The sequence below is a fragment of the Apibacter adventoris genome (assembly GCF_002964965.1).
GTDB lineage: Bacteria > Bacteroidota > Bacteroidia > Flavobacteriales > Weeksellaceae > Apibacter > Apibacter adventoris.
On record NZ_PSZN01000017.1, the window covers coordinates 57,672 to 115,342 of the forward strand.

The window sequence follows — 57,671 nt, forward strand, 5'->3', positions numbered from 1 at the left end:
CATACTATAATAAATTTGTACCGCTTACTTATGAGGGAAAATCTTGCTATACAGGATGCGTAGCGACTGCCATGGCTCAAATAATGAAATTCTGGAATTATCCTGTTAAAGGAAATGGAACACATACTTATACAATTAGTAATTCTAATTATAACTGGAAAGGAAAAACATTAACTGCTAATTTCCAAAATACTACCTATCTTTGGAATACTATGCCTAATTCTCTTTCTTCATCATCAACTGAAGCTGAGAAAGATGCTGTAGCCACTTTAATGCTTCATGTCGGAATCTCTGTTGATATGATGTATGGGCCAAACGGTTCCGGGGCATATAGTGAAGATGTTGCCCAGGCTCTACAAGATTACTTTAAATACAGCATAGATAGTAAAATAAAGTATAGATCAAACTATACAAGTGATACTGAATGGCTAAATCTGGTTAAGGATCAGTTAGCCAAAGGTTATCCAGTTTATTTTTCGGGAAGGTCCTCTACCGGAGGACATGCATTTGTCGCAGATGGATATGATAGTAACAATCTGATTCATTTTAATTTAGGTTGGGGGGGATATGCTAATGGATACTATCAAATAACAAATCCACAAGGATATACCGAAAGGCAAGCCGTAGTTACCAATATTTATCCTCCTTCCTTCTCATGTTCAACTCCTGCGGGACTTTCTACCTCAAATATCTCTTCCAGCAGTGCTGTTCTTAAATGGAATGCATCTAATGGAGCGCAAAATTACACAGTGGAATACAAAACAACCTCTGCTTCTACCTGGACTGTAGCCAACGCTGCTATCAATTCCACTACCCTTACCCTTTCAGGATTAGTAGCTAATACGGCTTATAACTGGAGGGTTAGGACTAATTGTCAAGGTTCTAATACTTCGGATTATTCTCAAGCTAATTTTAATACACTCCCGGCACAAATCCCTTGTATTTCGAATTATGAACCTAATGATTCTTTTGCCCAAGCAACAACCATTAGTACCAATACTAATTATTCTGCAGGAATTGGTTCCACCACGGATAAAGATTATTATAAGTTTACTCTAAACAGCAAATCCGATGTGACGGTTACTTTACAAAATCTTCCTAAAGATTATGACTTAATACTATATAATAGTTCACAAGCTCAAATAGGAAATAGTACTAAAGGAGGAACTTCTAATGAGTCCGTAATTCTTAATAATCTAGAACCCGGTACTTATTATATTTATGTTTACGGATATGGTGGTTGGTTTGATATTACCCAATGTTATAACCTCAAAGTAGAGGCAAAAATGGTAGCAGCTCCTTGTATTACTTACTACGAACCTAATGATTCCTTTGCTCAGGCTACAACCATTAATACTAATACTAATTACTCTGCAGGAATTGGTTCCTCTACGGATAAAGATTATTATAAGTTTACTCTAAACAGTAAATCCAACGTGACAGTTACTTTACAAAATCTTCCTAAAGACTATGACTTAATCCTATATAATAGTTCGCAAGCTCAAATAGGATATAGTACTAACGGAGGTACTTCTAATGAGTCTATTACTCTTAATAATCTAGAACCCGGTACTTATTATATTTATGTTTACGGATATCGTGGCAATTTTGATATTAATCAATGTTATAATTTGAAAATACAGACTACTAATGCTATTAATAAGGATGTTAATATAGCAACTTATGAACCTCTTAATACAGAAAATAATACCTCTGTTATACTATATCCTAATCCTGTTGAGGACATCATCAATATAAAAGGAATATATTCTGATAAAAAAGAACATACAACCCTAACAATTTTCGACAGAAATGGAAGTATTGTTAAATCCTTCCTTACCAAAGTAGAAAATGTTATTTCTATAAATGTTTCTGATTTATCTCCTAATGTGTATTACTTAAGTATTAAGGGTAAAAATTACAAGTTTATTAAAAAATAAATTTCTTGTTAAACAAACAAAAAACCGAAAGAAATATCTTTCGGTTTTTTTTGTATAATTTTTAGCTTTTATAATTAATATCCAATACTTTACATTCAAACACTTTTTCCATTTATTCGAAAAAATAAATATAAATTAATTTTTTATATATTTGCACAAACTAATTTTATAAACATTATATTTATGACATAAATCTATTTTTTATTATATATTAAAAAAACAACTACTTTAACTTGATATTAAAATAGTTCTGATTTTTTCTTATTCTACTTCACTTTAAAGTTTAGAATATATAATATTTATATTTTGAATATTTATCGAATATTTTTTTTATTTTTTAAACAATACTACCTTATGATTAAATTTAAATCTATTTTCATTATTTTAGGATTTTTTATTTCCTATTATTTTCAGGGACAAAACATTTCCGAAGAAACCGCCCGAATAGTAGCAAAAAACTTTATTAGCCAAAAATCTGAAATAAAAAGGTCACAGGAAGTTCAATTAACTAATATTACAGCTCAAATTGATAAAAATTTCAATGGTTTTTACGTTTTCGATGCCAATAATGGACAAGGATTTTGTATTATTTCTTCCGAAAAAGAGAATCATCCAGTTTTAGCTTATTCTTTTGATTCCTCTTTTTCTACAGAAGAGCCAATATCGCCCGAGTTTTTATACATTCTTAACGAGTTTCAGGCTGCCAACGAATATTTAAGGAAAAACAAATCCAAAAAAATCATTAATGAAGAAGATCACGTATCAATTATAAAAGAGTGGGAAGCTTTACTTGATGGGAAGATACTTCCTTCAACTAAAAAAGCCAAATTATCATATCCTGAAAATGTTGAACCCCTTCTTGAAACCACTTGGAAACAAAGACCTTACTATAATAAATTTGTACCTCTTACCTATGAAGATAAATCTTGTCCTACGGGATGTGTTGCTACGGCCATGGCTCAAATAATGAAATACTGGAATTATCCGGTTAAAGGAAACGGAACTTATACTTATACTATTGATAATTCTAAGTATGACTGGAAAGGGAAAACATTAACTGCTGATTTTGAAAATGCTACTTATCTCTGGGATACAATGCCTAATTCACTTTCATCATCATCTACTGACGCAGAAATTGATGCTGTAGCTACTCTAATGCTTCATGCTGGAATCTCTGTTGAAATGACATATGGTCCGAACGGTTCCGGAGCATATAGTAAAAAGGTTCCCTTTGCTCTAATAAATTACTTTAAATATAGCTCGGATATTGATATTGAATATAGATCTGACTATGCAAGTGATATTAAATGGATAAATTTGGTTAAAGATCAGTTAGCCAAAGGTTATCCTGTCTATTTTTCCGGAAGGTCCTCTTCGGGTGGACATGCATTTATTGCTGATGGATATGATGCCAACAATCTGATTCATTTTAATTTTGGTTGGGGAGGAAGTTCTAACGGTTATTATCAGATAACTAATCCTAAAGGTTATACCGGAAGGCAAGCCGTAATTATCAATATTTATCCTTCATCTTACACCTGTTCTAAACCCACCGCACTTTCTACCTCAAATATTACTGATATCAATGCCGTTCTCAGCTGGAAAGAGGTAGACGGAGCGCAAAATTACACAGTGGAATATAAAACTGCTTCTGCTTCTACCTGGACTATAGCCAACGCTGCTACTAATTCCACTACCCTAACCCTTTCAGGATTAATAGCTAATACTGCTTATAACTGGAGAGTCAGGTCTAATTGTCTAGATTCCAATACTTCGCTTTATTCTCAAGCTAATTTTAATACTATACCGACACAAGCCCCTTGTATTGCTAGTTATGAACCTAATGATTCTTTTGCACAAGCGACAACTATTCATTCTAATATTGATTATTCCGCAGGAATCGGTTCTGCTTCAGATAAAGATTATTATAAGTTCATCCTGAATAGTAAATCTAGCATAACGGTTACTCTACAAAATCTATTTAAGGATTATAATTTTATAGTATATAACAGTTCATACAAAAGAATTGGAAAAAGTACTAGAAAGAAAAAATTAAATAAATCCGTTTTCTATAAAACTTTAAAACCTGATACTTATTATGTGCAAGTTTATGATAAAAAAGGTAATTTTGATGTTAACCAGTGCTATACACTAAAGGTGGAAGGAAATTATGTTACATATAAAAATATTAATATATCAGATACTCTGCTAGACAATGAAATTCCTAATACAGAAAATAATAACTCTGTTATACTATATCCTAATCCTGTTGAGGATATCATCTATATAAAAGGAATATATTCTGATAAAAAGGAACATGCTAACCTAACTATTTATGATAGAAATGGTAGAATTGTTAAAAGTTCTCCTATCAGGGTAGAAAATATTATTTCTATTAATGTTTCCGATTTATCTCCTAATCTGTATTTTTTAAGAATTAAGGGTAAAAATTACAAGTTTATTAAAAAATAAATCTCTCTGTTAAATAGATAAAAAAACCGAAAGTTTGATCTTTCGGTTTTTTATTTGTCATTAATATAATAAATATAAATTAAGTTTATCTAACTTTTTAAAATTTTTCAGATTTCCTATTAAATCATTTTTTGCTGCTATATTTGATATGTATTTATATAATAAATATAAAATAATTTATATATATAAAAAATAAAATATTAATATTTGTTAATTAAATAAAATAAATATTTTAACTGAGTAATTAAATTATGAATGATAATTTATAATTTTGCTTAGTAATAATCCCTTAAAATTAAATCTATGAAATAATTATATTAAATTTTAAACCATATAAAAACTACTTTTAATTTAAAATTAAAATAGTTATGATCTTTCATATTCTACTTCTTTTTAAAGTATTGAATACATATTATATTTTGAATATTTTTATTATTTAATAATTTTTATTTTAATAAATATTACTAGTCTATGATTAAATTTAAACCTATTTTTATCATTATAGGATTTATTTTGTCCTATTCTTTCCATGGACAAGAAATTTCTGAAGAAACCGCTCAATTGGTAGCAAAAAATTTTCTTACTCTTAAATCTGAAAATAACAAATCAAGAGAAGTACAATTAACCAATGTTACAAATCAAATTAATAAAAAGTACGATGGTTTCTATATTTTTAAAATCAATAACGGAAAGGGATTTTGTATTATTTCTTCCGAAATGGGAAATCATCCTATTCTAGCTTATTCATTTGATTCTCCCTTATCTACAAATGGATCTGCATCTCCGGGATTTTTACGCATTCTTGACGGTTATCAAGCAGCCTGTGAAAATTTAAGAAAAAACAAATTCAAAAAAGTGATTAATGAGGGCAATTCATTAATTAAAAAAGAGTGGGAAGCTTTACTTTCCGGAAAGCCCCTCCCTTCACCTATAAATGCTAAATCATCACAGCCTGAAAGTGTTAAACCTCTTATTCAAACTACTTGGGGTGAAACTAAGTATTATAATAAGTTTACTCCTATTATTAATGGAAAAACAACTGCTACAGGAGATGTTGCCACGGCTTTGGCTCAAATAATGAAATACTGGAACTATCCTGTTACGGGAAAAGGAACGCATACTTATACTATTCCTGACACGAATGGAAAAACATTAACCGCTGATTTCCAAAACACTACCTATCAATGGGGAAATATGCCTAATTCACTTTCTTCAGCATCTACTGAAGCAGAGGTTGATGCTGTTGCCACTTTAATGCTTCATGTCGGAATTGCAGTTGATATGAAATATCAGTATTATGGTAGTATGGGCAACCATGACGCTATTGTCTCTGCCTTAAAAAATTATTTTAAATATAGCCCTGATGTTCAAATGAAATCAAGGCCCGCTTACTATGAAGATAATACTGAATGGAAAAACTCAATTAAGGATCAGTTAGCCAAAGGATATCCTGTTTTTGTTTACGGAGTTCAAGTACGTGGAGGTGGACATTCTTTTGTTATAGATGGTTATGATTCCAACAATTTATATCATCATAATTATGGTTATGGAGGCACTGATAATGGTTACTATTCTTTAGATGATTTAGAACAATATAATGATCAACAAATCGCAATTTTCAACATTTATCCACCTGCCTCCACCTGTTCTACACTCACCGGGCTTTCTGCTTCTAATATCTCTGAAAATAGTGTTCTCCTTAAATGGAATGCAGCAAGCGGAGCTCAAAATTATACAGTAGAATATAAAACCGCTTCAGCTACCACCTGGACTACAGCTAACGCGGGTATTAATTCTACTTCCTTTACCCTTTCGGGGTTAGCTGCTAATACAGCTTACAGTTGGAGAGTCAAGGCCAATTGTTCAGGTTCTAGTACTTCAAATTATACTTTGGCTTATTTTAATACAATATCGACACAAGGCCCCTGTATAGCTAACTTCGAACCAAATGATTCTTTTGAATCTGCAAAGTCTGTTAATACGGATGAAACTGTATATTTTGCAGGATTCAGTTCTTCTACGGATAAAGATTATTATAAGTTTACTATCGACAAATTATCCGATGTTTCTATTTATTTTGAAAACATGTCTAAAACTCATCGCATATATATTTATGATAGTTCACTAAAAGAAATAACTTCAGATATTAGTCGCCGTGATGATCCAAATTTGACATTATACAAAATAAATCCAGGAACCTATTATTTATATGTTGACGGAGCTAATTTAGATTATAATTTTACCCAGTGTTATAATTTCAAAATTAATGCAACTACTTTAGAAGATAATTCTTGTACCGATAACTTTGAACCTAATGATTCTTTTGCAACTGCAACAACTATTAATAATAATGCTTCTTTCTTAGCCAAGATTGGGTCTCCTACGGATAAAGACTATTACAAGTTTACCTTAAACGCTTTATCTAATTTTGATGTTGGTTTAGAAGGATATCCTACCGGATATACTATAAAGGTATATGACAGTGCGCAAAATTATATTAATGAATCCTCTGCTCCTTATTATTGGGTGTCTCTTATGAATCAAAAGCCAGGAACTTATTATCTAGTTGTAGAAGCTAGTCAATATAGTGATATAACTAAGTGCTACAAACTGGTACTTCACTCAGAGGAATTATTGCCTCCTTGTGACCCTTATAAATACGAGCCCAATGATTCTTTCGAAACAGCCACAGAAATTAAAAGGGTAACAGACTACCATTCTGGAATAACATCTGCCACAGATAAAGATTATTATAAGTTTACATTAAATAAAAGAGCTAAGGTTACCGTTCATCTAGATGATCTACCTAAAGATTATAATTTAATAGTATATAACGCTTCAAAAAAACAAATTGGTTCCGGTACTAATTCCGGTACTAATAATGAATCGGTTGCTTTACCTGATTTAGAGGCGGGTACTTATTACATATATGTTTATGGTAATAATGGTAATTTTGATAATACTCAATGTTATACCATCAGTTTTGATGAATTAGCAGAGTTTTCTTGTATCCCTAAAGACGAACCTAATGATTCTTTTGCAACTGCTACATGGGTTTATACCAATTACGAACAAACTGCAGGTATTAATAATAAATATATACAAACTGCAGGCATTGGTTCAGCAACAGATAAAGATTATTATAAGTTTAAGCTAGACGAAAATTCTGATATTTTAATTACTTTAAGCTCTCCTGAAAATATTAATTTTATAGTATATAACAATTCTCAAGCTCAAATTGGTTCCGGTACTATTTCTAATGATAATAAAACGGCTAAATTTAACAATCTTGAGCATGGTACTTATTATGTGGTTGTTTACGGGGAAAATGGCTATTATGATATTACCAAATGTTATTCCTTAAAAATTGATAGACCGGCGTCATGTAACGCTAATTATGAACCTAATGATACTTTTGAATCTGCTACTCCTATAGAAATTAATACTACCTATAGTGCTGGGTATGGATATCTTAACGATAAAGATTATTATAAGTTTACCTTAAACAAGACTTCCAGTGTTAAGATTTCTTTAGATAATATAAACAATAGTAATATAAGTGTATATAACAGTTCAAAAGAATATATTTCAAGTTATGATTGTAGAAAATTAGAACCGGGTACTTACTATGTGCTTATTGCTAATTTTTCGGATTTTGATATTTCCAAATGTTATGACTTAACAATTAAAGTGAAAGAAGAAGCTTCTTGTATTGATAACTATGAACCGAATAATTCTTTTGATTCTGCAACCGCTATTAAAACTAATACAGATTACTACGGAGCAATAAGCTATGATGGTGATTTTGATTATTATAAATTTACCTTGAACAGTAAATCCAACGTTTCCGTTAGTTTACAAAGTTCAATTGATAATCATGATTTTAAAGTATATGACGCTTCAAAAAATCAAATTGGTTCTGGTAATTCTGTTATCCAATTAAACAATCTTAGCCCGGGAACTTATTATGTATATATAAGAAGAGCTGGTTTTGACATTACAGAATGTTATAAACTAAATGTTCAAGTAGAGACCCCTTGTATTGATAACAACGAACCCAATGATTCTTTTGCGTCTGCAACAGCTATAAATACCAATACCATTTATAGCGCAAGGATCGAATCTGCTACAGACAAAGATTATTATAAATTTACCCTAAACAGTAAATCTAATGCTACCGTTACTTTACAAAATATTACTACAAGCTGTAATATAAATGTATATGATAGTTCGCAAAAACTTATTGGTCAAAGTACTTCCAATGGTATTGACGATATAAGTATTCCGCTTAACACCCTAGATCCGGGTACCTATTATTTATTTGTAGAAAGTAAAGATACATATGCTATGAATCAGTGTTATAAATTACAAGTAAAGGCATATGACAAAGATATTCCTTGTATAGCCAATAGCTATGAACCTAATGATTCTTTTAAAACAGCTACAGCTATTGATAATAACACTAGATATGCCGGAAGTATTGATTCTGCCACAGATAAAGATTATTATAAGTTTACTCTGAATAAAAGGTCCAAGGTTTTCATTCATATAGATGGTGATTGTGGTTATAATTTATATAACAGTTTTCAAGAAAAAATTGAGGGTTATTCATTTTATAATGTTAAATTAGAACCAGGTACTTATTATTTATATTTATATACAATAGATTTTAAAAAACCTGTTTGTTACAACCTAAAAGTTGAGGCGAAAGAAGAAGCTTCTTGTTCGACTAATTATGAACCAAATGATTCATTTGAATCTGCAGTAGCTATTAACACTAATACCAATTATTCTGCAGCAATTGATTCTAATACAGATAAAGATTATTATAAGTTTACTCTGAGCAATAAATCCAATGTGACTGTTAGTTTACAAAATCCTATTACTTTAGATTACTCTCGTAATGATTTTAAAGTATTTAATAGTTCGAAAGAACAAAAAGGGGCTACTTCTTTTTTTAATTCTGAAAAAATGATTACCCTTAATAATTTAGAGCCGGGAACTTATTACGTGCAAATTTATGCTGCTCCAGATTATTTTGATTTTACAGAATGTTATAACCTCAAAGTTAATGAAACTATAGTTAAGTCTTCTTGTATTGATAACTTTGAACCTAATGATTCTTTTAGTACCGCAAAAGATATTGATACCAACACTAACTATTCCGCAGGTATTGGTTCTTATGGAGATAAAGATTATTATAAGTTTAGTATAACTCGTAATTCCAAGGTTACCGTTAATTTACAAAACCTTCCTAAGGATTATGATTTAAAAGTATATAGTGGTTCAACACTAATTGGTTTGAGTAATAATTCTGGTTTTTCTAATGAATCTGTTCACTTTGAGAGTCTAGAACCAGACACTTATTATGTAGTTGTTGAAGGAAATTATAATTTTGATGTAACACAATGTTACAACCTCTTAATCGAGACAACTGAAGCATCTCCTTGTGTGGCTAACTATGAGCCCAACGATTATTTTACATCTGCTACACCTATTCATACCAATACCAATTATTCTGCAGCAATTGGTTCTGCAACAGATAAGGATTATTACAAGTTTACCATAGATACTAAGTCTAATATTACTATTAGTTTACAAAACCTTCCTAAAGATTATAATTTAATGGTATATAATGCTTCTCAGGTACAAATTGTTTCCAGTACTAATTCTGGTACTTCTAATGAATCAGTTACTCTTAACAATCTAGTACCGGGCACTTATTATGTAGTGGTTTACGGAGAAAATGGTAATTTTGATATTATTCATTGCTATAATCTCTATGTTGAAGCAACAGTAATAGCTTCTTGTATTACTAATTATGAACCCAACGATTCTTTTGCACAAGCATCAACTATTCAAACCAATACTAATTATTCTGCAGGAATAGGGTCTGCTATCGATAAAGATTATTATAAGTTTACCCTCGATAGTAAATCCAACGTTACTGTTACTTTACAAGACCTTCCTAAGGATTATAATTTAATAGTTTATAATGCTTCTAAGGTGCAAATTGGTTCTGGTATTAATTCCGGCACTTCTAATGAATCGGTTTCTCTAAATAATCTTGAACCGGGTTCTTATTATGTAGTGGTTTACGGAAATAGTGGTTATTATGACATTAATCAGTGTTATAACCTCAAAGTTGAAGCTACAGAATCAAAATCTACTTGTGTTAATAATTATGAACCTAACGATTCTTTTGCGCAAGCTACAGCTATTAATACTAATACTAATTACTACGCAGGAATCGGCTCTGCTACAGATAAAGATTATTTTAAGTTTTCTCTTAATAGTATCTCTAATGTTACCGTTACTTTACAAGACCTTCCTAATGATTATAATTTTGAAATATATGATGTTTCAAATAAAAGAATTGGAAAAGGTAATAAAAAGAAAAACTCAAATAAATCTGTTTTCTCTAAAAATTTAGATCAGGGTACTTATTATGTAGTTGTTTACGGTAATAAGCATTGTTTTGATATTAAACAATGCTATAACCTAATAGTTGAAGCTAATACTACTATTATTAAAAATGCTAATGCATCTGATCCTAAATTAAATAATGGAATTCTTAATTCTGAAAATAATACCTCTGTTATACTATATCCTAACCCAGTTGAGGACATCATCAATATAAAAGGTATATATTCAGGTAAAAAGGAACATACTACCCTAACTATTTATGACAGAAATGGTAGAATTGTTAAATTCTTCCCTATCAGAGTAGAAGGTATTATATCTATAAATGTTTCCGATTTATCTCCTAATATGTATTATTTAAGTATTAAGGGTAAAAATTATAAGTTTATTAAAAAATAATTTCATTTATTAACAAAAAAAACCGAAAGATTGATCTTTCGGTTTTTTTTGTTTATTTTTATAATACTGAATTTTATCTGACTCTTTTCTGTACCATTATCAACCTATTAATATGGCCTAAATACTTTTTAAAATCCATTATTCCTTGTCTTTCAAAAAATATTAAAAAATAGGGCATATATATCGCTTTTACTTTATTTGATAATTTCTTACTCTCATTATTACTTACTATAAAATCATCAAATTCTTTCATAGACATTCATGTTTTCTATTTATGATTTCTTACCATTTTAGTTTTATCAAAAAAATATAATACTCCTCCTACTCCAACAATAGCTATGCCTATTAAACTTTCTCTCGGATGGTTAATAAAAGTAAAGTATAGAATGTAAAAGCTAAAAAGTAAAAAGATTATGGGCAATAATAAAAACCAGCTTTTTTTAATTAAAGTACGGTCCTTCTTTTTCAAAAATAAAGAAGTGCTCACAGCGGCTGTCGCTAACAATTGAAGTACAAAGGCTGTGTAGATAAAAATTTCTTCAAACTTACCACTTAATATAATAATTATACTAATAATGGTATGAGCGAAAATTGCATATATAGGAATTCCGTTTTTATTTTCTTTTCCTAAGGGCTTCCATAAATGATTTTCTTTGGCTGTAGCTTGTGTCACTCTGGAACCCACCCATAAATAACCACTAATTGTTGCTACCAGTTGTAGAGCTATAAAATAACTTACCCATTTTACTCCCTGTTTACCCAAAACATGATAAAAAGCTATATTGGCTACCTCTTCTTTATTCTCAAGTTCCTCTATACTTGCATGTTTTAATAAGACATAATTTAACAACACATAACTTACAGTTACAAATACAGTTCCTATAATCAGTGCTTTAGGAAGATTTATTTTAGGAATTTTTATTTCTTCTACAATATAAGAAGCTGAATTCCAACCAGTATACGCATAGGTAACGAAAACTAAAGAACTGGCAAAAGCGGGAAGAATTATTTCATTTTTCCAAGAAGAATCCCAAAGTAAAGCATTAGGCTGAGAGGGACTTATATAAATTCCTACCCAAATGAGTACTATAATAAATACGACTTTGAGAAATGCAAAAAAATTTTGAAAATGACTGCTTATTTTTAGGCTAAAACATTGAAAAAAAGCTATAAATATTATTATAACTATAGCAAAAGTTTTTACATGTTCTATTCCTAAATATTTTGACATTGCCAGTGCTGCCAGTGAAACCGGAGCTGAAAAACCAACAATAAGAGAAACCCAACTGGTAAGGTATCCCATTATAGGATGATAGGTACGGGAAAGGTATATATAATCACCACCAGATTGTTTAAAATATGCACCCAATTCTGCATATATAAAAGCACCTATTAATGCCAAAACTCCTCCTGCAAACCATAAAAGAAGTAATGATATACTATTATGTAACTCAGGCACCTGATATCCTAAACTGGTAAAAACTCCAGTGCCGATCATATTTGATACTACTATAGCCGTAGCTGTTTTCCAACCTATTTTTTTTGCTGCCACTTTTTAATTTACTTTGAAATCTAAAAATTCATATTAAGTTTTGCAAACCAATTAGCCCCTGTGGTACCCATCTGCACCGGAGCATATTTGAATACGTGATAATAAGAATTTTCATATATCTGTTTATCCGGGAAAATATCAAATATATTATTCCCTCCCACGGTTAGAGTAAAATTTTTAAATATATCATAACTAATACTTAAATCTGTTACTAATTTAGGGTCATGATGTTGCACTTTACCAAAAGGATAACCATCTCTGGTAACTTTTCCAAAATAGGTATTTCTTACTAAAAAATTCCATTTTGAAAGATTATACACAAAACCTAAAGTAGCCTTGGTTTTAGGGCTTAAAGATTCAATTATATTTGTCTGATCGGGACCGAAATATTCATTTCTATTTCCCCCAAATACTTCAGGAAAATGAAAATCTACAATCTCAGTTTGTGTATAATTGCCTGATAAATTAATGGTTAAGTTACCTAATCCAATATTTAACTTATAAGTTGCTACAATATCAATTCCTTTAGTCTCAGTATCTATAGCATTTGTAAAAAATCTTGCTCCTTCTACTCCATAGGATTGAATGATGGGATTTACAAATTCACTGGTAAGAACAATTCGATCATCTACCTTAATGTAATAAGCATCTGCTGTAATATATAAGTTTTTTGAGGGTCTGAAAGTTAATCCGGTACTTGCATTAATAGATTTTTCTTCTTTCAATTTCTCTATGCTTAGAGCTTTAGCCAAAATACTTTCATTTGTAAAAATTCCTTTGGAAACTATGCCTGAACCTGAAGTGGAGATATCTGAAAATGAATTATTAAAATATTGTTGTTGTAAAGATGGAGCTCTGAATCCTGTACTAAATGCACCTCTTATTGCAAAACCGTTTGCATATTCATAACGTAAAGCTAATTTTCCTGTTAAAGAATTTCCAAAATCAGAATAATGCTCATATCTTCCGGCTATATCTCCGGAAAATTTATTGGTTTTAAAGGCCAAATCTGCATAACCTGCCACATTATTTCTATCTTTTTTTAACGCATTTGCCGGTGAAAATCCTATAAATCCCTGTGAGCCACCTGCTGCTATAATATTTGATGGATCAGTAATCGCTGTTACTATATTACCAAATTTATCATATCGTGCCCAAGAGGCTTCTTCTCCTGTTTTTATCTGATATTGCTCATATCTGAATTCTCCTCCAAAAGCTAAGGTAAAGATATGATTAAAATTTTTAGCTATATCTAAGTTTATAGTATTTTGTAAAAATTCATGTCCTCCTGCTTTAAATTCTGTAGGAGAATTTACACCTAAGGATGCATTATTGGTTTGAGCTACTTTATAATTAAAGATATTTTGTCCTAAGGTATTACTTAAATCAATATTCCAATTATTATAATAATACCTAACTCCTGTGGCATTAGATATATCTTAAATAGTAGATTTTAACAAAGGCTGAAATCCGTTGGGATAATATTCTGATACAACATTAGAGGTTTCGCTGGGAAGTCTCCTGAACTCTGCTCCTTCTCCCTGCCTTAAACTAGCTCCTCCGAAAGAATATAAGTTAAATTTATCTGAGAGAGGATAGATAGCATTTACAAAAAATTGTTGATTTTTAATCTGTGCATCACCTATTCTAAATCTAAAATCTCTTTGTGTAACCCCCTTTGCTGCCATAATTTGTTCATCTTCTGCTCTTGCCTGTTCTGGATTTGGAGCAAATTCATAAGCAAAATTGTTTCCAAACTTATCTAAATTGTTTTCATATGAACGGTTGGTTTTATTTCTTTGGCTTACCACCAGTGAAAGATTTATAGAACCTCCGTTAGTTCCTAATTTAGTTCCATAATTTCCACTAAAGTTGTAGTTTTCACCATCTTTTCTATTAGTTATTCCATAAGATATAGAGGCTGATCCTCCTTCATTTTTTTTTAAAATAATATTAATTACTCCTGCTATGGCATCAGATCCATATTGTGCTGCTGCTCCATCTCTTAATACTTCAATTTTTTCTATTGCTGAAACAGGTATTGCACTTAAATCTGTCCCTACTGAACCATTGCCTACTGTATTTTGATAATTAACTAAAGAAGTAGTATGACGTCTTTTTCCATTTACTAAAACCAAAACCTGATCTGGTCCCATACCTCTCAAAGTTGCCGGATCTATGTGTTCGGTACCGTCTGAGGATGATTGACGTACCGAATTAAATGAAGGAACCAAATAATTTAATAAATCATTAGCTGTAATTTGTGGTGAATTTTTTTCAATTTTCCTTACATCTATAACATCTATGGCTACAGGAGAATTTACAACGGTTCTCTCGGAATTCCTTCCTCCTATTATAACTACTTCATCTAAATCATTAAACTGTTCTAAAGAGTCTATGGCTACTTTTTCCTGAGCTGTTATATATTCAAAAAAACTTACAAATAATAAGGATAAAATTAATAAAATCTTTTTTTTCATTCTCTTTTTTTAATTATTAGATCATTTTATAAATAATCTTAATCAAGAAAGTCTTAAAGAAAAGATTTTATTCGCTTGGTAGATTTTTATTTAAGCAAATCACTCATCTTTCCCCTTAAGGGCTGGAATTAGCACCATGCTGAAGTTAGCCGGTTGCCAAGGTTTCACAGGGCCAGTCCCTCCACCTTTCTTGATAAGTCTTGCAAATATATTATTATTTTATAGAATTTAATTATCTTAAATAAAATAATTTTCTTGTTGTTTAAAATCAGTTTTATATCCAATTCATTTACAAACTAAAAAAGCCACTTGATCAAGTGGCTTTTTTAGAATATATATTTTATTTTCTTACTCTTTCGATTCTGATGTTTTTTCTTTTTTACCTAAAATTTTTATCTCAGTATTACTTTTATCTTTATTTAAACGAATTTGTATATGATCTTCTTTTAATATTGAAGAATTAATTATTTCTTCAGCAATTAAATCTTCTATATACTTTTGTATAGCTCTTTTAAGAGGACGTGCTCCAAAGTTTTTATCCCATCCTTTTTCTATAATAAATTCTTTAGCTTCTGGAGATAATTCTACTTTGTATCCTAATTTATCAATTCTTGCATATACTTTTTGTAATTCAAGATCAATAATTTTAGAAATGTTATCTTTATCTAAGTTGTTAAATACAATTACGTCATCTATCCTGTTTAGGAATTCTGGAGCAAAAGTTCTTTTTAAAGCATTTTCTAAAGTTGATTTTGCTCTTGCATCTGAAGATGATTTTTTAGCAGAAGTACCAAAACCAACTCCATCGCCAAATTCTTTTAATTCTCGAGTTCCTATATTGGAGGTCAATATTATGATAGTATTTCTAAAATCTATTTTTCTTCCTAAACTATCAGTTACATGTCCATCATCCAATATTTGTAACAATATATTAAAAACATCCGGGTGAGCTTTTTCTATTTCATCAAGTAATATTACCGCATAAGGTTTTCTTCTCACGGCTTCTGTTAGCTGTCCTCCTTCTTCATACCCTACATATCCCGGAGGCGCACCTACTAATCTTGATACCGCAAATTTTTCCATATATTCGCTCATATCAATTCTAATAAGAGCATCTTCCGAATCAAACAATTCTTTCGCCATTACTTTAGCTAATTGAGTTTTTCCTACACCGGTAGATCCTAAGAAAATGAAGGTTCCGATAGGTCGATTAGGGTCTTTTAATCCTGCTCGGTTTCTTTGAATTGCTTTTACCACTTTGTTTACAGCTTCATCCTGACCTATAATTTTTCCTTTCATCAGGTCTTTCATCTGAGCTAGTTTCTGAAGTTCTCCTTCCGCTACTCGTTGTACCGGTACTCCACTCATCATAGAAACTACTTCAGCTACATTATCTTCGGTTACAACTTCTCTATTTTCTCGTGAAACTTTTTCCCATTCTCTTTGAGCATTAGCCAACTTAGATTCGATTTCTTTCTCCGTATCTCTTAATTGAGCGGCTTCCTCATATTTCTGACTTTTAATAACTTTGGTTTTTTTGGCTCTTATTTTTTCTAAATCTTTTTCGTAAGTCAGTATTTCCTGAGGAACTTTGATATTTTTTATGTGTACACGAGATCCTGCTTCATCTAAGGCATCTATCGCCTTATCCGGCAAAAATCTATCAGTAATATATCTTGTGGTTAGAGAGACACATGCTTTAATAGCTTCATCTGTATAAGTTACATTATGATGCTCTTCATATTTATTTTTAATTTGATTAAGAATTATGATGGTTTCTTCCGGCGAAGTTTGTTCTACCATTACCTTTTGAAACCTTCTTTCTAAAGCTCCATCTTTTTCTATGTATTGACGATATTCATCTAATGTAGTAGCACCAATACATTGTATTTCTCCTCTAGCCAATGCCGGTTTAAACATATTAGAAGCATCTAATGATCCGGTAGCTCCTCCGGCGCCAACAATGGTATGTACTTCATCTATAAATAATATAATGTCTGAATTTTTCTCTAATTCATTCATTATAGCTTTCATTCTTTCTTCAAATTGCCCTCTATATTTTGTTCCTGCAACTAAACTGGCCACATCTAAGGTAACTACTCTTTTATTATATAAAACCCTAGATACTTTTTTTTGAATGATTCTTAATGCTAAACCTTCTGCTATAGCGGATTTACCTACTCCTGGTTCACCAATTAATAATGGATTGTTCTTTTTCCTTCTACTTAATATTTGTGAAACCCTTTCTATTTCTTTTTCTCTCCCCACAACCGGGTCTAATTTACCTTCAGCTGCAGCCATAGTTAGATCTCTTCCAAAATTATCTAAAACCGGAGTTCTACTTTTAGATGTTCCTCCACCTCCAGAAGATTTATTAGAAGATTCGCCATAGTTAGAATACTCTCCTCCTGCTTCATCTTCTGAAAATTCTGCTGAGGGTTGCTCTGTAAAATCTTCTTGAAATTGAAATCGATATTCTTCCCTTACTGCATTTGCATCAACTCCATATTTTTTAAATATCTGAGTTACCGGATCGCTTTCAATCCTTAAAATACATAATAATAAGTGTATGGGTTCTATTTCCGGACTTTTAAATAATTTGGCTTCTAAAAAACTGGTTTTTAAGGCTCTTTCTGCCGCCTTAGTAAAAGGTATATTATTTCTTTCTATTTTTACTACGTTAACCGTAGAATTAAGGTTCTCTATTTGTCTTCTTAGCTCACTTAAATCAATATTCAAACTTTGGAGTACAGAAATTGCTTTATTATTACCTTCACGTAACATTCCTAAGATGAGATGTTCTGTACCCAAATGGTCATTTCCCAATCGTAATACTTCTTCATTGCTGAAGCTAATTACATCTTTTATTTGTTGTGAAAAATTTTCGTTCATGTATAAGTTTAAATCTTAAAAAATTACTTTGGATTATACAAATTTAATAATTCCTTTATCATAATAACATTTATTATGCCAATTTATTTTTCGGATATTCTGTCATATTTTATACTTTTAATTTTACTATAACAATTTTCAAAGATAGTTTATTTAAATTTATTCTAAATAATTAATGTTACTTTTAAATAATATTTCTCTTTTCTTGCGCTTTTATATTTTATTTCTTTTTTATATTCATAAAAACACTTTTTATCCTTCTAAAAAAAATATATCTCTTAAACTTTAACAAATAATTAAATTAATTTATATATTAATTAGATTGATTCTAAATAATAATTATATTTGTAAAAACTAAAATTATCATTATAATGTATATAAATAAATTTTATTCTTTTTTTATTTTATATTTTATTTTTTGCTTTACAAAATCTCAACATATAAAAGACAGTTTATCTTATAGAAACATAGACGATGTGATCATTACCGGACAATATTCTCCTCAATCTTTAGCTAAATCGATCTATCAAGTTGAAATTATATCAGAACAAGATATTAAAAATAGAGCCGCCAGTACTTTAGCTGATGTATTAAACTATAATCTCAATTTTTTAGTTGTCCCTAAACAAGATACCGGAGACTCTCAAGTATCTCTTTTCGGTTTAAACGGACAATATTTTAAAGTAATGATAGATAATATTCCTTTAGTGAGTGATAATGGTATGGGAAATACTATAGATTTAACTAAAATAAATCTAGATAATGTAGAACAAATTGAAATAGTACGTGGTAGTATGGGGGTTGATTATGGTTCTAATTCATTAACAGGGATTATTAACATTATTACTAAGAAAAAAATTCCTGAAAAATGGAAAATTTCAGGATATGCCCAAGAAGAATCCGTAGGTAATGAATATGACTGGAAAGAAAAAGGACGCCACATTCAATCTTTAGAAGTATCTCACAATTTATCTAATAAATGGTTTATTTCTGCAGGGATTAACAGTAATAATTTTCAAGGTTTTTTTGATAATAAGGAAGGGAAAAGATATTATGAAAACGATGGAAAAAGAGGATATGAATGGTTACCTAAACAACAGTGGAATGCAAATGCTTTAATTAGTTTTAAGTCTAAAAATTTTTCCGCATTTTATAAAGTTCAATTCTTAGATGAAATAATTAAATATTATAATCCTATAGTAAAATATGCTCCTTTATATTTGGGCGGTTTATATACATATTCATCTACAGATAGAGATTATAATACGCAACGATGGTTACATCACGTATTTTTAAAAACCCGATTCTTTAATCAAATTGACTATAATGGAGATTTTTCATATCAGGAACAAAACAGAAAATATAGAGATTATATTTATGACATTGGTAAAAGGGAAGTTTTTAATTTTAAAAACCCGTATAAAAGTTATGCAAAAACAGAAGCTTGGTATAACCGCGGAACGTTTAGTAATTTTATAAAAAGCAAAATTCTGGATTTTCAACTGGGTTATGAAATTAATTTAATCGAAGGATTTAGAGCTGCAAACTCAGCAAGTATTGCAGGATTAAATGTATCCGGTTTTCAAGAAGATGTAAGGAAACATTTGGATAATTATGATATTTTCATTTCTAGTGAAATACGTACAAACGTAGGGCTATCTCTACGTCCGGGATTTAGATCCAGCTTTAATTCTAAATTTGAAAACCAATATTCATATTCATTTGCAATGAAATATGAATTATCTAAATTATCAGATATTAGAGCTGAATTTTCATCTTCAAACCGTACGCCTAATTTTGATGAATTATATACATATTTTGTAGATACCAATCACGATATACAAGGAAATTCTGATCTCAATCCTGAAAAAGGATATTCTACCGCTATTCATTGGAATCAAAAAATTATTTCTAATAATGACCTAAAAACTTCATTTAATTTAAGCACTATTTATATTGAACTTAAAGATAAAATAGAACTTTCTACTGTCAGTATTGTCCCTTTGCATTATAAATATATTAATATAGATAAATATTCAAGTTGGGGCATACAAGGGGGTAATTCTTTTCAATATAAAAATATTGATTTTAGCCTTGGAGCATCGGTTTTTGGAATTTCCAGGAAACTAAATGATAATATAAATGGAATACATGTAACCGTTCCTAATGATAAATATCTATACAATTTTCAACTCAATTCTAACGTAAATTATACTATTCAAAAATGGGAAACTACAATTTCTATATACTATAAATATACCGGTAAAGAGTCTGGATATATATATGATTCAAATTCAGATTCTTTTTATTTAGGTAAACAAGAAGATTTTAATCAACTGGATGCTTCAATAAGAAAATATTTATTCAAAAATAAAATTGAAATTACTGCAGGAGTTAGAAATATTTTTGATATAAAAAATGTTAATACAACTGCTGCTCAATCAGGTGCTCATCAAGGACCTATATCCAGCATAAATTTATTTTATGGACGTTCTTATTTCTTAAAACTTGGATTTAATTTAGATTTTTAATATTATGATACCTCATATTGTAAAAAAAATACGCTATATTTTTTTATCTGTATTATTAATTGGTTGTAATACAGATGATGATCCTATATTTGTGCCGCAACCTTCGGGAGCCGTTTTAGCTCCAAATGTAGGCGGACCTGCAGAACCAAACCAGGTTTGGATAGATCTTGATACACAAACCATGAAGGTAAACCAAAGAGATTCCTGGGACTTTGGTTTTTATAATGGAAATGAATTTTTGGTGATTCTTAACGGATCTATATTAATGGCTGCCGGGAAAACAGAGTTTACAAATATTGATGCTGTAACGGAAGCAAATGTAGCCTCTCTCAAACTTTCTGTTTTAGTTAACAATTTTGATGCAGAAAATGTTAAGTATGTAGATGATATTAAAGGCAATTATTTGAAAAGAACTGCTATTGATAAAATTAGTATTAATGATTCGGAAAATAAAGTTTATCTTATTAATATGGGATATGCTGTTTATAAAGGAAATGAAACCTCATTACATAGTAGCGGAGATTTTAGAGGATGGAAAAAAGTTCGAATTTTAAGATACAAAAACAACCAATACAAAATACAATATGCCAATTTATCAGATACTACTCATAAAGAATTTATTATTAATAAAAATAATAATTATCTTTTTAATTTCCTAAGCTTGGAAAATGGTATTGAAGATATACAACCTCCAAAAGATAACTGGGATCTTTGTTTTACAGTTTTTACAAATGAAAATGTAGGACATGGTACATATTCTTTTGCAGATTTTGTTATTTTGAATACTTTAAATAAAACCGCAGCTTACCAAGTAAATACTACAACATCTAGTCTTACATATGAAAATTTTACAAAAGACCAAGTAGACCCCTCTAAGTTTATATATGATGATCAACGGGTCATTGGATCTACATGGAGAAGTACGTATGCAGGAGCTACTGTTTATACAAACCGTTTTTATGTTATTAAAGATAATATAGGAACCCTCTATAAGATTCGTTTTTTGAAAATGACTAACAATGAAGGACATAGAGGATATCCTGAATTTGAGTATAAGCCTCTTTAAAAAATTTCAAATTTTAATATCAATTATATGAAAAAAATTATTTTTATTTTTATTTCTTGTTCTATTTCTCTAATTAATTTTGGTCAAAGTACTAAAGAACAAGATCAAAAATCTATTAAATCTATGGCGGGATGTTATGAAGTAACATTTAATTATGCCGAAACCTTTTCACCAGATAAAAATTATAAATTCCATGACAGAGAAAAAACTCATGCATTAGAACTTGCAAAAATAATTGAAGATACAGGAGATAAAATTTCAATCCAGCATCTTTTAATTGTAGGTTCTAAAGATAGTGCAATGATTGTTAAACATTGGAGACAAGATTGGATTTATCAAAATACTGATTTATACACTTTTGATAAGGGTACAAAATGGAAATATAAATCTCTTCCTAAAAGTGAGGTCTTAGGTCAATGGACGCAGAAGGTTTATCAGGTTGATGACAGTCCTCGTTATCAAGGGAGTTCTACATGGATTCATGTAGATAATAAAAATTATTGGGAAAATAATGCCGACGCACCGCTTCCTCGTAGGGAATATACTCAAAGAGATGATTATAATGTGTTGAATAGAACAAACCGTCAAGAAATTACTGATTATGGTTGGATTCATATTCAAGACAATAGAAAAATATTACGCAAAAAAAAGTCTAAAGACATTCTAATAGCTCAGGAAAGAGGAGAAAATGTATATAAAAAGGTTAATCCTGAAAGATGTCTGGCTGCAGAGCAGTGGTGGTCACAAAATTCTACAATATGGGATAAGGTAAGAAATTCTTGGGATAAGGTTTATAAACGTAATAAAGACCTTATTATGAAAAAACAAAAAAATGATATAGAATTGTTTGAAATATTATCGAAGTATAACACTGATGTATCACAAAAGGAAATCGATAAAGAAATCAACAAATTTGTAGAAAAATAACTTTTTATTTTAATTCCTAATAAATTCAGAAATAAATTTTATATATCTGAATTTATTAGGATATTTCAATTTCAATCGTTAATATTTTTTTTATAAGCAATTAAGGTGTTTTTTAACAGCATGGCTCTCGTCATAGGTCCTACTCCACCAGGAACTGGTGTTATCCAAGAGGCTTTTTCAGAAACATCATTATAGTCAACATCTCCTGCTAAATAAAAACCTCGTTCTTTTGTTGAGTCATCAATACGTGTAATTCCCACATCAATAATTACAGCTCCTTTTTTTATCATAGAACCTTTCAAAAAATTAGGAACCCCTAATGCTGTTATAACAATATCTGCGTTTTTAGTAAAATCTTGTAAGTTTTGTGTTTTTGAATGGGTAAGAGTTACAGTAGCGTCTCCCGGGTATCCTTTTCTACTCATTAATATGCTCATTGGCTTGCCTACAATTCTGCTTCTTCCTATTACTACAACATTTTTACCCTGAGTAGGTACATTATATCTTTTCAGCATCGTCATAATTCCATACGGAGTAGCCGGTAAAAAACTTTCCATTTCTAAAGCCATTTTTCCGAAATTCTGGGGATGAAAACCATCTACATCTTTTTCGGGATCTATTGCCATAATTATTTTTTCTTGATCTATATGATCCGGTAAAGGTAATTGTACTATAAATCCATCTAAATCTTTATCCTCATTAAGTTTTTTTATTTCTTGTAATAACTCATTTTCGTTTATATTACCCGGAAGTTTTACTAAAGAAGAGCGAAAACCTACGGCATGGCAATCTTTTATTTTATTATCGACATAAGTAACACTTGCTCCGTTGTTTCCTACTAATACAGCAGATAAATGAGGGGGACGAAAACTTTTATTTACATATTGTGCTACCTCTTTTTTAATTTCTTGTTTAATTTGTTTGGATAGTTTTAGACCATCTAAAATATTAGCCATAATATAGTTTATTAGTTTACACAAATATAAAAAAGTTCATAATAATCAATTTTTTAATCTTGCAATTACTTTTATTCCTCCATCTTTTATAACCTCTCCTACGTTTACCAATATTTCTGTACCAAGAGGTAAAAACACATCCATTCGAGATCCAAATTTTATAAAACCAAATTCTTTTCCTGCTTCAGCTTTATCTTGTAATTCTGAATACATAACTATTCTACGAGCCATAGCTCCGGCTATTTGTCGAAATAAAATTTGTTTTTTATTAGGATTTTCTACCACTACTGTAGTACGTTCATTTAATTCAGAAGATTTTTCATGCCAAGCTACTAAAAATTTTCCGGGATGATATTTTTTAAAAATTACTTTCCCTGTTACCGGATACCTGCATACGTGTACATTTAAAGGCGACATAAAAATGGAAATTTGTATACAATTTGTTTTTAAATATTCCTTTTCATATACTTCTTTTACTATAACTACTTTTCCATCTACAGGTGCAATGACTTCTTCAGGTTTAGCTTCATATTCTCTTATTGGATTTCTAAAAAACCAAACGATCATGGCTTCTAATATCACTAACGGTACAATCATTATCCATGACCAACAACGAAATAAATAAAACAGGATTATACTTAAAAGTAAAATTCCTATGATACTAACAAGAATGATTTTCTTACCTTCCTTATGGATTCTCATAATACTGAATTAATTAAATAATATAAAAATATAACAGGAATACAGAAAATAAAACTATCTAACCTGTCTAATATTCCACCATGTCCGGGCATCAGATTACCTGAATCTTTTACCTTAAAAAATCTTTTTAATTTAGATTCTACCAAGTCTCCTATAGGAGCAGATAACGCTATTAAAATACTTATAATAATCCAGTTACCCCGTAATTGCGAATAGTTGATTTCAATTATTATACCTGTTATAATGGTAAATATGATACCCCCCAGTAAACCTTCTATTGATTTGTTTGGGGAAATTTTAGGAGCAAGCTTCCTTTTTCCAAATTTTCTCCCTACTAAATAAGCAAAAGAGTCACTAATCCAGATAAGTAAGAATATAAAAAATATTTCTGAGGTCAACGGATTATTACTATTAGGAATAGCTAAAGTTAAACTAAAAGGAATACCCAAATAAACAGCTGTAAATATTAGTTTACCACTATCTGTAACAAGTTCTTCAGTAAACCGAAATAAAGTTATAATAGATAGAGCAAATAATATTAAAAGCATTATATATTTCCAATAATATAATGTGAAATTAAAACTATTAACAAAATAGTCTTTAGAAGAGTTATAATAGATGAATCCGGCGAGAATGAAAGTTAATATTTTAAATAAAATATTTTTATAATTAAGGATTTTAACAGCTTCTATCATACAGCCTATAAAAAATAGAGAAATTAATATGTAAAATGGATAGGAAGATTGTATTTTTATATTAAAATAAATATACACTACATCTGTAAGGAAATTTGTAGTACATAAAAATACCAACAATACGTAGACTATTCCTGATAGAGAACGAGTTATCATTGTTTTTTTATTAATTATCTGAAATTAAAGGCATTCTTCTACTAAAAGTAAATATAATTTTTTTGCTGTTGATATATCACTAAAACCTTGTACTTGATTACCATATATAGAGGTTATATTAGAAGGAATACTATTTTTTTTATTATATCTTATTTTAGCCAATCCGGCACTGGAAGAACTTATAATTTGATTAGGATTAGCCCAAACTATTATTTTATTTGGAAGATCCGATTTCTTTAAATGACGTGTTTGATCAGAAGATATCATTATAGATCCATCTAAAGCTACCAAATATTCACAACTAATTAGAGCTATATCTTGTTTTTGATTACTTTGGGTAGTATAATTACAATCTAAAACATTAACTAAAGATATAAGTTCATGTTCTACACATAAAACTTCACTTATATCTTCATTTATAAGAATTTCCTGTAAATGTTGTAAGGCTTCATTTTTATTATCACAATAAAAAAACATTCCTCCTCCTGCTTTAAATCTCTTTGTAAATAATACGTCTTCTTCCAATTTATCATCGTTCCAATCAAAAGCTTCTGATTCTTTCCCTTTCTTCTTACCAAATATTTTATCAAGAAATCCCATTCAAATTTTTGTTAAATTTCTGATTATTTTCTTATTCAAATATATAAAAAAAACACATATTATGAATAATCTATAATAATAAGAACTTTTTAAATATTCTTTTGTTTCATTTTGCTTATTCTGTCTTAGTTTCTTCTTCTGAATGATTTATTTCTTCTTTTTCTTCTTCTTTTATTTCATCTGAAAAATCGGTATCATCAAATTTTCTCTTTCCAAAAACCTCCTCTAAATCTTCTTTAAAAATTACTTCTTTTTCTAATAATTTATTAGCTAGTTGGGTTAATTTATCTTTATTATCTGTTAGTATCTGAATGGCTCTTTTATATTGATTTTCAATAATTTTAGAAATTTCTTTATCTATGGTTTCTGCTGTAACTTCTGAGTATGGCTTCGTAAATCCGTATTCATTGCCAGAGCTATCATAATAAGATATATTACCAATCTGTTCGCTTAATCCATAGATAGTAACCATAGCATTAGCTTGTTTCGTTACTCTTTCTAAATCTGATAATGCTCCTGTAGATATGTTTCCAAATATTACCTCTTCTGCAGCTCGTCCTCCCAAAGTTGCACATATTTCATCTAACATCTGTTCTGTTGTAGTTAACTGTCTTTCTTCAGGTAAATACCATGCTGCACCTAAAGATCGTCCTCTAGGTACAATAGTTACTTTTAAAAGAGGAGCTGCATGTTCTACCATCCAGCTAATAGTTGCATGCCCCGATTCATGAAAAGCAACTCTTTTCTTTTCATGGGGTTTTATAACTTTATTTTTCTTTTCTAATCCTCCTATTATTCTATCTACTGAATCTAAAAAATCTTGTTTACCAACAGATTCTCTTCCTTTTCTGGCAGCAATAAGAGCAGCTTCATTACAGACATTAGCAATATCTGCACCACTAAATCCGGGAGTTTGCCTCGCTAAAAAGTCTATATCTAAATCCAGATCTAATTTTAAAGGTTTCAAATGAACCTGAAATATTTCTTTTCTTTCATTAAGGTCTGGTAAATCTACATAAATAGATCTGTCAAAACGTCCCGGACGCATTAATGCTTGATCTAAAACATCTGCTCTATTGGTTGCTGCTAAAACGATTACACTGGTATCTGTCGCAAAACCATCCATTTCTGTTAATAACTGGTTCAAGGTATTTTCCCTTTCATCATTAGACCCTGTAATATTATTTTTTCCCCTTGCTCTTCCTATAGCATCTATTTCGTCAATAAAAATAATTGCAGGTGATTTTTCTTTAGCTTGTCGGAAAAGATCTCTAACCCTAGAAGCTCCTACCCCTACAAACATTTCAACAAAATCTGACCCGGAAAGAGAGAAAAAAGGCACTTTAGCCTCTCCCGCTACCGCTTTGGCTAATAAAGTTTTCCCAGTCCCCGGAGGCCCTACTAATAAAGCTCCTTTAGGTATTTTCCCTCCTAATTTTGTATATTTTTTAGGATTTTTTAGAAAATCTACAATTTCTTCAACTTCTTCTTTTGCTCCTTCCAGTCCTGCAACATCTTTAAATGTTACTCTCATGTTATCATTTTCATCAAATAATTTAGCTTTCGAACGTCCAATGCTAAAAATTTGACCTCCGCCACCACCTGTACCTCCGGCCATTCTTCTAAATAAGAAATACCAAATGAGAGCAAAAAATAATATAGGTAATAATAATTGTATGAAAATTCCTCCCCATGGGCTAGGATTTTCAAATTCCAAATTAGTTTCTAAATTATATTTTATTTTATCCTCATTAAACCTTTTTTCAAATAATTGTTTATCTCCGGCAATAAAAGTAAATTGGGGAGAATCTGAAATTTGATTAAACGGAATTAATCCTTGGTCATTATTGTATACTTTAGAGTCCTTCTTAGCTTCAGGGGTAAGATATACTTTTACTTCTGAGGATTCATTAACAAAAATTACTTTTTTAATATATTTTTGTTCAAGTAATGAAAAGAATTTTGCTGAATCTATTTTTGTTTCCTGACCTGAATTTAAAAACTGTTGAGATAATAATAACACTACAAAAATGATTAAAATCCCATAAAACCAGTTAAATGAAAACGGCTTTTTACTTTTCTTTTTTTTATTATTTGGTTCCAAAATTGAATCTTATTTTAATTTAGTTTTAAATTGAATTTTTTATCATCACTATCTTCGCTAGCTATCTTAGTTATTGGTACATCACCCCATAAATTTTCTAAATCATAATATTCTCTATATTCTTGTTGAAAAATATGTAAAACTACAGAAATATAATCCATCAATACCCATTGCTCATTATCAGTACCTTCTATGTGCCATGGTTTTTCTTTAATATGCTTTCTCACATATCTTTCTACTGAATTGGATATTGCTGAAACTTGTGTATTGGAATTTCCCGTACAAATGATAAAATAATCGGTAATTGTATTTTCTAACTTTGTAAAGTCTAATATTGTTATATCATACCCTTTAACTTCTTCTATTCCTTTAATTATATATTCTAATAATGTATTGTTGTCTATCTTAGTTTCTGTCATCTAATTTTAATGTAATATAATAAACCCTAATTTGGTTTGGTTATGCAAAAATAATCATTTTAGAATTTCTTTTGATTTAAATTTAATAAATTTAACACGTTATTTAGTAGTCAAAACCTATGCCATTAAAATTTTTTGAAAAAATCGATTCTACTAATGAATATGTTAAGGAAAATTTACTTTATTTTAAAGAAAATTTTTCCGGGGTTTATACTTTTAACCAGTTACAGGGAAAAGGACAAAGAGAAAATTCCTGGTTATGCGAACCCCAAAAAAATATAGCCCTGACATTTTGTCTTGCTAATTCTTCGATTCCTCCTCTTTCTGTGAGTTTTTGGGTGGCTATTGTTGTAAGAAATTTTATTGAAAAAATTACTCATCTTTCTACATCTATTAAATGGCCCAATGACATACTAATAAAAAGAAAAAAAATTTGTGGTATTTTAATTGAAAAATCTAAAGGTACTTTCATTATAGGAATCGGTATTAACGTATTGCAAACAGATTTTTCGGATTTGGACTTATTAAGAGCATCTTCCCTTTCTCTTCTTACATCTAAAAGTTACTCTCTCTCAAGCCTGGTAAATCATTTATTAATTAACTTTAAAGAAAATTACTCTTTATTAGATCATAGCGAATATCTTTATAAAACTTATAATAATTATCTATTTGGTAAAAATTTAATCATGTCTTTTAAAATTAAAAATTCTATAGTTAAAGGTAGGATTAAAGGTGTGGATGAAGATGGGCTTTTACTACTGGAACTTGAAAACAAATTAATTGAAAAATTTAAAATAAAAGAAATTGAATTTCTATACGAATAATTTAACTTTTTATTCTATGTTAAGTTTTTGTGAATAAATTATAATTCGATTTGCTTTTTATAAATTATTTTTTTATGTATTTTTACATATATTTTAAAATAGAAGCTTAATAACGTGGAAGAATTTTTTGATAATGAATTAGTCAATCGGTTTGAAGAAATGATGGAAAAAAATGAATCTGGATATTTTGATTCTGATGAATTTTGTGAGATTATTTCATTTTATCTGGATATTTATGATTATGAATATGCCCTCAAAGCGTTGAATGTTGCTTTCGAACAATACCCTTCAAATATAGATATTAAAATTAAACAACTGGAGTATTTCGTAGGAATTGAAGATCTTCATAAAGCCTACAATTTAATTGAATATTTGAAGGATTTATGTTATACAGATACAGATTATATCATTGCTACGGCTAAATACTGGTCTTTAAGAAAATTTCCTCATAAAGCAATCGATTTTTATACACAAGCTTTACAGAATGAAGAAGACGAAGATTATATTTATAATTGTTTAGGAAACGAATTTTTAGAAATTAATGAGCCTTCTTTAGCTTTGAATGCTTATAAAAAAGCCCTGGAATATAATATTAATGATGAATTTTCTTTATTTTCCTGTATACATTGTTTTGAAATCTTACATCAAAATTCAGAATGTATTAATTTTTTAAAAAAATTCATTGATATTAACCCTTATTCTGAAGAAAGTTGGTTTCAATTAGGTTTACAATATTTAAATCTTAACCAATATAAAAATGCATTACATGCTTTTGATTATGTTATTATAATTAATCCTAAAAGCATTGCCGGATATACCCAAAAAGCCTTTTGTTACGAAAAATTAGATAATTGGGAAAAAGCTATAGAAATTTATGAGGAATCTTTAGGTTTTGATGATACAGCAGCTTTTACTCTTTTTAAAATAGGACAAGCATATATTAAACTGAATAAGCCCATATTAGCATTAAAATCATTTCAAAAATCCGTAAAAGAGGACCCTCAATTTGATAAAGCCTGGTTTGAAATTTCCAACATTCATGACACATTGGGAAATAATGAAGAAGCCCTACACTATATAAACAAAGCATTAGATATTGAATCTAAAAATGTGAGTTACTGGAAAAAATATGCTTACATAAATATCCAATTGGGAAAATTTGAAGAAGCATCCGAATCTTTTGAAATTATATTAGATTTAGAGCCCGATCATATGTATAACTGGTTAGGATATTCCGAAATACTGATCAGTTTAGGAGACTATTCTAAAGCTGCCAATATATTGCATAAAAGCTTTAAAAATTTTAACCGCGCAGAATTATTTTTTCAATTAAGCAATTGTTATTACTTATTAAAGAATGAGAAAAAGAGTGATTTATATTTAAAGATGGCATTAAAATTGAATCCCAAAATAAAAGAGCTGATGAAAGAAAAATATTGTATTTTTCCAAAAAACAGTACAAAACAAATCAATCCTGATATTAACTTAAATATATAATATAAAAAATAACGTATGAACATAGTAGCCCATCAATTACTATCGTATAACATTACAGATATACAAGTAGGTAATGTTTTGGGCGAAGTGGTACGAGGAAAAGATTATCAAAATTACCCTCAATCTATAGCGGCAGGAATTTTATTGCACCGAAATATTGATACTTATACCGATTTTCATCCTATTGTAAAGCAAACTACAAGTATTTTTCATAATTCTTATGGAAAATTTGCCCCTATAATTACAGATGTTATTTATGATTATTTTTTAATTAAGAACTGGCATTTGTTTTGTGAAGATGAATTTGAATATTTTAAACAGAAATGTTATGAATTGGTTCAAAGTAAAGAATTATTGTTTCCTCAAAGGCTAAATGGATTTCTTTCTTCTATGATCAAGGATGACTGGTTCGAAAAATATAAAACTTTTGAAGGTATAGAATGGACGCTCTACAATTTAAGTAAAAAGTCTAAGTTTCATTCTAACATGAGTAACTCCCTAAAAGAGATATATTTAAAAGAAAAAAATATCGAAAAACAATTTTTACAATTCTATCCTCAATTGCAGAAATTTTGTAAAAATTTTATTGTTAAACAACTTCCTCAATATGAAGAAATGTTTAAAGAAAACAGCTTTTTACATTAACTAATTTCCGAATGAAATACCTTATTTTATTTGATGGAATTTGTAATTTATGTAATTCTACTGTAAAGTTTGTAATTAAACATGACCAAAAAGAAAAATTTAAATTTGCATCTTTACAATCAGAATTCGGGATTAATTTTTTAAAGGAAAGAAACCTATCTATAGATCATTGGAATTCTATTATTCTTTATGAACCCAATAAAGCTTATTATATAAAAAGTACTGCTGCTTTAAAGATTGCCTTGCAAATGGGGTTTCCTTATAATCTTTTGTATATTTTTATAATATTGCCTGCATGCTTACGAAACATAGTATATGATTATATAGCTAAAAACCGATACAAATGGTTTGGTAAAAAAGACCAATGTATGATACCTACTCCCGAATTAAAAAAACGTTTTATAGTTTAAGAAACAGAAATATTATAATTCTAAGAAAGACTAATTAAAAGATAAAATGCCTGGTTTTTATTTTCAAAAATTTATTTGATTTTTTTATTTTCTGTCTGCTTCTATACTTTCCTAAATTTAATCTACTTATTGGTTATATCCGAGTCAAAATAGAATTGATGCAATAATTTTTTTCCTCAACCATCCATTTCCATTGTCTGCAACGTTCCTAAACTTTTCAGCTTAGGTTTATGATAAATTACCTATCCCGAAACCTTATAAATAACCATTTCGACAAAATATATTTATGTTTAATTATCATAACAAAAATACACATTTATAATAAAATAAACAAAAATACACGATTTAAAACCGTATTATATTAAAATAATTTATATTTTTGTACATATATAAATAATAATAATTTTTATTAAATACATATCTAATGTCTGATTTTATTACTCCCGAAGACGAACAATACCGTATTCCCGGAACTGACTCCTACCTTATTCCTCCTGATATTATAAAAAAACGCAAACAACTTTCCAGCCAGGTAGTTTACGGAGCCAGTCGTGAAAAAGACTTGGATGGTTCTCACATTATTTATGCCACCGTGACCGTAGGTGGTGAAGAAATACTTAAACATAGCCACTTTTCCCTGTCTATTGATTCTAAAATCTCCCGGCACGACCGTTTCGAGATTCTCTGCCCCAGCGAAGAATTTGCAGAAACCTCTGCCTATCCGCTATCTAACAGCAAATACGTATTAGGAAAACGCTGCACTATACAATTTAAACAATTGGGTATCTCTACTTATCTCTTTACCGGAATCATAACCGAAATAGAAAACCGCCGCATAGACGGCTATTCCCATATAGTGCTTATAGGCTCTTCCCCTACTATATTGTTGGATAACGGGGAAAACTGCTGCAGTTTTGAAAACCAGAACCTTTCCGAAATTATGAGCCGGATATTGGCCGGCTACCCCACAGACCGTGTGCAGGGAGATCTGCGCCCCCATGCAGAAGATAAACTACCCTATATAGTACAATACAACCAGAGCGACTGGCAGTTTTTACGCAGTTTGTGTGCCCGATATGGTGAAAACCTCTTTTACAACGGAAAGCAAATCGTATTGGGCGGTTGGGGAGGAAAAACCGTAGAGCTTTTTGAAGAGCAGGATTTCTTTGAATACCGCCTGCAAATGAAGTTGGCTCCCCAAGCTTTCGAATATACCGCTTATGACTATAACCGAGCAGAAAACCTAAAAGTGCACAGCGAAGAAAACAGTTTGCAGCCAAGCAAAAATCCTTTTCAGCAGTTTGCTCAGGAAACCTCAGAAAAAATCTTTACTACCAACCCCCAAAAACATTATGCCGGCAGCTTTTCCGAGGCAGATAATCGGGAGTTGAACCGCGCAGTTAGAAGGAAGCAATTGGAAAACAAAAACGTAGCAGTGGTAGAGATGAAAACCCAAAATCCTAATTTACGGCTGGGCGATATTATAAAGCTTCATGGATGGATTGCGGGACATAAGATATTCAAAGACGGAAATGTGCCGTTGGAATCTTATAAAATCATTGAAATTTCCCATGAGTTTAAAGATGGAGAAGGCTATTATAACCGTTTAAAAGCTATTCCTAAAGACCTGGAAGTAGTTCCGGTAGAAGAAATTCCGCAGGCGGTATGCGAAACCCAGCCGGCAGTGGTTACCGATAACAAAGACCCGAAAGGGATGGGACGAATCCGGGTACGATTTGCCTGGCAGTCTGCCAACGAACAAAGTCCGTGGATTCGTCAGATGCAACCCCACGGAGGAGCCGGAAAAGGCTTTTATTTTATTCCCGAAATCGCAGAAGAGGTACTTATTGGCTTTGAAGATCATAATCCCGAAAGGCCCTATGTATTGGGAACCCGCTACAACGGAAAGGAAATCAGCGGATTTTATACCCCCGACAATCGCTTTAAGGTAATTAAAACTCATAGTGGGCATTATCTGGAGTTTGAGGAATTTAAAAATATTACCCTGGCAGATACTAAGGGAAACAAGTTCCATATAGACAGCCAGGGAGACTGCCTGAATATTGAGGCACTGAAAGACATTACCCTGAATGCCGGCAGAAATATTAACATAAATGTCCAACGAGACATAAATATTGTGGCCGGACAGGATATGAACACAAATGTAGGAGGAAATAGCTTACTGAGAACGGGAATGAACTACCTATTAAAAATCTTTGGTATGATGAAGGAGGAAGTGAGCGGAGATATTGAATCTTATACTGAAAATAAAAGAAAAATTATCAGCAAAGACCGAATAGATACCTATTGCGATGAGGAAATCAAACATAACTCCCAAAGTGTTTTAAAAAATAACAGCAATGAAAAAAACCAATTATTTTAACCCAATTGTAGCTCTACAGCCATGAGAATACGACTATCGGGAGGAAAAATTACCGAATATACCAAGGGTAACTATCATGTATATGCTAAGGGAGATATAACCTTTACAGCTAAAAAAGTGATACAGGAAGCCCCGGAAATTATATTCGGAAAGGCCGACCCCCATCCTGAACAGGAAGAAACCACAGGCACTACCCTTGTAGAACTTCGCCCGTTAGTGAATATGGAAAGCACCACTGCCTCCAAAGTAAAAATAGCCGGAAAAGAATATGAGGTTTACAATGGGCAATTCGGCTTTGACTGGTACCAGCAGCATGAAGTCATTCCCTGGGTATCTCATACTCCCGTGCAGATAGAAAGCCTGCTGCAAAATGGCATAAAAAGCATAGATGCTCAAGGAAATACCACGCCCTACTCTGGGCAGGAAGAAGCATTGCAAGCCTACCGTAATACCTATAAGCAACTGGAGCTGAGCCGCAAATATAAAACAGAAAAATACTATATCCCTTATCTGGCTCTGTTTGATGAAGAAACCAGCCGAAAACAGGACGAAAAAATGAAAGGAAAAGATGGTTATGTCTCTCCTCCATTTCGTGCGGCTTTTAACCTGTATATAGACGTGGCAGGCAAAAAACCCGAGAAAATACTGGTTAGCAAAAACCCTTATTTTGATACTAACTGGAAAGAGTATAATGAAAGGTATAACTCCGTAGATTTTTCCTCTTTGGCTTTTACTCCTTATTACGAAGGATTGGTTTCTAATGTAGTACTGGAACTTAGCTGCAAAAAAAGCTTTTCCGAACCCCAGAAAATCAGCCTTTGGGCACTCTATGCAGGAAACCCCGTGCCGCAACTGGCAGGAAGGGTTATTGCCCTACCCAACAGCGAAGCCTATATACAAAGGCAAAAAATTGTATTGGTAGATACGATAATGAATATTTTAAACAATAGAGAAAAACAAATGGGTGAATTCCAGCCTTCAAATATCCGGTATCTGTATTATCTGCACCAGTTTCTCCTTCTTCCCGAATGGGAACAATTCAGGGAAGATCAGGCTTTGGACCTGACCCATAACCCCGATTTTAAAACCGGAGGCTATTGTATAGATGATAATACAGTAGATAAAGAAATCCGTAAAGAAGATGGCGGGGTGCACGAGCGCTTATATCGGGCATTAGCCGAAGCTAAAGAAGAAAACGGAAAACCCAAATACAGTCTGTACCCGGTAGGAGAAGCGGTTTATTTCTTTGCCCTGGGGTTAAACTGCAACGGAAAGCAAACTAAAGGTTCTACCCACCCCAAAAACAAATGGGTGCTGATGTTTAAAATACAGCTGGATTCTAATTTTCCTGCCAATACCCCAAGCCACGAATGCCTCCATGCCCTGGGGCTGGCACATACCTTTATCAATAAGAAAGACGGAATGTATGGAAGCCAAACCGGAAAAGCCGAAAGCCTCTACCGGCTAAACCCTAATAAAAAGTTTGTGTTTAAACCGAATACGACCCTCAACCTGATGGACTATTCTCCTACCCCATACACCTCTTTTTACTGGCAGTGGAAAATAATTAATCCCGCTATTGAAATTTAAGATAAAAACTGTATATTTGATGTAGAAATAAATAATAAAAAACCATGCGCCAATTATTTATTTATCCCTTATTCTTTCTTGGTTGCCTGCTTACCTATGCTCAAGATGTTTCCTTAATTCCCACTGTAGACACCCTACAAAAACTCGATATTCAATGGTTTAAGGAGAATAGAAGCAAAAATAATGGAGAAGTTTATTTAAAAGACAGTACTAAGATTAAATTAATATGGCAACCTGATTTTTATAGAGAAGATATACGTAAAAAAAATAGTCCTTATAAATTAATGAAATTTTATGATAAAGAAATTGGTATTTATCAAGGAGGAGGTATATATTTTTATTCTTGTAGAATAGGTAATTGGAAAGATTATGATATAAATAATGAATTAATAAACAATCAAAACTATGATCAAGATTACCCTTTTACTTATACTCAGGTAATAGATAAAATAAAGAAAGACTATCATGTAGATCTGGAAAAAGAATATGGTAAACGCCAGTTTATAGATGTGGTAAGAGGTTGGAATAAAGATGACCCTTATGATTATCCTAAATATATGGTTTCTTATAGTCTAGATAATGAATCTTTAAAAAATTATCTACCCGATCCACGAGTAAAAGAAGCGCCCGAATCTTATAACTATGGATATAATCCTCCTCAAAGATTTATTTTTATAAACGGACGTTCGGGGAAAATTGAATTCGATATTACTACTGATAAATATTATGCAGCTCAGGAATATTATAGAAATAAAATTCAACGAGAAAAAGTAAACGAAAATTCACCTTCCAAACTTCCTAATTATTAAAATGTATTTACCTATATCCCGATTTTTCATTTATCCCTTATTTTTTCTTGGTTACCTGCTTACCTACGCACAAGATGTTTCCTTAATTCCTACTGTGGACACCCTACAAAGACTTGATATTTCATGGTTTGAGAAAAATGAGGATGTAAACGGAGGGATTATTTATTTAGAAGACAGTACAAAGGTAGAACTTATATGGCAAAATAATTCATATAGAAAAAATTTGCGAAAAAAAAATAGTCCTTATGTCTTAACGGTACTTTATGACAAAAAAAGCGGTAAATATATGGGTGGTGGACTTAATTTTTTTAATATACAAATTGGAAAATGGAAAGGTTTTCATGTAGATTTAAAAAAATGGGTTACATTTAGTGATGATAGTCAAGATTATCCTTTTACTTATACTCAGGTAATAGATAAAATAAAGAAAGACTATCATGTAGATTTGGAAAAAGAATTTGGTAAAAGGGAATATATCGATGTACGCAGAGGTTGGGATAAAAAAAATCCTTATGATTATCCTGCCTATGTAGTTGTTTATACTCTAACTCCCGAAGAACTCAAAAATTACTACCCGGACCCTCGCGTGGGAGGTTCTCTTCCTGTTAACAATTATTATTATAATACGCCCCGCAGATATATTTTTATTGATGGCAGAACAGGAAAAACCGAACTGGATATGGCTTCTGATGAATATTATGCGATTGCAGAATACTATAAAAATAAAATTCAACGTGAAAAAATAACCGAAAATTCACCTTCCAAAGCTCCTAACTACTAAAATGTATTTACCTATATCCCGATTTTTTATTTATCCCCTATTCTTTCTTGGTTTTTTGCTTACTTATGCACAAGATGTTTCTTTAATTCCCACTGTAGACACCCTACAAAAACTCGATATTCAATGGTTTAAGGAGAACAGAAGCCAAAATAATGGAGTAGTTTATTTAGAAGACAGTACTAAGATTAAATTAATATGGCAACCTGATTTTTATAGAGAAGATATAAGAAAAAAAAATAGTCCTTATAAATTAATGAAATTTTATGATAAAAAAATTGGTATTTATCAAGGGGGGGGTATATATTTTTATTCTTGTAGAATAGGTAATTGGAAAGATTATGATATAAATAATGAATTAATAAACAATCAAAACTATGACCAAGATTACCCTTTTACTTATACTCAGGTAATAGATAAAATAAAGAAAGAGTATCATGTAGATCTGGAAAAAGAATATGGGAAAAGGGAATATATCGATGTACGCAGAGGTTGGGATAAAAAAAATCCTTATGATTATCCTGCCTATGTAGTTGTTTATACTCTTACTCCCGAAGAACTCAAAAATTACCACCCGGACCCTCGCGTGGGAGGTTCTCTTCCTGTTAACAATTATTATTATAATACGCCCCGAAGATATATTTTTATTGATGGCAGAACAGGAAAAACCGAACTGGATATGGCTTCTGATGAATATTATGCGATTGCAGAATACTATAAAAATAAAATTCAACGTGAAAAAATAACCGAAAATTCACCTTCCCAAGTTCCTAACTACTAAAATGTATTTACCTATATCCCGATTTTTTATTTATCCCTTATTCTTTCTTGGTGGCCTGCTTATCTATGCACAAGATATTTCCTTAATTCCTACTGTAGACACCCTTCAAAAACTCGATATTCAATGGTTTAAGGAGAATAGAAGCCAAAATAATGGAGTAGTTTATTTAGAAGACAGTACTAAGATAAAATTAATCCAACAAATCAATCAATTTAGGAAAGACATAAAGAAAAAAGATAGCCCATATGTTTTAACAATATTATATGATAAATCATCTGGAGAATACAGAGGGGGTGGTGTATTTTTTTATAATCTGAGAATTTCTCCCTGGAAAGTTTATGATGAAACAGGTAAATTAAAAATATATAAAAATGAAAATCAAGATTACCCTTTTACTTATACTCAGGTAATAGATAAAATAAAGAAAGACTATCATGTAGATCTGGAAAAAGAATTTGGAAAACGTCAGTTTATAGATTTGGTAAGAGGTTGGAATAAAGATGACCCTTATGATTATCCTAAATATATGGTTTCTTATAGTTTAGATAATATGGCTTTAAAAAATTATCTACCCGATCCACGAGTAAAAGAAGCTCCCGAATCTTATAACTATGGATATAATCCTCCTCAAAGATTTATTTTTATAAACGGACGTTCGGGGAAAATTGAATTAGATATGACTACTGATAAATATTATGCAGCTCAAGAATATTATAAAAATAAAATTCAACGAGAAAAAATAACCGAAAATTCACCTTCCAAACTTCCTAACTACTAAAATGTATTTACGTATATTCCGATTTTTTATTTATCCCTTATTCTTTCTTGGTTGCCTGCTTACCTATGCACAAGATGTTTCTTTAATTCCCACTGTAGACACCCTACAAAGACTCGATATTCAATGGTTTAAGGAGAATAGAAGCCAAAATAATGGAGTAGTTTATTTAGAAGACAGTACAAAGGTTGAACTAATATGGCGATCTGATTATTACCAAATAAATGTTCGAAAAAATAAAAGCCCTTATAATTTAGTAAAATTATATGATAAAGAAATTGGAATTTATCGAGGAGGTGGGATATATTTCTATTCTTTATTATTAAACGATTGGAAGATTTATAATAAGGATAAAAAAATTATAAGACAAAGAAGTGAAGATGAAAACTATCTTTTTACTTATACTCAGGTAATAGATAAAATAAAGAAAGACTATCATGTAGATCTGGAAAAAGAATATGGCAAACGCCAGTATATAGATGTGGTAAGAGGTTGGAATAAAGATGACCCTTATGATTATCCTAAATATATGGTTTCTTATAGTCTAAATAATGAATCTTTAAAAAATTATCAACCCGATCCACGAGTAAAGGAAGCGCCCGAATCTTATAACTATGGATATAATCCTCCTCAAAGATTTATTTTTATAAACGGACGTTCGGGGAAAATTGAATTAGATATGACTACTGATAAATATTATGCAGCTCAGGAATATTATAGAAATAAAATTCAACGAGAAAAAGTAAACGAAAATTCACCTTCCCAAGTTCCTAATTATTAAATAACCTACACACAAGATTAATAATAAATCAATCTTATATTTTTTCTATTTCGTACACAGAAATTTTAGTGGTAAACAATCCATAATTTAAAAATGCCGTTTCACCTTCTATTTTATCTATGGTTGCAGAACTGGAGCTTCCTTTTATACGAACTCTTTTCCCCTCATTCATCCATTTATTTGCCCTATCTACGGTGGTCCTAACCTCTTCGGCCTTGGTTTGTTCCAATTCTTCTTTGATTTCTTCTTTTTTAAGCTCCGATTTAATTTTATTTCTTTGTTTTTTGGTCTGGATTTTTTCTACTTCTGTACTTTGGGTCTTTTTATATTTTTCCTGTTCCAGAACTTTTGTAAATTCTTTAATAATATCTCTTTTACTTTTCCCCCGAGAATAGGCATCTATGTACTTTTCAAATTTTTGTCCTAACTGATTTAATTTAGTTTCCTCATCATATAGTTTTTGAAAGCTTACCAACTTTTGCTTATAGCTGTTTAGTGTATTTGAAAGCTCTTTTTTCTTTTCTGCCGAATGATCAATTTGTTTATTTAAGTCTCCTTTTAACTTTTCTACCTGATATTTTTCTTGTTGTAAACGTACAATCGTTTTATCTAAATTTACTTTATCTCTCTCTATCTTTTTTTTAGCTATTTGTATGATTTCTTTAGGAATTTTATTTTTTTCGGCCACTTCGAAAGTAAAAGAACTTCCCACTTGTCCTATCTCCAGCTTATAGATAGGAAGCAAAGTTTTTTCATTAAATAGCATTGATGCATTTTGAGTATGCTTTAGCTCTTCAATCCGAAGTTTTATATTTGTGTAATGAGTAGTAATGATTCCAAAAGATTTTTTATCGTAGAAATATTCCAGGAAGGCTTCAGCCAAAGCTCCCCCCAACTCGGGATCGGAACCTGTTCCAAACTCATCAATTAATAACAAAGTTTGAGAATCTGCCTGTTTTATAATTTGCTGCATCTTTCTCAATCGGGAGCTATAAGTACTTAATTGGTTTTCTATAGATTGATTATCTCCTATATCGGTTAATATTTTATTAAAAAAACCCATTTTAGATTTAGGATGTACAGGTACTAAAATTCCGCTTTGAATCATTAACTGAAGAAGGCCTACCGTTTTTAAAGTGATACTTTTCCCGCCGGCATTAGGTCCTGAGATACATAAAATTCGAATATCTTTATTCAGTGTTAAGGTTTGAGGTATAGTATGTTTTTTTTCTCTTTTATTGGTTAAGTATAATATGGGATGGTAAGCATTTATTAAATTTACTTCCTGGGTATCACTAACTTCGGGTAATACGGCATTGATACTGTCTGCATATCTTGCCTTGGCCTGAATAACATCTAAAGCATAGATATAGTTTTGATATTGTTGTAATAATGGATAAAATTCAAGAATATTTTGCGTTAGATTGAAAAGTATTTTTTCTATTTCTTTTTTTTCCTGATTTACCCATTCCAGCAATTTTACATTATGCTGAATTACCGATTCGGGCAATATAAAACATATGGAACCTGTTTTTGAAAACCCTAATATTCTTCCTTTTACTGATTTTTTTAATGCTGATTTAACGGCTAAAACCCTTTGATCATCTATAACACTTTCCCTTATTTCGTCTAATACTCCTGTTTGTGAAAAATGTGTAAGGGTTTTATCAAAATTTTCCTGTATATTCTTTCTTATCTCCTGAATTTGAGAACGTATATTTTGTAAATTTTGAGTGGCATCGTTTTTTACTTCTCCAAAACGATTGAAAACCTTATTTATTAAACTTATAATTTCTTTGGTATACTCTATAGAAGATAATTGCCGGTGTAAAGTAGGAAAATAGTCTTTAAATTTTTCAAAGTGAACGATCAATGAATTCACTAATTGTGACAAATTTCGAATTTTATGAAAAGACCTTGCTTCCAAAATAAAATTTTCAATCTGAAGCATTTTGAGTTCCGTTTCTATATCATCATATTCACGAAAAGGAATAAAATTCTCATTTGAAAAACTTCCTAAATATTCATTTACAAGGTTTAGTTCTCTTTTTATTTTATCTTTTTTAAGCGGACAGAGAGACAAAATGGTTTCTTTTGCCTTTTCGGAATGACAATAAGGAGCTATTTCTTCTACTATTTTCCTAAATTCTAATTCTTTTAATGTTTCTTCTGAAATCTGCATATCTTAAACATCTTTCTCCATTTACAACAATACAAAAATATGTATTTTTTACAAAGTCATTCCAATATCAATTCCTTTAATTTTACGATATAAATCTGTAGCATAATTATCCGTCATTCCTGATACAAAGTCTAGCACTCCCAATACTCTTTCATATTCGGTACCTTCTTCATATATGGATTGACGGGGAATAAGTTTAACGGCTTTTTTCTCGTATTCTCGTCTTTCATTTTCTGATTTCATTATTGATGGAATGAAATGATCCAGCAATTCATACATTACGTTATACCCGGCATTTTCAATTTCGACCACCGACCGGTGATTATATATATGTTCTATGGAAAAGTCTTCTATTATCTGAATGGCTTTACTTTCGCCTTTGATCTGATCAAAAATAGATATTTCTAAATCTCCGGAAAGTATTTTTTCGAAATTCTGTTTGTACAATTCTACTGTTCGGTTAATTAATACTCCAATAGAAACGGCTCGTAAAAATGATATCCGATCGTTTTTATCGGTAATATTATTTAATTTTTTGCTTACCCTTTCCCATTTTGCATTTCCTTGCATTTCGGTAATGATTTGCTGTAATAATTCTTCGCATACCTGTGCATTAATAAAACCTAAACGCTGAGAATCTTCTAAATCGATAATGTTATAGCAAATATCATCTGCGGCTTCTACCAACCAAACAAAGGGATGCCTAAGGTATACTTTAGGGTCATCACTTACTTTTATCATACTTGTTTCTTTTGCTATAGCCTCAAATACTTCTTTTTCTGACTGAAAAAAACCAAATTTTTTTTGTTGTAGTATTTTTTTATTTTTAGCTATAGATTCACAAGGGTATTTAGCAATGGAAGCTAAGGTAGAAAAGGTTAACATAGTGCCTCCTTCTGATTTACCATTCTGTTGTTGAGTAAGTACTCTAATTGCATTAGCATTACCTTCAAAATTAAGGAAATCTAGCCATTGTTTTTGAGTAAATTTATCTTTCAAGATCCCCTCATTTCTGGAAAAATAACTGGCTATGGCATCTTCTCCCGAATGTCCAAAAGCCGGATTGCCAATATCATGGCATAAACAAGCTGTGGAAATTACATTATACAAGCTATGTTTAAACAGCTCTTTATTTTCTTCCGTCAATTCTGAGGCAAATGTTTCGGCAATATAATTCCCTATTTCACTACCTAAAGAACGACCTACGGAGGCTACTTCTAAGGAATGGGTCAACCGATTATGTACAAAAACACTTCCGGGAAGAGGAAATACCTGGGTTTTATTTTGCAATCTGCGAAATGAGGTAGAGAATATTACCCGATCAAAATCTCGCTGGTACTCACTTCGCGGATCACTTTTTTTATTATGTGATTTATATTGGGTTCCGGTTCGTTTATCTGAAAATAATTTGTTTATATCCATATTTCTATATCGAGTTCAAAGATAAGGATTTGTTCTTTTTTTATTTTACAAATTTATTATTTAGAGATAAGCAATATTTAACCCGATTTTACATATAATTTTCTTTTTTTTTCTTAGTTAACTTCAATCAATAATAATTACAAATTCATTTTTTAAGCCTGTCCATGTATTTAATTATTTACAAGTTTCATGGCTACAGAAGTATAACGATCTCCTGTATTAGGATATTTAGCAATAATAGATTCTATTTTGGCAATGTCATTATTACTTAAAACAACCTCTACAGCCTGTGCGTTCATCTCTAGATATTTGCGTTTTTTAGTTCCGGGAATCGGTATAATATTCTCACCTTTAGCTAAAATCCAAGCTAAAGCTAATTGTGCTACATTGATATTTTTACTTGAAGCAAATTCTGATAGATCTTTCATCAATTTTTGATTATTTAACAGGTGTTCGCCCTGAAAACGTGGAAATTGAAACCGGATATCATCTTTTGCAAAAGAAGAAACGTCAAAATTTTCAGTAAACATACCTCTCCCCAGCGGAGAAAAAGGTATAAGAGAAATACCCAATTCAGTAATTGTTGGATAAATTTCATTTTCAAGGTCACGAGTCAGTAAAGAATATTCACTTTGCAAAGCTGCGATCGGATGTACAGAATTAGCTTTTCGTATACTTTTAGCAGAGGCTTCCGATAAACCTAAAAACCTTACCTTACCTTCTTTCACTAAATCAGCCATTGCCCCCACGGTGTCTTCAATCGGAACATTCGGATCTACCCTATGAGAATAATAGAGGTCTATATAGTCGACATTCAATCTTTTTAGACTCTTTTCTATCGCTTGTTTCATCCATTTGGGTGAACCATCGAAAGTACTAGCCAAATGGCTCTCTCCGGTAAATTTGAAGCCGAACTTTGTAGCGATAAATATCTTATCCCTGTTCTGCTTCAAAACAGAAGAGATAAGTTTTTCATTTTCACCATTGCCATAGAAATCGGCTGTATCCCAAAAGTTTATACCTAGATCCAGAGCTTTATAAAGAGTAGCAATACTTTCATCGTCATTTCTTGTACCATAAACGTTTGTCATTCCCATGCAACCTAAACCAATCGCAGAAACCGGTACATTAGTTCTGCCTAATTTTCGAAATTTCATAATTTAATATCTTTATATATGTTAAGGTAACCCAAAGTTATACACAGAATTAGGGTTACATTTAAGAAAAATCAAAGGGGTTCTTATAAAAATCAAATATTTTTATCCCTATAAATTTTAGGAGTCATCCCTACATTTTTTTTAAAGAAACTTGTAAAGTGAGACGGATATTCAAATAATAAGCTGTAAGCAATACTTGAGATCGACCAATCAGTATATTTAAGCAGAGATTTGGCTTCTTGTATGATACGTGATGCTATATGTTGCGAAGGATTTTTGCCCGTAATTTCTTTCACTACACTATTTAAGTGGTTTTCATGTATGGAAAGGCTAGAAGCAAAATCATGAACAGTACGTAATTTCATCGGGTAATCTGAGTTTTCAATTGGAAATTGCTTTTCCAATAATTCTAAAAAAAGATATGAAATACGGTAAGCCGCATTTATTTGTTTATTGTGTGAATCTATTGCCGGGTAATGGTTAAGTGCCTCATGAACAATTAACTGCAAATAGTTTCGTAGCTTGCTGTACTTAAAAACATAATCTGATTCCATTTCCATAGCCATTTTCCGGAATATATAAGAAACATCCTCAACCGTACTATTATCCAGAAAAACCACAGGATTTTCGCCCATTCTGAACATAGGGTAATCATTAACTGAGAAAGAATGTCCTTCAGACTGTATAAATTCTTTGGTAAAAACACAGAACCAGCCCAATTGTTCCACAGAAGTAGCTTCCCACCAATGAGGTATTAAGGGATTCGAAAAAAATAAAGCGGGACGGTCAATAATAATATTCTCGTCGATATAATGAATAATACCCGTGCCTTCACTAATAAAGGATATTTTGAAAAAATCACGACGGTGGAATGAGGATGTGGACGAGCAATAATGTCTAGGAAAGATATTGAAATGTCCTAAACCATCTCCATCTGATTTAATTTCTACGCGTTGGATTAATTTATTGTAAAAATCGGATAAAGAATCTATATCTTGCATGTGCTAAAGTTAAAAAATCAAAACTATTTATTATGTCATTTCTAGTTATATTTTAGATTAGGACTATCTAATTATGTTTGAATGAAACTTAATAATATTTTAGATTGTAATTTAAATTCTTAACATTGGATATAAAATAAGTGAATATGTTTAACATTTCACAGTATGTAAAAATGGAAAATCAACATTTTATCTACGATTTTTAGGAATAACAAAAAAATAATCTTATTTTGAATTGAAAAAAAATTATTTAGTGAGAACCTTCATAATATTAAAATTCTTTTAAAGACTTTTATTAAAAAAATCAGCTAATTTCGTTACTGCTTTATCTACATAATTTGTAATATCATATAAATCGACGTGTGATGCATTGTCAATTTCAAATAATTCCTTGTTAGCTGAAGCTACTCTTTCATATAAATCTTGGGAATAGTGATAAGTTTCAGATTTACTACCTACAATCACTAACATTGGCTGTGTTAAAAAACGTTCTACGAATCGAAATGTATCAAACATCATAATTTTATCAATTGAGGTCATTAAAACTTTATTTTCCGATGTTGGGTATTGCCCTCTTGGAGTTCTGTAATAATCGTGTGCTTCTTTTAAAGTAACAGACATATCATCTGTTATATTTTCCGGAACAAATTCACCATAGATCGGGGCTGCTCCATTTGCTTCAAAAGTGCGTTGATTGGATACCTCTGCTAAGAATTTAATTTGATTCTCTACGGAAATATTTCCATCAATTCCCTCGCGAATCCATGCTCCGGGATCTGAAAGACTCACTCCTGCAACCGCTTTAATCCTTCGATCTGCCATAGCTGTATTAAAAGCATAACCTCCTCCTGAACATAGACCAAAAGCTCCAATCCGTTCCGTATCAATGTATGGTAATGTCGTTAAATAATCTATAGCACATTTTATATCTTCAACTCGCTCCGATGGATTTTCTAGGTTTCTAGGCTCTCCTCCACTTTCTCCTTGATGTGAAGTATCAAAGGCTAGTGCTATCAATCCTTTATTTGCCAATTTTCTACCATACAAAGAAGGAGATTGTTCCTTAACTGCTCCCGCCGGTGAAGATATTACAACAGCCGGATATTTCTTATTTTCTTCAAAGTTTTCAGGAAAAAAAATTATTCCTGCCATTTCATGTTGGTTATTTTTAAATGTTACTTTTTTCATCATTATTTTATCTTAATTTATTTAAGAATATCTGTTATACCTAATCAAAAATTAAAGGATAGCATGTATATTTTTTAATTCCGATTATTTTATTTATTATTTTTCATTAAATTTAAAATAAAATTACCCGTTACTTTTCGATTTGAGCTTATGTAAATTACGTTTTGTCTTATACATATTACATATCTTAATAAAAAATATAATATGATATAAAAAGCAACCTTATCTTTGCTTAAAAAAAGTCAAAAACTATACAATGGATGAAATTCTTAATCTTGAAACCATCCCCCAATGCAATGTCTACATGGGTATTGAAACTTTGCACCCTTTGGTAACAGTTGTTGATTTTTCTGAGGTAAAACCATTGCAAAACGTTAAGAAAAACCTAGGGCTTTATGCTATTTTTTTGAAAATAGGAGATTGTGGAGATATAAAATATGGACGACAATATTACGATTACCAAGAGGGAACGCTTGTATTTCTTGCTCCGGGACAAGTTGTAGGTAAAGAAAATGAAAGAAAATTTTATAGATCTGAAGGAAAAGCTTTGTTTTTTCATCCCGACTTACTAAATGGGACACCTCTTGGAAAACACATTCAAAGTTATACATTTTTTTCTTATCAGGTTCATGAAGCTTTACATATTTCGGAAGAAGAAAAAGGTATTTTTATTGAGTGCCTAAATAAAATTGAATTAGAATTAAAAAATACTACTGATAAGCATAGTAATTCTATAATTGTTTCCAACATCGAATTACTTCTAAATTACTGTATGCGTTTTTATGATCGTCAATTTATTACAAGGAAAAGAGTTAATCCGGATATATTAATTAGGTTCGAGAATCTTCTGAATGAATATTTTCTTTATGAAAAACCGAAAAAATTTGGTTTACCTTCTGTAAAATATTGCGCAGAACAACTGCATTTTTCTCCCAACTATTTTGGAGATTTAATAAAGAAGGAAACCGGAAAATCACCACAGGAATATATTCAACTTAAAATTATAAATATAGCAAAGGAACGTATCTCTTATATGAATAAAACAATAAGTGAGGTTGCTTACGAATTGGGATTTCAACATCCATCATATTTTACTCGTTTTTTCAAAAAGTCTGTGGGATATACCCCTAAAGAGTATAGATCGAATTTTAATTAATAAAAGTCTGTAAATCAGAATAATAATTTTTTCATACTAATTATTTTTTTATTTATTTATTTCTAATTTCTATATTTCATTTTATATTACAAATTTATTTCTGTTGGGGTATAATAATATATCGGACTCCAAAAATATTTGTCTCTTTTGTCAATATAACCCAATCCCGGCCAAGGCAAATGTGAGGACATAACCAATTGTTTATTTATATAACAATCTTCTAATATTTGTGTTCTGGTATGGATGCCCTGCTCAAAGTCAATGTCATATTCTATTCCCCATTCCGGATTTGAAATTAGCAAAGGTGAATGAAAAACATCAACAACATTTTTAATCGATTTTCCTTCGGAAGATATAGTAAAAATAGTATGTCCCGGTGTATGTCCTGCCGCTAATTCTGTCTGAACCAAAGAAAACAATAAATCTCCAGGATGAAATAGTACTATCTTTTCCTTAATTCTATTTAAAACTTTTTTTGTAAAATCAATAGTTGTATTCTTTTGCTCAAAGGTTAGCTTGCTTTTAGAAAAATCCGGATTGTCCGACATCCAGAAATCATACTCCTCTTTAGCTATATGATATTTTGCATTTGGATAAACTATTGTTACATCATTTGTGATAAGTCCACCTACATGATCCCTATGTGCATGGGTAATTAAAATATCGGTAATAGAGTTTCTTGAGAAGCCTGCATTTTCAATATTATTCAATAACCAACCTTGTTTATTCCCAAAATGGTTACCCATACCTGCATCTATTAGAATCGTCTTTTCTTGTGTCTTTATCAACATAACATTGATCGCAAAATTTATGATATTATTTGCTAAATGAGATTTTTCCATTTCGTCCATGAATTGTGCTGGAGGAATGGCTGGCGCAAAAGTTGGTTGGGGCTGGTTTAGTGTTAAATAACCATCTGAAAATATATAAAAACAAATATTGCCTAAATTAATTTTCAGGTTTTCACACTTAGTACCATTTTCTTTTCCTTTTTTCATAATATTATAATTTAAAGTACTGCTCATTAATGCTGGTGAAACCATTGTACTTCCGGCCAATATACTTAGTTTTATAGCTTTTCTTCTATTCATATTATAGATTTTATACAAAACTATTTATTTAATTTACTATTCGCAAGTACCTACTTTTTTGTACCTTAGTTACTTAAAATAAACTATTATTGATTATCAATAAGATGAAGGAAAAAAATATTAAGGAACCCGTTTGTGCGGTAGATTATGCATTTAGAAGAATAGGAGGAAAATATAAAGGAAGAATATTATGGCATATTTATAATAATGAAGTCCTAAGGTTTGGAGAGCTAAAAAGGCGTATAACCGACATTACCACTAAAATGCTCACTCAAACCTTACGAGAACTCGAGAATGACAATCTTTTATTTAGAAAAGTTTATCCTGAAGTACCTCCTAAGGTTGAATATAGGCTTACAGATGTTAGCAATAGTTTGATTCCTTTCATTAACCAATTGAGAGAATGGGGAATTACTCAAATGAAAAAAGAAAATATCCCTATACGTGAGCATGAAGCTAGCAAGAAATAATTATTTATAAAACTTATGATTTATGATAACATTAAATCGAAAATAGTCATTTTGTTGAATTTTCGTTAATTGATGTAGATTTCACAATTCATGAAAACATGTATTAAATAACATTCAATGAAATATTGTGAAGAACCAACTGCAAAATAAGATTATATAAGGAACAAATTATAAATAAAAAAACATCCAGTGGAAATTCCTGTTATCGAAAAATTTTCGACGTTTTACAAAAAGGAAAAAGGCAAGTCAAAAAGCAGATTAAATATTATAACCTTGATTATACCTGTTAGATATCGTGTAAAATCTAATTGAAGTATTTTAATTTCATATTTGGGCTAACAAAATATTGAAAAAATATCTTGTTATAGGTTTAGTTATTAATCATTAATCTAAATTAAAGCAACAATAAAAAGCTTTAGATACGATAAAATATTACCTAATATTACAACCTGACAAGAAGATACAAAATATAACCTCTACATTTTTTTATAGCTTATTTGTTAAAAATTAGAATACTGATTATCCTGATAAAACATAACTTTTAAACCTGCACATAGTGCACTCTGTACTTTGCAATTATGTGCAGATAACTTAAATCAACCATCATCTGAAATTAAGAAATCCTTAAAAATAAAATAATTAGTTAATTTAATCCCTCAATTTTTCCATGTACCCAATCAATTTTATTAGCTTGCGGAACTTTTGGTAATCCTGGCATACGTAAAATATCTCCGGCTATTGCCACAATAAACTCTGCTCCTCGGTTGATTACTATATCTTTAATTTCAAATTCAAAATCACGAATTTGTCCATAGGCTTTAGGATCTGCAGAAAAAGAGTATTGAGTCTTGGCTATACAAATAGGAAATGAATTCATATCTGTTTCTTCAATCTTCTTTAGTTTAATTAATGATTTTTTACTAAAGATGACTTTTGAAGCGCCATAAATTTTCTTAGCTACTTTTTCTATTTTCGTAGATATATCCTCTTCATCTTGATAAGGAAAAACCAGTTTTTCCGATGGTTGAGTTTCTATAGTTTCAACTACTAACCGGGCTAGATCAGCTGCTCCCTCTGCTCCCTCTATAAAAGAATTATTTAAGGCAAAACCTACCTTTTTTTTATAACAAAATTCTTTAACAATCGCAATTTCTTCTTCCCAATCTGAACTATATCTATTAAAAGCTACAATTATACTTTGCCCAAAAGACTTCATATTAAGTATATGTTTTTTTAAATTTTCGAGACCTTGTATTATTCCAACTACACTTTTTTCTTTTAATTTTTCCAAATTAATTCCTCCATGCATTTTCAGCCCTTGAGCGGTCACCACTATAACTGTAAGTTTAGGTTCTAATCCTGATTTCCTACATTTTATATCAAAGAATTTTTCAGCTCCCAAATCAGCACCAAAACCTGCTTCTGTAATTACATATTCTCCATAGCTCATAGCCATTTGAGTAGCTAATATAGAATTACATCCGTGAGCAATATTTGCAAAAGGACCTCCGTGAACAAAAGCAGCTGTATTATTATTGGTTTGTACTAAATTAGGCTTTATTGCATCTTTTAGCAATACGGTTATGGCTCCGGCAATTCCTAAATCTTTTACTGTAAACAAACTTCCGTCTGCTTTATATCCTAATAATATATTTTCAATTCTTCTTTTCAAATCTTCCATATTAAGGGATAAACATAAAATTGCCATAATTTCTGAAGCCGGTGTTATATCAAAGCCCGATTCTTGTGGAATTCCATTTTTTATTCCGCCTAATCCTGACACTATATTTCTCAGATTTCTATCATTTACATCTAAGACTCTTTTCCATACTACTTCTTTTAACATGTGATCTGTTCCTCGATTATGATATAAATAATTATCTAACAGAGCAGTGACCATATTATGAGCAGAGGTAACAGCATGAAAATCGCCAGTAAAATGTAAGTTTATATCTTCCATAGGAAGAATTTGAGAATATCCACCTCCTGTAGCTCCGCCTTTCATTCCAAAACATGGACCTAAAGAAGGTTCTCTTAAAGCAACAACTGCATTTTTTCCTATTTTATTTAACCCTAAAGCTAATCCGATCGAAACCGTTGTTTTTCCTATTCCTGCTTTTGTAGGAGTGATAGAGGTGACCAGGATAAGTTTAGATTTTTTTATTTGATCTTCTGATTTTAATTCTAAAGGGACTTTTGCTATATATTTTCCATAAGGAATAAGTTCTGTTATTGGTATATTTATCTTTTCTGCAACTTTTGAAATAGGTTCTAAAGGAATGGATCTCGCTATTTCAATATCTGATTTCCAAAGCATTTCTACTTTCTTACTCATGATAACTTTTCTATTTTTTAGTACTCAAATGTAATGAAATAATTTATTTTTTTAATTTTGACAGGATATTTTTGTATGAATTTTACATGGCTTCTAACATTCCTTTTTTAGGTTTTTATAAATTTATTTTTACATAAAATCAAATATTTTTTATAATCATTTCAATGTCTGAAATCTACTTCTTTAAATAAAATATAATCAAAAATAACTCCTTCTAATTTTGAATTTTCTTTTCCTTAATGTTAACGAAGGAATAAAATAACTGGATTTTAATTAATAAAGAAAAAAATACAAAATTTATAATTTGAGGTCCTATTATATTAGACTCTTCTATTTCAAATTTTAATTTTTTATAACCCAAGTATTTTTAATTTTAAAACCTTAGATCGTTTTGTTTACGTTGGGGATAATTTTTTTCGATTAATCCTGTATTGAATAAATTTTACTACAATTTCCAAATAACTTTAATTGAATAAATGGATAGTTTTTAATTAAAATTTCATTATTAACTAGTTCTTTTATTGGTGAAATTGAATAATACTAATGAACCAAAAATTTTAAAGATAATTAGTATCTATATGTCAGATTATTTTATATCTACTTGTAGAGAAGGTTTCGAATCATCATTTGGCATTTTAAAAACAACACTTACAAAGTAATAAGACCTTACTCGTTCTCTTTTAATTTTTGCAGAATTCCAACGACCTTGGGTTTTTAGCAAAACACGAATCACTTCATCTGCACACCCCCCTCCTATATCTTTCAAAGCTACAAAGTTATCAATAGTACCATCTTCTTCTACTACAAATTTTATAATGACTTTTCCCTGAATATTCTTATGAATTGCTTCCTGAGGATATTCTAAATTAGAAGATAAAAATTTAATAAATTGATGATCCCCATCTTCAAACTCTGCTTTCTTTTCTAACTCTGCAGGATGATGAATAATTCCTGTTTTTTCTTTTTTAACTTCTTCCTTTACTTTACATGAAAAAGTAATTAGTATACAAAAAAGAAAAAAGGAACATAAAAAAAAATAGTTATATTTATTTGCTTTTAATGGTAATATCATCACACTTATTATAAAATTATACTCAGTTATCAAAGGTAAAAATTTTAACTGATTGGATTCCTATATTATTTAAATAAAATGAATTTCTTATTTTTGAAAAGATTTATATAGTAAGAAAATCATAAATATGAAGAAAATAATAATAGCAATATCTCTTTTTTCTAGTTTATTATATTCTCAAAATTACCCTAAAGATTTCATATTTCCTTTACAAATCCCTATCTCTCTTTCTGCAAATTATGCTGAATTAAGAAATAATCATTTTCATGCAGGTTTAGATATTCGTACACAACAAAGAACAGGTTTAAAAATCATAGCCCCTCAAGATGGTTATGTTTCCCGCATAAATATTTCTGCTTATGGATATGGAAAAGCTATTTATATAACTCATCCTAATGGCTATACAACCGTATATGGTCATTTAAGTTCTCTATATGGAGAAATTGAAGAAAGGGCAAGAAAAGAACAATATAAAAAACAAAGTTATTCTGTAGATTTTTATTTAAAACCAAATGAAATACCTGTAAAACAAGGTGATTTAGTAGCTTTTAGTGGAAACACAGGAGGATCCGGAGGTCCACACCTGCATTTTGAAGTCCGAGATTCAAAAACAGAAGAAGTACTGAATCCGTTTTTATTTGGTTTCGATATTCCCGATCATATTAAACCTCAAGTGAGTGGTGTTTGGATCTATCCTATAAATGGGATGGTTAATGATAATCAAAATAAAGTACTGACAGTAGAAGGCGGAACTTACACTGTATCCGGAGAAATAGGATTTGGGGTAAAAGCTTATGATAAACAAGATGGATCTGCTAATATCAATGGAATTTATTTTATTAAAACCTATGTAAATGATAAATTAATCTCTAATTTTCAGGCAGATAAACATGCATTTGATGAAACTCGTTTTATAAATGCAACTACTGATTATAAAGAGCATTTGGAAAGAAACAGTTGGATTTACAGAACCTATTTATTACCAGGTAATACATTACAAATGTATGAACAAGAAAAAAACAAAGGTATTCTTAAAACCTATCCCGATGAAATATATGCTATTAGAATCGAAGTAGGTGATTTTGCAGGAAATATAACTACAAGAAATTTTACATTGAAAGGTACTGATTTTAAAATACCTGAAGTGAAGAATAATTACTCAGTAAAATACAATACCTCTTTTACCTTTACCAAAGATGAAATTTCTTTAAAATTTGACAAAGGATCATTTTATGAAAATTTTAATTTTACGTACCAAAAATTGGCTGATAATCAATATCAAATTCATAATTCATCTATTCCTGTACATAAAAAATATTATCTTTCCATTTCACCTGATTGGAATATATTAGATAAAAACAAATATGACAAATATATGATTGTTTGGTCATCCAATTTTGGAAAGAAAAATAAAGAATATTTAGAAACAAATTTTGAAAATGGAGTTTATAAAACTAAACCTAAAGATTTAGGTATTTTCTCTTTAGAATTAGATGAAACTGCACCAACCATTATATGCCCTACATTAAATAAAACTAATAAAATAGGAAACCGCCTGAGTTTTATAATCAAAGATTCCGGTTCAGGAATCAAAGATTATAATGTTTTTATTGATGGAAATTGGGTATTGGCTGAATATGAATATAAATTAAACAGTTTATTTATACCCGATCTTAAAAAAGAAGGCATTAGTTCCGGCCTCCATCAGGTAGAAGTTATCGTAACAGATAAAGCTAATAATAAAAAAACTTATAATAATAATTTTGAAAAATTATAAATTTATAACCTTTCTTTTCATACATATGGTTACAATATCTATGTATGGACAATATATCAATATATCCGGTAGGATAATTACTGAAAAAGGAACACCTATATCAAAAGCTAAAGTATTTACTTCTAAAACTAACATAACTTTTACGGATGCCCAAGGTAACTATTCATTATCAATACCTAAAAATACAAATATAACACTTGAAATAGAACATCCAGATTTTAACTTTGTATCCCAACCAATTCAAGCATCATCTAATGATATAGTTTTAGACATTTCGTTAAAAACTCTTGTTGAAAAAGAAATTCCTGAAATCATTTTTAAAGGAACACGAAAATCTTCAGATTTAACTGCAAAACAAATAGATGTGCAAAATATAAATAAAATGCCTTCTATTTCTGGAGGGATAGAAGAAATTTTAAATACTGCCTTTGTGAGTACAGCTGATGAATTAAGTTCTTTTTACAGAGTAAGAGGAGGTAATTATGATGAAAATCTTGTCTATTTAAATGGAGTAGAAATATATAAACCACTTACAGTAAGAAGCGGACAACAGGAAGGAATGAGCATAATAAATCCAAATATGGTTTCTACCGTCAATTTTTCCGCCGGTGGATTTGAAGCTCGTTATGGAGACAAAATGTCTAGTGTTTTAGATATTAATTATCGCCGTCCTAAAAAATTTGAATCAATCCTAGAAGCTAGTTTATTGGGGGGGGCTGCAACTATAGGTTTCGCTGATAAAAATCAAAAATTTTCAGGAATTGGAGGTATTCGTTACAGAAATACAGATATGATTTTAAATACTATGAATGGGGATACTAATTTTAATCCTGAGTATTTTGATGCACAAACATTTCTGAAATATGAATTTAACCCTAAATGGAACATTTCTTTTTTAGGTATTTATTCTTCAAATAATTTTGAAATGGTACCTAAAACGAGAGAAGTAGAATTTGGTACCTTAACTCATCCCATAAAAATCAACGTTGCCTATAACGGCAAAGAAAAAGATAAGTACAGAACTTTAAACGGAACCTTTTCTTTGCAATTTAAACCTATGCATAAATGGATTTTTGCTTTGGATGGATATGCTTTTCATTCTAAAGAAAAAGAATACTATGATATTTCTTCAGGTTATTTAATACGAGATTTTGATACCGAAACCGGGGAAATGGTCCCTTCATATAATTACGGGGGGCAAATAGACCATGGGAGAAATAACTTGGACATGTTTGTTACCGGAACTCAATTAAAAACACAATATTCTATTACTGTAAACTCTATTCTGGAAGCAGGAATTAAATATCAAAATGAAGATATAAGAAACCTAATGAATCAATGGCAGCTCATAGATTCTATAGATTATTCAATTCCTCATCCGATTTCGCTTCCCGGTGAATTAGATAGTTCTGATTTAATTTTAAATAATTCCAGAAATGCTAATAATAAATTAAGCTCTAATAGGCTAAACGGATATTTACAATATACTACTAAATTTATGTGGAATAATACCCGTATACTTATAAATGCAGGAATCAGAGTTTCTCATTGGGATTTTAACGGAAAAACAGATTTTAGTCCCAGAGCGCAGATAGGTATAAAACCGAATTGGGATATTGACATGCTATTTAGGTTTGCAACAGGATTTTATTATCAACCTCCATTTTATAAAGAAGCTATGCAATTAGACGGTTCACTGAATGAAAATATTAAATCCCAAAGGTCTGTTCATTTTATTTTAGGAAATGACTATGAGTTTACAATGTTGAAAAAAAGACCTTTTAAACTTACAACTGAAATTTATTATAAAAAACTGGATGATCTAATTCCTTATTTTGTAGATAATGTAAGAATCATTTATACTGGAGAGAACAATTCTAAAGGGTATGCCTACGGAATAGACGCTCGTTTAAACGGAGAATTTGTTCCCGGAGCAGAATCCTGGATCTCCGTTTCATATGGACGAACTAAGGAAAATATTGATGGAAAAGGATATATACCCAGACCCACAGATCCTAAATTTAAAGTAGGTTTATTTTTTCAGGACTATATGAAAGAGTATCCACAATTAAAAGCCAGTGTAAATTTAGTTTATGCTTCAGGTCTACCTAATGGAGCTCCGCTCTTTTCTGATCCATATAAATACCAAACTAAATTATCTGATTATAAAAGAGCCGATGTAGGATTAACTTATGTTTTTGTTGATCAAGGTTTGAACAAAGCAAAAAAAAGCAGCTCATTAAAGAAATTAAAAGAACTATCTTTAGGTTTAGAAATATTTAACGTTTTTGATATTAAAAACACCATAAGTAATCAATGGATACGGGATATTAACAGCTCTCTTAGCTATGCTGTGCCCAATAAATCAACAGGAAGGTTTTTTAATGTGAAATTGAATGTAAAATTTTAATATTCAATACCCCTATAAGCTCTTATATGTCAAAAATCATCAAACAATATAGATAAATTTTAATAAATAAAAACCTATTTTTAATTTGAAAATGGATATTTACAGTTTAAGGTCTAATTTGGCTAAAATATAAACCTATTGTTTATTAATAATTGAGTTATGAAAAAAATTTTCTTTCTTTCTTTTATTTTTACTTTGGCTCTTTTACGAGCACAAAGCCCAAAAATTTATGCAGAACAGGTAATTAAAAAACTAACATCACCGGAATTTTCCGGACGTGGTTATGTTGATGATGGAATGATAAAGGCTTCACAAGAAATTGCCGAACAATTTGAAAAAATCGGATTGCAGAAACTAAACAATTCCTATTTTCAACCTTTTACTTATCCTGTAAATATTATTGAAAAATCAGATTTGAAAATTAATGGAAAACCCTTACAAATAGGTAAGGATTATTTGGTTGGTGCAGGATCTCCTTCTTTAAAAGAAACTTTCGTTCCCCTTATTTTCAATCCTCATGTCATTGATAGTTTATTTGAATGGGAGGATCCTTCTTATTTTGATAAGGAAATAGACCGCATTAAGGATCATGCAGTAGTTTTTCCCAATTATAAATTCCCGGAAAATCTTATTTCAAGAGAAAGTACTGCTAACCAATTTTACAAAGAAATCCCTCAGTTACTAGTACAAGGAGAATTAAACATTGCCATTCCTTTAATAGCAGAACAAACCTCTTCTAAATTTATTCATACACTTAGCCCCATACAATCTAAAACTGTAGACTTATTTATTAGCAGCGAAACAGTTCCTGAAGAAATAAAAA

The 57,671-nt window shown here is 30.5% G+C and carries 40 protein-coding genes and 1 riboswitch (2 of these 41 cut by a window edge); of the genes, 22 read left to right on the forward strand and 18 right to left on the reverse strand.

The window, feature by feature from the left end:
• The 3 genes from C4S76_RS06600 to C4S76_RS06610 all read left to right on the forward strand — a co-directional run.
• Positions 1-1,940: the 3' portion of a C10 family peptidase gene (locus C4S76_RS06600; RefSeq protein ID WP_105193685.1), read on the forward strand. It extends 526 nt beyond the left edge of the window; only the last 1,940 of its 2,466 coding nucleotides appear in the window; the start codon falls outside the window, past its left edge; its stop codon occupies positions 1,938-1,940.
• A 354-nt stretch (positions 1,941-2,294) separates the two neighbouring features.
• Positions 2,295-4,412 (forward strand): C10 family peptidase, encoded by a 2,118-nt coding sequence (locus C4S76_RS06605; RefSeq protein ID WP_105193686.1) that lies wholly within the window; start codon positions 2,295-2,297, stop codon positions 4,410-4,412.
• Positions 4,413-4,883: 471 nt separating this feature from the next.
• The gene (locus C4S76_RS06610; protein ID WP_105193687.1) at positions 4,884-11,234 is read left to right on the forward strand and encodes a pre-peptidase C-terminal domain-containing protein; all 6,351 of its coding nucleotides are present in this window, start codon (positions 4,884-4,886) and stop codon (positions 11,232-11,234) included.
• Positions 11,235-11,502: 268 nt separating this feature from the next.
• Here C4S76_RS06610 and C4S76_RS06615 read toward each other — a convergent pair whose 3' ends face one another.
• The 4 genes from C4S76_RS06615 to C4S76_RS06625 all read right to left on the reverse strand — a co-directional run bounded on the left by C4S76_RS06615 (position 11,503) and on the right by C4S76_RS06625 (position 18,158).
• Positions 11,503-12,786 carry an APC family permease gene (locus C4S76_RS06615; protein ID WP_105193688.1) on the reverse strand — a complete coding sequence of 428 codons (1,284 nt, stop codon included), beginning with the start codon at positions 12,784-12,786 and terminating at the stop codon, positions 11,503-11,505.
• Positions 12,787-12,806: 20 nt separating this feature from the next.
• The gene (locus C4S76_RS11985; RefSeq protein WP_262494550.1) at positions 12,807-14,222 is read right to left on the reverse strand and encodes a TonB-dependent receptor plug domain-containing protein; all 1,416 of its coding nucleotides are present in this window, start codon (positions 14,220-14,222) and stop codon (positions 12,807-12,809) included.
• Positions 14,223-14,225: 3 nt separating this feature from the next.
• Entirely contained in the window at positions 14,226-15,266 is a 1,041-nt protein-coding gene (locus C4S76_RS11990) for a TonB-dependent receptor plug domain-containing protein (RefSeq protein ID WP_245915807.1), read from the reverse strand.
• Between the two features lie 100 nt (positions 15,267-15,366).
• Positions 15,367-15,466: riboswitch (SAM riboswitch) on the reverse strand.
• 148 nt (positions 15,467-15,614) lie between these two features.
• Positions 15,615-18,158 (reverse strand): ATP-dependent Clp protease ATP-binding subunit, encoded by a 2,544-nt coding sequence (locus C4S76_RS06625; RefSeq protein ID WP_105193689.1) that lies wholly within the window; start codon positions 18,156-18,158, stop codon positions 15,615-15,617.
• 371 nt (positions 18,159-18,529) lie between these two features.
• Between C4S76_RS06625 and C4S76_RS06630 the strand changes: the two genes are divergently transcribed.
• The 3 genes from C4S76_RS06630 to C4S76_RS06640 are packed head-to-tail and all read left to right on the forward strand — an operon-like array spanning position 18,530 to position 22,682.
• On the forward strand, positions 18,530-20,689 hold the full coding sequence (locus tag C4S76_RS06630) for a TonB-dependent receptor plug domain-containing protein (RefSeq protein WP_105193690.1): 2,160 nt from the start codon (positions 18,530-18,532) through the stop codon (positions 20,687-20,689).
• A gap of 4 nt (positions 20,690-20,693) precedes the next feature.
• The gene (locus C4S76_RS06635; RefSeq protein WP_105193691.1) at positions 20,694-21,755 is read left to right on the forward strand and encodes an HmuY family protein; all 1,062 of its coding nucleotides are present in this window, start codon (positions 20,694-20,696) and stop codon (positions 21,753-21,755) included.
• Positions 21,756-21,782: 27 nt separating this feature from the next.
• A complete protein-coding gene (locus C4S76_RS06640) occupies positions 21,783-22,682 on the forward strand; it encodes a DUF6607 family protein (protein ID WP_105193692.1) in 900 nt (299 codons plus the stop codon).
• 71 nt (positions 22,683-22,753) lie between these two features.
• Here the strand turns inward: C4S76_RS06640 and folD are convergent, their stop codons facing one another.
• The 6 genes from folD to rsfS all read right to left on the reverse strand — a co-directional run bounded on the left by folD (position 22,754) and on the right by rsfS (position 28,314).
• Positions 22,754-23,638: a bifunctional methylenetetrahydrofolate dehydrogenase/methenyltetrahydrofolate cyclohydrolase FolD gene (folD, locus tag C4S76_RS06645; RefSeq protein ID WP_105193693.1), complete on the reverse strand. Its 885-nt coding sequence runs from the start codon at positions 23,636-23,638 to the stop codon at positions 22,754-22,756.
• A gap of 45 nt (positions 23,639-23,683) precedes the next feature.
• Positions 23,684-24,340: a phosphatidylserine decarboxylase family protein gene (locus tag C4S76_RS06650; protein WP_105193694.1), complete on the reverse strand. Its 657-nt coding sequence runs from the start codon at positions 24,338-24,340 to the stop codon at positions 23,684-23,686.
• The gene (locus C4S76_RS06655) at positions 24,337-25,191 is read right to left on the reverse strand and encodes a phosphatidate cytidylyltransferase (protein ID WP_105193695.1); all 855 of its coding nucleotides are present in this window, start codon (positions 25,189-25,191) and stop codon (positions 24,337-24,339) included. Before C4S76_RS06655 ends, C4S76_RS06650 begins: the two co-directional genes overlap by 4 nt.
• Positions 25,192-25,215: 24 nt before the next feature.
• On the reverse strand, positions 25,216-25,791 hold the full coding sequence (locus tag C4S76_RS06660; protein ID WP_105193696.1) for an LUD domain-containing protein: 576 nt from the start codon (positions 25,789-25,791) through the stop codon (positions 25,216-25,218).
• A gap of 115 nt (positions 25,792-25,906) precedes the next feature.
• The gene (ftsH, locus tag C4S76_RS06665; protein WP_105193697.1) at positions 25,907-27,895 is read right to left on the reverse strand and encodes an ATP-dependent zinc metalloprotease FtsH; all 1,989 of its coding nucleotides are present in this window, start codon (positions 27,893-27,895) and stop codon (positions 25,907-25,909) included.
• 14 nt (positions 27,896-27,909) lie between these two features.
• On the reverse strand, positions 27,910-28,314 hold the full coding sequence (rsfS, locus tag C4S76_RS06670; RefSeq protein WP_105193698.1) for a ribosome silencing factor: 405 nt from the start codon (positions 28,312-28,314) through the stop codon (positions 27,910-27,912).
• Positions 28,315-28,433: 119 nt separating this feature from the next.
• On the opposite strand from rsfS, the gene C4S76_RS06675 reads away from it, so the two are divergent.
• The 11 genes from C4S76_RS06675 to C4S76_RS06725 all read left to right on the forward strand — a co-directional run bounded on the left by C4S76_RS06675 (position 28,434) and on the right by C4S76_RS06725 (position 39,587).
• A complete protein-coding gene (locus C4S76_RS06675) occupies positions 28,434-29,138 on the forward strand; it encodes a biotin--[acetyl-CoA-carboxylase] ligase (protein ID WP_105193699.1) in 705 nt (234 codons plus the stop codon).
• 114 nt (positions 29,139-29,252) lie between these two features.
• Positions 29,253-30,635 carry a tetratricopeptide repeat protein gene (locus tag C4S76_RS06680; RefSeq protein ID WP_105193700.1) on the forward strand — a complete coding sequence of 461 codons (1,383 nt, stop codon included), beginning with the start codon at positions 29,253-29,255 and terminating at the stop codon, positions 30,633-30,635.
• A 15-nt stretch (positions 30,636-30,650) separates the two neighbouring features.
• Entirely contained in the window at positions 30,651-31,280 is a 630-nt protein-coding gene (locus C4S76_RS06685) for an acyl carrier protein phosphodiesterase (RefSeq protein WP_105193701.1), read from the forward strand.
• 11 nt (positions 31,281-31,291) lie between these two features.
• Positions 31,292-31,690: a thiol-disulfide oxidoreductase DCC family protein gene (locus tag C4S76_RS06690; RefSeq protein WP_105193702.1), complete on the forward strand. Its 399-nt coding sequence runs from the start codon at positions 31,292-31,294 to the stop codon at positions 31,688-31,690.
• 424 nt (positions 31,691-32,114) lie between these two features.
• The gene (locus C4S76_RS06695) at positions 32,115-34,073 is read left to right on the forward strand and encodes a type VI secretion system Vgr family protein (RefSeq protein WP_105193703.1); all 1,959 of its coding nucleotides are present in this window, start codon (positions 32,115-32,117) and stop codon (positions 34,071-34,073) included.
• A gap of 21 nt (positions 34,074-34,094) precedes the next feature.
• The gene (locus C4S76_RS11995) at positions 34,095-35,663 is read left to right on the forward strand and encodes a hypothetical protein (protein WP_245915808.1); all 1,569 of its coding nucleotides are present in this window, start codon (positions 34,095-34,097) and stop codon (positions 35,661-35,663) included.
• 44 nt (positions 35,664-35,707) lie between these two features.
• Complete coding sequence (locus C4S76_RS06705) at positions 35,708-36,472, forward strand: hypothetical protein (RefSeq protein WP_105193704.1); 765 nt, start codon at positions 35,708-35,710, stop codon at positions 36,470-36,472.
• Position 36,473: 1 nt separating this feature from the next.
• Positions 36,474-37,253: a hypothetical protein gene (locus tag C4S76_RS06710; protein WP_105193705.1), complete on the forward strand. Its 780-nt coding sequence runs from the start codon at positions 36,474-36,476 to the stop codon at positions 37,251-37,253.
• 1 nt (position 37,254) lies between these two features.
• The gene (locus C4S76_RS06715; protein WP_105193706.1) at positions 37,255-38,031 is read left to right on the forward strand and encodes a hypothetical protein; all 777 of its coding nucleotides are present in this window, start codon (positions 37,255-37,257) and stop codon (positions 38,029-38,031) included.
• Position 38,032: 1 nt separating this feature from the next.
• A complete protein-coding gene (locus C4S76_RS06720; RefSeq protein ID WP_105193707.1) occupies positions 38,033-38,809 on the forward strand; it encodes a hypothetical protein in 777 nt (258 codons plus the stop codon).
• 1 nt (position 38,810) lies between these two features.
• Complete coding sequence (locus C4S76_RS06725) at positions 38,811-39,587, forward strand: hypothetical protein (protein ID WP_105193708.1); 777 nt, start codon at positions 38,811-38,813, stop codon at positions 39,585-39,587.
• Positions 39,588-39,621: 34 nt separating this feature from the next.
• Here the strand turns inward: C4S76_RS06725 and C4S76_RS06730 are convergent, their stop codons facing one another.
• From C4S76_RS06730 to C4S76_RS06750, 5 genes are all read right to left on the reverse strand, one after another.
• Positions 39,622-41,769: an endonuclease MutS2 gene (locus C4S76_RS06730; protein WP_105193709.1), complete on the reverse strand. Its 2,148-nt coding sequence runs from the start codon at positions 41,767-41,769 to the stop codon at positions 39,622-39,624.
• Between the two features lie 48 nt (positions 41,770-41,817).
• Positions 41,818-43,191, reverse strand: a complete 1,374-nt coding sequence (locus tag C4S76_RS06735) for a deoxyguanosinetriphosphate triphosphohydrolase (RefSeq protein WP_105193710.1) — start codon at positions 43,189-43,191, stop codon at positions 41,818-41,820.
• A gap of 170 nt (positions 43,192-43,361) precedes the next feature.
• A complete protein-coding gene (locus C4S76_RS06740) occupies positions 43,362-44,348 on the reverse strand; it encodes an aldo/keto reductase (RefSeq protein WP_105193711.1) in 987 nt (328 codons plus the stop codon).
• A gap of 92 nt (positions 44,349-44,440) precedes the next feature.
• Complete coding sequence (locus C4S76_RS06745; protein WP_245915810.1) at positions 44,441-45,076, reverse strand: helix-turn-helix domain-containing protein; 636 nt, start codon at positions 45,074-45,076, stop codon at positions 44,441-44,443.
• 555 nt (positions 45,077-45,631) lie between these two features.
• Positions 45,632-46,540, reverse strand: a complete 909-nt coding sequence (locus C4S76_RS06750) for an alpha/beta hydrolase (protein WP_105193713.1) — start codon at positions 46,538-46,540, stop codon at positions 45,632-45,634.
• Positions 46,541-46,793: 253 nt separating this feature from the next.
• Here C4S76_RS06750 and C4S76_RS06755 point away from each other — a divergent pair, with 253 nt between their 5' ends.
• Positions 46,794-47,693 (forward strand): helix-turn-helix domain-containing protein, encoded by a 900-nt coding sequence (locus C4S76_RS06755; protein WP_105193714.1) that lies wholly within the window; start codon positions 46,794-46,796, stop codon positions 47,691-47,693.
• An 86-nt stretch (positions 47,694-47,779) separates the two neighbouring features.
• On the opposite strand, the gene C4S76_RS06760 is transcribed toward C4S76_RS06755, so the two are convergent.
• Positions 47,780-48,784, reverse strand: coding sequence for an MBL fold metallo-hydrolase (locus C4S76_RS06760; protein WP_105193715.1), 1,005 nt, complete (start codon positions 48,782-48,784; stop codon positions 47,780-47,782).
• A gap of 104 nt (positions 48,785-48,888) precedes the next feature.
• Here C4S76_RS06760 and C4S76_RS06765 point away from each other — a divergent pair, with 104 nt between their 5' ends.
• Positions 48,889-49,254, forward strand: coding sequence for a winged helix-turn-helix transcriptional regulator (locus C4S76_RS06765; protein ID WP_105193716.1), 366 nt, complete (start codon positions 48,889-48,891; stop codon positions 49,252-49,254).
• Between the two features lie 643 nt (positions 49,255-49,897).
• On the opposite strand, the gene C4S76_RS06770 is transcribed toward C4S76_RS06765, so the two are convergent.
• Together C4S76_RS06770 and C4S76_RS06775 are read right to left on the reverse strand one after the other, a co-directional pair.
• On the reverse strand, positions 49,898-51,571 hold the full coding sequence (locus C4S76_RS06770; protein WP_105193738.1) for a formate--tetrahydrofolate ligase: 1,674 nt from the start codon (positions 51,569-51,571) through the stop codon (positions 49,898-49,900).
• Between the two features lie 604 nt (positions 51,572-52,175).
• The gene (locus C4S76_RS06775) at positions 52,176-52,661 is read right to left on the reverse strand and encodes an energy transducer TonB (RefSeq protein ID WP_105193717.1); all 486 of its coding nucleotides are present in this window, start codon (positions 52,659-52,661) and stop codon (positions 52,176-52,178) included.
• Between the two features lie 127 nt (positions 52,662-52,788).
• Here C4S76_RS06775 and C4S76_RS06780 point away from each other — a divergent pair, with 127 nt between their 5' ends.
• The 3 genes from C4S76_RS06780 to C4S76_RS06790 all read left to right on the forward strand — a co-directional run.
• Complete coding sequence (locus C4S76_RS06780; protein ID WP_105193718.1) at positions 52,789-54,438, forward strand: M23 family metallopeptidase; 1,650 nt, start codon at positions 52,789-52,791, stop codon at positions 54,436-54,438.
• Between the two features lie 25 nt (positions 54,439-54,463).
• Complete coding sequence (locus tag C4S76_RS06785) at positions 54,464-56,848, forward strand: TonB-dependent receptor (protein ID WP_245915811.1); 2,385 nt, start codon at positions 54,464-54,466, stop codon at positions 56,846-56,848.
• Between the two features lie 159 nt (positions 56,849-57,007).
• On the forward strand, positions 57,008-57,671 hold the 5' portion of the coding sequence (locus C4S76_RS06790; RefSeq protein WP_105193720.1) for a M28 family metallopeptidase. 635 nt of this gene lie beyond the right edge of the window; 664 of the gene's 1,299 nt are visible here — the first part of the coding sequence; it begins with the start codon at positions 57,008-57,010; its stop codon lies beyond the right edge, outside the window.

Excerpts from the sequence above, each read along its gene's own strand:
- C4S76_RS06605 (WP_105193686.1), top strand. The coding sequence starts at position 2,295 with ATGATTAAATTTAAATCTATTTTCATTATTTTAGGATTTTTTATTTCC.
- C4S76_RS06610 (WP_105193687.1), top strand. The coding sequence starts at position 4,884 with ATGATTAAATTTAAACCTATTTTTATCATTATAGGATTTATTTTGTCC.
- C4S76_RS11990 (WP_245915807.1), bottom strand. The coding sequence starts at position 15,266 with ATGAAAAAAAAGATTTTATTAATTTTATCCTTATTATTTGTAAGTTTT.
- C4S76_RS06625 (WP_105193689.1), bottom strand. The coding sequence starts at position 18,158 with ATGAACGAAAATTTTTCACAACAAATAAAAGATGTAATTAGCTTCAGC.
- C4S76_RS06630 (WP_105193690.1), top strand. The coding sequence starts at position 18,530 with ATGTATATAAATAAATTTTATTCTTTTTTTATTTTATATTTTATTTTT.
- C4S76_RS06635 (WP_105193691.1), top strand. The coding sequence starts at position 20,694 with ATGATACCTCATATTGTAAAAAAAATACGCTATATTTTTTTATCTGTA.
- C4S76_RS06640 (WP_105193692.1), top strand. The coding sequence starts at position 21,783 with ATGAAAAAAATTATTTTTATTTTTATTTCTTGTTCTATTTCTCTAATT.
- folD (WP_105193693.1), bottom strand. The coding sequence starts at position 23,638 with ATGGCTAATATTTTAGATGGTCTAAAACTATCCAAACAAATTAAACAA.
- C4S76_RS06650 (WP_105193694.1), bottom strand. The coding sequence starts at position 24,340 with ATGAGAATCCATAAGGAAGGTAAGAAAATCATTCTTGTTAGTATCATA.
- C4S76_RS06655 (WP_105193695.1), bottom strand. The coding sequence starts at position 25,191 with ATGATAACTCGTTCTCTATCAGGAATAGTCTACGTATTGTTGGTATTT.
- C4S76_RS06660 (WP_105193696.1), bottom strand. The coding sequence starts at position 25,791 with ATGGGATTTCTTGATAAAATATTTGGTAAGAAGAAAGGGAAAGAATCA.
- rsfS (WP_105193698.1), bottom strand. The coding sequence starts at position 28,314 with ATGACAGAAACTAAGATAGACAACAATACATTATTAGAATATATAATT.
- C4S76_RS06675 (WP_105193699.1), top strand. The coding sequence starts at position 28,434 with ATGCCATTAAAATTTTTTGAAAAAATCGATTCTACTAATGAATATGTT.
- C4S76_RS06685 (WP_105193701.1), top strand. The coding sequence starts at position 30,651 with ATGAACATAGTAGCCCATCAATTACTATCGTATAACATTACAGATATA.
- C4S76_RS06690 (WP_105193702.1), top strand. The coding sequence starts at position 31,292 with ATGAAATACCTTATTTTATTTGATGGAATTTGTAATTTATGTAATTCT.
- C4S76_RS06695 (WP_105193703.1), top strand. The coding sequence starts at position 32,115 with ATGTCTGATTTTATTACTCCCGAAGACGAACAATACCGTATTCCCGGA.
- C4S76_RS11995 (WP_245915808.1), top strand. The coding sequence starts at position 34,095 with ATGAGAATACGACTATCGGGAGGAAAAATTACCGAATATACCAAGGGT.
- C4S76_RS06705 (WP_105193704.1), top strand. The coding sequence starts at position 35,708 with ATGCGCCAATTATTTATTTATCCCTTATTCTTTCTTGGTTGCCTGCTT.
- C4S76_RS06710 (WP_105193705.1), top strand. The coding sequence starts at position 36,474 with ATGTATTTACCTATATCCCGATTTTTCATTTATCCCTTATTTTTTCTT.
- C4S76_RS06715 (WP_105193706.1), top strand. The coding sequence starts at position 37,255 with ATGTATTTACCTATATCCCGATTTTTTATTTATCCCCTATTCTTTCTT.
- C4S76_RS06720 (WP_105193707.1), top strand. The coding sequence starts at position 38,033 with ATGTATTTACCTATATCCCGATTTTTTATTTATCCCTTATTCTTTCTT.
- C4S76_RS06725 (WP_105193708.1), top strand. The coding sequence starts at position 38,811 with ATGTATTTACGTATATTCCGATTTTTTATTTATCCCTTATTCTTTCTT.
- C4S76_RS06730 (WP_105193709.1), bottom strand. The coding sequence starts at position 41,769 with ATGCAGATTTCAGAAGAAACATTAAAAGAATTAGAATTTAGGAAAATA.
- C4S76_RS06735 (WP_105193710.1), bottom strand. The coding sequence starts at position 43,191 with ATGGATATAAACAAATTATTTTCAGATAAACGAACCGGAACCCAATAT.
- C4S76_RS06740 (WP_105193711.1), bottom strand. The coding sequence starts at position 44,348 with ATGAAATTTCGAAAATTAGGCAGAACTAATGTACCGGTTTCTGCGATT.
- C4S76_RS06750 (WP_105193713.1), bottom strand. The coding sequence starts at position 46,540 with ATGATGAAAAAAGTAACATTTAAAAATAACCAACATGAAATGGCAGGA.
- C4S76_RS06755 (WP_105193714.1), top strand. The coding sequence starts at position 46,794 with ATGGATGAAATTCTTAATCTTGAAACCATCCCCCAATGCAATGTCTAC.
- C4S76_RS06760 (WP_105193715.1), bottom strand. The coding sequence starts at position 48,784 with ATGAATAGAAGAAAAGCTATAAAACTAAGTATATTGGCCGGAAGTACA.
- C4S76_RS06765 (WP_105193716.1), top strand. The coding sequence starts at position 48,889 with ATGAAGGAAAAAAATATTAAGGAACCCGTTTGTGCGGTAGATTATGCA.
- C4S76_RS06770 (WP_105193738.1), bottom strand. The coding sequence starts at position 51,571 with ATGCTTTGGAAATCAGATATTGAAATAGCGAGATCCATTCCTTTAGAA.
- C4S76_RS06775 (WP_105193717.1), bottom strand. The coding sequence starts at position 52,661 with ATGATATTACCATTAAAAGCAAATAAATATAACTATTTTTTTTTATGT.
- C4S76_RS06780 (WP_105193718.1), top strand. The coding sequence starts at position 52,789 with ATGAAGAAAATAATAATAGCAATATCTCTTTTTTCTAGTTTATTATAT.
- C4S76_RS06785 (WP_245915811.1), top strand. The coding sequence starts at position 54,464 with ATGGTTACAATATCTATGTATGGACAATATATCAATATATCCGGTAGG.